Here is a 56,380-nt window from a genome sequence, read left to right on the forward strand (position 1 = left end):
TCGGCCAGCAGGAAGGGGGCGTGGATGAGGCTGAAGGGCACGTAGTCGGACGAGAGCACGTCGAGGACGCCGCGTTCGGCGAGGTCGCGGGCGGCGATATTGCCGGAATGCGAGCCGCCGCGCACGACGTTCGGCGCGCCCATCAGAACACTGAGACCAGCCCTGTGCGAGAGATCGGCGGCCTCCAGGCTGGTCGGGAACTCGGCCAGCTTGACGCCGAGATCGATCGATTCCTCGACATGGGCCGCGGTCGCATCGTCATGGCTGGCGATCGGGATGCCGCGGGCAGCGCAGATATCGGCGAGCGCCATGCGATGGCGGGCCGAGTTGCGCTCCGACAGCGCCAGCTGTTTCTCGACATAGAGCGCGAAGGCCTCGTCCGAGAGGCCGCGCTTGATCTTGTAATAGAGGATGTACTGATCCATCGTCTGGAACTGGCGCTGGCCGGGCGCGTGATCCATGAGCGAGACGAGGCCCACCTTCGCATCGTCGCGGAAGGCGTCAAACTGGTCGAGCACGTTGTCGGTCGAGACCTCGCAGCGCAGGTGGATGCGGTGGTCGGCGCGCAGGCGATTTTCCCGCTCGGCCTCCGCCAGCGCATCGGCCATGGCGCGCATCTCGCCGGTGGCAAAGCCGTCGTCACCTTCCGCCGAGCCCATGCGCAGGCAATCGAACACCGTGGTGATGCCGGAGGTGACGATCTGCGCATCGTGGGCCTGAATTGCCGCGATCTTCATCCAGCGCAGGCCCGGGCGTGGGGCATAATGCGTTTCCAGGTGATCGGTGTGCAGCTCGACGAGACCGGGAATGAGATAGTCGCCCTCGAAATCCTCGCCGCTGTGAAGCGAGCCGCTCGAGATATCGGCGATCCGCCCGTCGCGAACGAGCACGGAGCCCTTTACGATCTCGTCCGGCAGGACGATGCTGGCATTGGTGAAGATCTGCTCGACGGCCATTCATCTGTCTCCTTCGATCGCGGCATCGCCCAGCGGCATCAGCGAGTGGACGGTAAAGGGGCTGCCGCGCTTCGGCTCGACGAAGAGCGCGAGTGCGGTCACGGGCAACGGCTTTCCGAGGAAGCCGGCAAAGGCTTCTTCGAGCGCTGCCCGCACGGCCGGTCGCCGTTCCTGCGAAACGGCATCCGTCAGCGTCATGTGAAAGCGGAATTCGTCGAAAACATAAGGATAGCCCCAGTTTTCAAGATTCTCCCGCTGCGCAGGCGGCAGCGTCTCCGGCTTCCGGCGCGCGATGTCTTCCGCCGACAGGGCCGCACGAAAGGGCTCGAACCGGCGCACGGTCTCCGCGGCAAAGCGCGAGAGCGCCTCGCAGGGGGCACCGGGAACGAGGGCGAAGAAGGGGCCGAGCTGCCCGAGCGTCAGGGACGGGATCTCGAAGGGCGCGCATTCGGCGGAGAACTCGTCAAGCGCCGCCAGCAGCTCGGCTTCCGTGCGGCCGGGCGCAAGCGCAAAGGGTGCCTTCAGCGTGGCGTGGAAGCCGTAGCGCCGCGGCTCCGCCGTCAGCGCGCCGAGCTCCTCCGTCGTGAAGCCGGGCACCTCGGGTGTCGGCACCCGGCCATCGAGAAAGGCGTCGCGCGACAGCCAGGCCGCGGCGGCCAGCGTCAGGGCATCGTCTTTCGGCGGGGTGAAGTAAAGGGCGTAGCGCATCGCATCCTCGATCCTGGCCGCCTTCGGGCCCTGCGCGTTCGGCAAGGCCCTGGCGGTCGTTGCAGTTCCGCTTCGTGCGAGCATCGGAGACGCGTGTCGAAGCGGATGTGGCTCTTCGCCGGCATGTGCGGCACGCGTGTCATTCTCATGTGACGCGGTCATGACATCGCCCGCGCTTCCCGTTCAGATCGCCATCGGTCGCATTTCTCGCTCCCGCGCGCGTCGGAGAGTCACGGATGCCATCCGACCGAACGTCCTTAAAGCGCTTTCGCCGTCGATGTCACGGGGTGCATGCGCTTTGCTGCCGGCAGGAGCGGATTGCGTCGAACATGACGCAGATCGGGTGCCCGGACCGGGAGATCCCGCGGGAGGACTCTCACCCGGTCGGCAGATCGGCAAGGCCTTCCAGCGCGGCGGCAATCACGGCGTCGAGCGGGCGGTCGATATCGACGGTGACGACGAGGTCTTCGCCCGTCGGCGGCTCCAGCGTTCTGAACTGGCTGTCGAGCAGAGAGGTAGGCATGAAATGGCCGGTGCGGTGTCCCATGCGGGATTCGAGCACCGCCCTTGCGCCCGTGAGGAAGACGAAGGCGAGTCTGCCGCCTGCCGCCTTGCGCAGGTGGTCGCGGTAGGCCTTCTTCAACGCGGAGCAGGAGACCACGACAGCATGGCCGTCCGCGGATCCCGTCCGCAGGGCCTTGCCGACGGCGTCGAGCCACGGCCAGCGGTCCTCGTCGGTCAGCGGCGTGCCGGCCGACATCTTGGCGATGTTTTCCGGCGGGTGCAGGGCGTCGCCCTCGATGAAATCGGTCGAGAAGGCCTCCGCGATGGCCTCGCCGACGGAGCTTTTGCCACAGCCGCTGACGCCCATGACCACGACGGGTGCGGGCAGGTGATCGGCGGGTGCCGCCGGCGAAGCGGTGCGGGGGGCGGAGGGCCCCCCGGTTTTGCGATCGGTGTCCGGCACGTGGATCAGGCCGTCTTCGCGTAGGAGGCCGCCATATCGGCCATGCGCCGGATGCGGATCGACGATGCCTTGCCGGCGGTCCGGAAGGCCTCGAAACGCTCGAGGCAAACCTCGGTCATCAAGGCTGTCGCAGGCTTCAGGTAGCTGCGCGGGTCGAAATTCTCGGGCTTCTCCTTGAAGCACTTGCGGATCGTTCCGGTCATCGCCAGACGCAGGTCGGTGTCGATATTGACCTTGCGCACGCCGAAGGGAATGCCGCGCTGGATTTCCGATACGGGCACGCCCCAGGTCTGGGTCATCTCGCCGCCATAGGCGGTGAAGAGGTCCTGCAGATCCTGCGGCACCGTTGAGGAGCCGTGCATGACGAGGTGGGTGTTGGGCAGGGCCTTGTGGATCTTCTCGATCGTCTCGATCGACAGGATGTCGCCATCCGGCGCGCGGGTGAACTTGTAGGCGCCGTGGCTGGTGCCGATGGCGACAGCCAGCGCATCGACGCCGGTCTTGCTGACGAAGTCGAGCGCCTGTTCGGGGTCGGTCAGCAGCTCCTCGCGCGTCAGCTTGCCCTCGAAGCCGTGGCCGTCTTCCTTGTCGCCGGCGCCCGTCTCCAGATTGCCGAGACAACCAAGCTCGCCTTCGACCGAAACGCCGGCCGCATGCGCGATCTTCACGACTTCGGACGTAACCGCGACGTTGTATTCATAGCTGGCCACCGTCTTGCCGTCGGCCAGCAGCGAGCCGTCCATCATGACGGAGGTGAAACCGTTGGTGATGGCGGAGATACAGGTGGAGGGCTGGTCGCCGTGATCGAGATGAAGGCAGATCGGGATGTGCGGATATTCCTCGGCCGCACCGAGGATCAGGTGGCGCAGAAAGCCGTCGCCGGCATAGGCCCGCGCACCGCGGCTGGCCTGAAGGATGACGGGGCTGTCGGTCTTGTCCGCCGCCCGCATGACCGCCTGGACATATTCCAGGTTGTTCACGTTGAAAGCCGGCACCGCATAGTCGTTTTCGGCCGCATGATCCAGCAATTGCCGAAGGCTGATCAGTCCCATTCCCACTCTCCCATTGTGCCGGCCGCACTGTTTGCGGCAGCTTTTTTCCGTGCTCCGGGCGGGTTCCCCAGGTGACGTCGCCGTGCCCTCGGAGCGACTACCGCCGGATCTCTGTCTGGTTGACCAGCATAAGGATCGCAACTGCTTTGGCAACGAAGAACGGCCGATCCTGCCGCTATTCCTCGGACGGCTTGATTTTCTTTAGCTTTTGCTCACGGAAAAAGATGAAGAGCCCGGACGCCACGATGAGGGCGGCGCCGATGACGACGGTCGGGCGGGGCGTATCGTCGAAAAAGATCCAGCCGAAGACCGCCGCCCAGAAGAGCAGCGTGTATTGCAGGGGAACGACGGTGGCGGCATCCGCAAGTTTCAGCGAGCGGCTGACGAGAACATGGGCGAGCATGGCGACCACGCCGAGAAGGGCCGGAAGCAGGATCGTCGCGGGATCGAGCGGCTTCCAGCTGCCGGGCATGACGGCGACGCCGAGGAGCGAGAAGATCAGCGAGCCGACGAACTGCCAGACGACCAGCGTCGTATCCGGCGTGGTGCGCAGCGTACGACCGAGCATGATGGCGAAAGCAAAGCAGGCGCTGCCGAAAAGCGCGACGAGGGCGGGCAGGGACAGGCTTTCGCGCGAGGGATCGAGCGCGATGATGACGCCGGCAAAGCCGATGAGGATGGCGGTCCAGCGCCGCCAGCCGACATGCTCGCCAAGCAGGAAGGGCGAGAGCGCCGCGACATAGATCGGGGCTGCAAGCCAGTAGATCATCGCGTCGGCCAGCGGCATGTACCCGACGGCGAAGTAGAAGGCGGTCGCGTCGATGGCAAAGAGCAGCGCCCGCAGGGCCTGCAGCCCGGGGCGCTCGACGCGCACCACCGTCATGATGCCGCGCCTGAGCACGAGCGGCAGCAGCACGAGAAGGGCTGCAACGCTGCGGATCGCCATCAATTGCAGGACCGGATAGGTCTCGACCAGCCATTTGCCGATCGTGTCGTTCAGCGAGAACATCAGCATGCCGAGGAGCATGAAGGTAATGCCGAGGCTGGCCGAACCTTTCTGAAGCGCGGACGGTTTCGCAGAGACGGTGGACGGCATGGCGGGGTGCTCGGCGCGATCGGGGCAAAAATCGGGAAAGGGGCCGATGCCCGCCCGATCAGGCGCGGCAAGAGGCCCTGTCTGTTGCCATAGAAACCGGGTGCGATCCAGTGCCGGCCAGCGATGGATTCATGACAAAAGGAAATGAGTTCGCCCGTTGCGCGCGTGGCATCTTGACGCGGGATCAGGGATGGCTAGATAGTTCAGCAATCCCGCGCATACGACATCGACACTCGCGCGGGACGAACTTGGTGCCGGGCCCCTCTGGCGAGAGTTTTAACGGCGCTCTCGCGATGTCGGTACCGCCAGCACACTGAGCCGGCGGATGTAAATTCCCATGACAAAGAACGTCTTTTCGACGATGCGCACCCGTGCGGGCACGCCATCGCTTTCTTCCTATTCCGATCCGGTTTTCGCCGGAACGCCTGTGGCCACACGCGGGAGGGCAGGCGCATGAGCCCGTCCACCGAGACATCGACGCTCAGCTATTTTACCTGGGCCTTCATCGTCACCGGCCTCGGTCTCGCGCTCGGCGCTTGGCTCGGCTGGAACGAGACCGGCACGATCGGCGGCATGGCCACCGTCTTCTTCATCTGCACGGTGCTCGCCGTGCTCGAAATCTCGCTGTCGTTCGACAACGCCATCGTCAATGCCAACAAGCTCAAGGACATGACGCCGGTCTGGCAGCAGCGGTTCCTGACCTGGGGCATTCTCATCGCCGTCTTCGGCATGCGGATCGTCTTCCCGCTGCTGATCGTGGTGATCGCGGCCGGCATCGGCCCGATCGATGCCATCATCCTCGCGGCCGCTCGGCCGGACGAATATGCGCGCATCATGAACGACGCCCACCTGCCCATCGCGGCCTTCGGCGGCACGTTCCTGATGATGGTCGGCCTCTCCTACTTCTTCGACCATGACAAGAAGATCCACTGGATCTCCTTCATCGAGAAGCGGCTGTCGGCGGCTGCCAGCATCAAGGGTGTCGAGATCGCTTTCGTCCTCGTCCTGATCCTCGCCTTCTCCGCGCTGATCCCCGACGATCCGGCAACGCCCGATGTCGAGAGCACGACCTTCGTCTTCTCGGCCATCTACGGCCTCGTAACCTTCCTCGTGGTCGAAGTGATCGGCGGCCTGCTCGATGCCTCGCAGAAGACCATGAGCGAAGCGGCGAAGGGCGGCCTCGGCGCGTTCATCTATCTCGAAGTGCTCGATGCCAGCTTCTCGTTCGACGGTGTCATCGGCGCCTTCGCGCTGACGCAGAACCTGTTCGTCATCGCCATCGGTCTCGGCATCGGCGCCATGTATGTGCGCTCCATGACGATCATGCTGGTGGAGAAGGGAACGCTTGCGGAATATCGCTATCTGGAACACGGCGCATTCTACGCGATCCTGATCCTCTCGGTGATCATGTACGTCCAGACGCTGGTGCATATTCCCGAGGTCATCACCGGGCTCGGTGGCGCGACGCTCATCGGCATCGCTCTCTGGTCGTCCATCCGGTACAACAGGAAGCATCACCCGGTCGGCGCCGACGCCGTCTCCCCACACGGATGATCGATGCCGGCGGCGAAGGTCGCCGGCCATCGTCTGGCAGACACACCCGCGGTTCGAAAGGACCGCGGGTTTCTTATAGGCTGAGACCGGCACGGTGGGCGCCTCATGATGAGAGGTCCCGTCGCGGCGCGGTCTCCCCAAAAGCAAAGCCCGCCGGTCTATCATGGACCTGCGGGCTTTTTGCGGCCCGGGGGGGAAGGCTCCCGGGCGAAGTGCTTTGCGCGACGTTCTGTCAGCAGCAGCGTCGTCTGTCGTATCAGCCGCGGCGATAGGGGGCCGGGAAGCTGGTCGGGTCGATGCCGAGGGTGTTGAGGTCGCGGGCCTGCGGGCGACGGCCGCCCTCGATGGCTGCTGCTGCTGCGGATGCGGCGCCGATCACGGCGAAGGCACGGCCGAAAATGTTACGCTTGCTGGTCATTGTCTTCATCTCCTGCTCTTCTTCTGTGACCCGAAGATGGGCCTCCCGAGCCGTTTCCACAATGCACAAGAGTTCATTGCAGCCATGCATGACAAGCAAGACGGATGTCTTAAGGGAACGTTACTTTGCGAGGGCGCCGATATGACATTCGCAGGCGCAAGTATCGCTAGAATTAAACCGATTATATTACCGTCGTCGGAAGCCGGAAACGGAAATGGCCGGAGGCTCCGCGCGGGAGCATCCGGCCATTCGAGATCGTCCGATATGGCTTGAAGGTCAGTCTTCGCTGGCGGCCAGCTGCGAGAGAACCTGTCCGCGTCCGCGTGCGCGCAGGATCAGCGGCACGATCAGGGCGAGCGCTGCAATGGTCAGGAGGACCGCGGCGATCGGCGAGGTGAAGAGCACGCTCGGATCGCCCTGGCTGATCGCCAGCGCCCGGCGCAGCTGCTGTTCGGCGAGCGGCCCGAGAATGAGGCCGACGACGACGGGTGCGATGGGATAGCCGAGGATGCGCATGATGTAGCCCAGCAGGCCGAAGGCGAGCAGCATGCCGAGTTCGAAGACCGACGGGTTGGCGCCGATGGTGCCGAGCGTCGCGAACAGCAGAATGCCGGCGTAAAGCCAGGGCTTGGGAATCGTCAGCAGCTTCACCCAGAGGCCCACCAGCGGCAGGTTGAGGACGAGCAGCATGAAGTTGGCGATCAGCAGCGAGGCGATGAGACCCCAGACAAGCTGCGGATTGGTGGCAAACAACAGCGGGCCCGGCTGCAAGCCATATTGCTGGAAGCCGGCGAGCATGATGGCGGCGGTGGCCGTCGTCGGCAGGCCGAGCGTCAGCAGCGGCACCAGCGTGCCGGCGGCGGACGCGTTGTTGGCGGCCTCGGGTCCGGCGACGCCCTCGATCGCACCATGGCCGAATTCCTCCGGGTGCTTCGTCAGGCGCTTTTCGGTGGCGTAGGACAGGAAGGTGCCGATTTCGGCACCGCCGGCCGGCATGGCGCCGATCGGGAAGCCGATCAACGTGCCGCGCAGCCAGGGCTTCCAGGAGCGCGACCAGTCCTGTTTGGTCATCCACACCGAGCCCTTGACGGCCTCGACCTTGTCGGGACCGGTCGCGCCCTGTGCGGCGATGTAGAGGGTTTCGCCGATGGCGAAGAGGGCGACGGCGAGCGTCGTCACCTCGATGCCGTCGAGCAGATCCGGCACGCCGAAGCTCATGCGGGCCTGGCCGGTCAGCTGGTCGATGCCGACGATGGCGAGCGCAAAGCCGATGAAGAGCGAGGTGAGCCCGCGCAGTGTGGAATCGCCGAAGGCCGAGGACACGGTGACGAAGGCGAGCACCATCAGCGCGAAATATTCCCGCGGCCCGAAGACGAGCGCCACCTTGACCACGAAGGGCGCGATGAACGCCAAGCCGATGGTGGCGATGAGGCCGGCGACGAAGGAGCCGATGGCGGCCGTGGCGAGCGCGGGCCCGCCCCGGCCCTTGCGGGCCATCTTGTTGCCCTCCAGCGCCGTGACGATGGAGGCGCTTTCGCCGGGGGTGTTGAGCAGGATCGAGGTGGTGGAGCCGCCATACATGCCGCCATAATAGATGCCCGCGAACATGATCAGCGATCCCGCGGGATCGAGCCGGTAGGTCACCGGAAGCAGCAGCGCGACGGTCAGCGCCGGGCCGATGCCCGGGAGAACGCCGACCGCAGTGCCCAGCGTCACGCCGACCAGCGCGTAGAGCAGGTTCATCGGCTGCATGGCAATCGCGATGCCCTGGAGCAGGAATTCGAATGTCGACATGACGGTCTCTTAAAAGAAGAGGTGTTCGAGCGGCCCTGCCGGCAGCGACAGCTGCAGGAGACCGGCGAAGATGAGCCAGACGGCGAGACAGAGCGCGATGCCGACCGGAATGGTGATCCACAGCTTGCGACGGCCGAAGCCCGCAGCCGTGAAGGCGAAGAGCAGGCCCGTGGCGACCGAGAAGCCGACGGTGCGCAGGAAGAGCATCTGCAGGACGAGCCCCGCGACGATCCAGGCGACCGGCGGGATCTCCTGGCGTTCGCGCGCGGGGAATTCGCTGCGGAACGCGGCGACGGCCGTCCAGACGGCGAGGCCGAGGAGACACCAGGCGATGACGAAGGGAACGGTGGCCGGGCCGATCTTGGAGTAATTGGCCATGGCCGACAGGCGGGAGCTATCCCAGAAGATCAGGCCGGCGAGGCCGCCGAGGAAGACCGCAACGGCAAGCGCCGCCCTATCGGGGCGGCGCGAGGTTGCGCTTTGTGTGCGCGAAAGTTCGCTCATTGAACGAGACCGATTTCTTTAAGGATGGTTTCGGTGGCGGAGACGTCCTTGGCGAGCTGTTCCTTGAAGGCGTCGCCCGACAGATAGGTGTCCTGCCAGCCCTTGGTCTTCAGCGTTTCCTGCCAGGAGGCGGACTTCACCATCTTTTCGACGTCGGCGGTGACGGCGGCCTTCTGTTCGGCGGACAGGCCGGGGGCAGCGGCGACCATGCGCCAGTTCTGCACGACCACGTCGAGGCCGCTTTCCTTCAGCGTCGGGGCTTCGACGCCGGCGATCTTCTCGGCGCTGGAGACGGCGAGGAGGCGCAGCGTCCCGGACTTCACCTGCGATTCGAATTCGCCGTAGCCGGAGATGCCGGCCGTGACCTGGTTGCCGAGGATGGCTGCGAGGGCTTCGCCGCCGCCCGAGAACGCGATGTAGTTGATCTTGGTCGGATCGACGCCGGCTGCCTTGGCGATGAGGCCGACCGCGATATGGTCGGTGCCGCCAGCCGAGCCGCCGGCCCAGGACACGGAGCCCGGATCCTTCTTCAGCGCCTCGACGAGGTCGCCCATCGTCTTCAGCGGCGATTCGGCGGGAACGACGATCGCTTCGTATTCGCCGGTCAGGCGGGCGATCGGCTCGACTTCGCTCAGCGAAACCGGCGACTTGTTGGTCAGGATGGCGCCGACCATGACGTAGCCGCCGACGAGCAGCGCATTGGGGTTGCCGGCCGACTGGCTGGCGAACTGGGCGAGACCGATGGTGCCGCCGGCGCCGGGTACGTTCTGTACCTGCACGTTGCCGGAAATCTTTTCCTGCTGCAGGGCGGTCTGCATGGAGCGCGCCGTCTGGTCCCAGCCACCGCCGGGGTTGGCCGGCGCGATGATGGTGTAGTCGGCAGCGGCCACTGGGAGCGCCATGGCACCGGCGATCAGAGATGCGATGAGAAACTGTTTCAAGGTGACGTCCTCCGTCAGCGCGTTTGCGCGCTTTGCTTCGATTCTTGACGCGAGGAGCATTGGCAACAGGCGCGCGGGAGATCCGGAGATCTTCGCTCGGGCCGTTTTGGGTGAGACACTCCTCCGCACCGCTTCGTCACCGCCTCCACGGCTGACGAACACCACTAAGCCACCATAGTAAGCTGACATCAACCTGACATCCATGCATCTCGTGCATAACGCAGGGGAGAACCCGCCAGAATTCGCGGGGCTTCGGTGTCTCTCCGGGCACCGCGGTTCAGGGAAGACCGAGCACGTCCCTCCAGCGGGCGATGAGCCGGGCGCGCTTCACCTGGTCGAGATAGACCATCAGGCCGGGGCTGACGGGAACGGGGCGCAGCTGCGCACCCAGAATGTCCTGCAGCGTGCTGGCCGTGTTGTCGCCGGCCACGTCGGGATTGACGGCGGCGATATGCAGCTCGCGCGCCATGATCGACTGGCCCTCGGCGGACATGAAGAATTCCAGGTAGCGCCGCCCAAGATCCGGTGCGGCTGCTGCCTGGGGTACGAGGCCGATCCGGGAGATGACGACCGTGTAGTCGGTCGGCAGGATGATGCCGAGGTCGGGGTGATGGGCGGCCCAGTCGGCGGCGTAGGAGCCGACGATGTTGTAGCCGAGCAGGAACCGGCCATCGGCGACACGCTCCAGAATGTCGGAGCTCGTCGCATAGAGCTTGACCCCGGCCTCGCCCATGGCACGGATCACCGACCAGATATCGCCGAACTGTTCCTGATCGCGCGCCATGAACAGGAAGCCGACGCCGGAGCGTTCGATATCGTAGGTGCCGATGCGGCCCTCGGCTTTGACGCCCGCTTCGCGCAGAAAGCGCACGAACGCCGCGCGGGTCGAGGGCGGCTTGGCGCCGGCAAAGCTCGGCTTGTGGTAGACGAAGACGGCCGGCTCGAAGGTCAGGGCATAGGCGGTGTTGCGCCAGTTGGCCCAGGCCGGCCAGGCGCGGGTGAGGGGCAGGTCGCTCGGCTGGGCATAGCCGTCATTGGCGAGCTTTACCTGCAGGTCCATCGCCGAGGAAAAGGCGAAGTCGGCCGTTTTCTGCCCGGCATCCGTTTCCCGGACGATCCGGTCGTAGATCTCGCCGGTCAGCATGTTTTCATGGCGAACGGCGATGTCGGGATTGGCGGACTGGAACCCGTCGATCAGCGGCTGCGCCAGGGGATCGTCGAGCGAGGAATAGACGTTGAGCACCGGCGCATCCGCCCGGCCGGATCGTGCGGGGAAAAAATCGGGCGCGGCGGCGGCGGCGATCGGACCGGCGAGAGACAGGAAGAGGGCTGCGGCGAGACGAAACATCGCCGGAGTGTGCGCCAGCGGTGTCTTTCGCACAAGCGGTGGGGTGCCGGCTTCCTCTGCCATTCCCGTCCTCTGCAGGTCCAATGCTTTGGCCGAAATCGTTTTGTCCGTGCCGGGAGTTATTCTAGAGTCATCCGGGTCGAGGAGCCGCTGCGTTTTGAGAATTCTTCTGGTCGAAGACAACAGGGTCCTGTCGGAGGGGCTTGCCGCCATCCTGCGCAGCAGCGGCTATGCCGTGGACGTGGTGCGCGACGGCGCATCGGCCGATGCGGCGGCGGCGACCGAGCGGTTCGACCTCGTGATTCTCGACCTGACCCTGCCGGAGATGGACGGGCTCGACGTTCTGCGCTCCATGCGGGCGCGGCAGAACCGGTCGGCCGTGCTGATTCTCACCGCGCGGGGGAGCGCGGAGGAAAAGGTGCGCGGGCTCGATCTCGGGGCCGACGACTACATGATCAAGCCGTTCGACATCGGCGAGTTCGAGGCGCGCGTGCGCGTTCTCCTGCGGCGACAGGCGGGCTTGCGCTCCTCTATGGTCACCTTCGGTTCGGTTTCGCTGGACCTGACCTCGCGGACCTTTTCGTCGGACGGCGTGCCCATCGATATTCCGCTGCGCGAGACCGGGCTTCTGGAGATCCTGTTCATGCGGGCCGGCAAGGTGGTGGCGAAGGACGCCATCATGCAGTCGCTGACAGCTTTCGACGACGATCTCAGCCCCAATGCCATCGAGCAATATGTCAGCCGCCTGCGCAAGCGTCTCTCGCCTTACGGCTTGACGGTGCGGACGGCGCGCGGCATCGGCTATTATCTCGATAAGGCCGCCGCGCCGGCCGATCCTGCGCCGGACATGGCATGAACGGCGTCCGGGCCGCGCATTCGCTGCGCAGGCGGCTGCTGGCCTGGCTGCTGGCGGCCACCGCCATCATCGGCATCATCGCGCTCGGCGATACCTATCGGGAAGCCGTGAAGACGGCGAACAGCGTGTCCGACCGCGTGCTGGCGGGATCAGCACTCGCGATCGCCGACCGCGTCGTCGTTGCAGAAGACGGGACGCTCGAGGTCGACATGCCCTATGTCGCGCTGGAAATGCTGACCTCGGCTGCACAGGACCGGGTGTTCTACCGGGTCGACGGGCCGCCCGGTCATTTCATCACCGGCTACCGGAGCCTGCCGGGGATTGCGGAAATGCAGGGGCGGCAGGCGGTCTATCTCGATTCCGATTATCGCGGCGAGCCGATCCGCATCGCCGCGCTGGAACGCTCCGCCTCGACGGGGATCAATTCCGTGCCCTTTGTCGTGACGGTGGCGGAAACCACGGTGGCGCGCCAGCAGCTCGCCCGGGCGCTCCTGTTTCGCTCCGCACTGCGCCTGTTCCTGCTGATCTTCGGGGCTGCGGCGATCGTCTGGATCGCTGTCACCCTATCGCTCCGTCCGCTCTACCGGCTGGGCGACGCCATTGCCGAGCGCAGCCCCGACGATCTTCGTCCGATCCGGCAATCCGTGCCGCGGGAGGTGGAAGGGCTGGTCGAGACGGTCAATTCTTTCATGGTGCGGCTGCAATCGGCGCTCGACGCCATGCGGCATTTTTCCGGCAATGCGGGCCATCAGCTGCGCACGCCGCTTGCCGTCGTGCGGACCCAGCTTGCGCTTGCCGCCCGGTCCGAAAAGCCCGAGGACATCAAGACCTTCATCGCCCGCAGCGACGAGGCCGTGGGTCACGCCGAGCGGATCCTGACGCAGTTGCTGCTTCTGGCAAAGATCGATGCGACGGGGTCGGGATCGTCCGTCGCTCCGGTGCCGATGGACCTGACGCTGGTCGCACGGGAGATCACGGCGGAATACGTGCCCCGCGCGGCGGATGCCGGGATCGACCTCGGCTTCGAAGGTGCGGGAACCGCGTTCATCGCCGCGGAGCCGCTGCTCATCGGCGAACTGCTGCGCAATCTCGTGGAGAACGCGCTTGCCTATGCCGGGCAGGGGGCCGAGGTGACGGTGAGGGTCGGACAGGAGCCGGGCCTCGTGCTGCTCGATGTCGAGGACAACGGGCCGGGGATTCCGCCGGAGAGAGTGTCCGCCGTGCGCCAGCGCTTTGCCCGCGGCGAGAGCGAGGCGCCGGGTCTCGGGCTCGGGCTGCCGATCGTCGAGGAGATCGCGGTTCGCTTCGAGGGACGTCTCTCGCTCGGGCCTGCTGTGATGGAGGAGCGCGCGACCGGCCGGGGACTGAGGGCGCGGGTCGCGTTTCCCGCTGTCACCAAAGAGGCCTGACGATCGTCCGCATCGCCCTCATTCGCCCCTGTCATTTGTCACTACCATTCGCTCGCGTGGTCATCCGATCAGCGGATTTCATTGGTCACGCCCAGCCAATCGCTGCAATGTCCGGGGCCATCTTCCGGGTCTCGGCCGCAAGCCGTGCGTGGGGGACGTGCTTTGATCCGGGAGCCTGCCATGCGTGTTACATCCGACCTTACCCGCCATCTCCGGGATCCGCGGATCCTGGCCGAGACGGAGGTCACGGGGGCGGCGTTCGACGTCCGCAATCCCTCCTCCGGCGTTCTGCTCGCGACCCTGCCGGACATGGGCGTGCCGGAAACGCGTGCGGCGATCGAGCGGGCGGCGCTGGTGCAGCCGGCCTGGGCCGGGCTTCCCGCCAAGGACCGCAGCCAGCTCATGCGCCGCTGGCACGATCTCGTTCTCGCCCATATCGACGATCTCGCCGCCATCCTGACCGCCGAAATGGGCAAGCCGCTGGGCGAGGCGCGTTCGGAGGTGCAGCATGCCGCAGCCTATATCGAATGGTATGCCGAGGAAGCCAAGCGCGTCTATGGCGAGACGTTTCCGGCTCCTTCCACGGACCGGCGGATGTTCGTGATCAAGCAGCCGGTCGGCATCGTCGGCACGATCACGCCGTGGAATTTTCCGGCCTCCATGGTGGCGCGAAAAGTGGCGCCGGCGCTGGCCGTGGGATGTCCCGTCATCCTGAAGCCGGCCGAACAGACACCGCTGGTGGCCGTCGCGCTACATCGGCTGGCGCTCGATGCCGGCTTTCCCGACGGCGTCTTCCAGCTCGTCCTTTCCAGCGAGGGGCAGGCGGTGGGCTACGAGCTCTGCACGCATCCGAAGGTGCGCAAGATCAGCTTCACCGGCTCGACCGAGGTCGGGCGTCTCTTGATGCGACAGTGCGCCGACCAGATCAAGAAGGTGAGCCTGGAACTGGGCGGAAGCGCGCCGTTCATCGTCTTCGACGATGCGGATATCGATGCCGCGGTCGATGGCGCCGTGCAGGCGAAGTTCCGCAATGCCGGGCAGACCTGCACCTCGGCCAACCGGATCTACGTGCAGTCCGGCGTCTACGACATCTTTGCCGAAAAGCTTGCGGCGCATGTCGCCGGTCTCAAGGTGGGGGATGGTTTCGAGCCCTCGGTGTCGGTCGGTCCGCTGATCGACGAGGCGGCGCTGCGCAAGGTGGGGCATCATGTCGAAGATGCGGTTCTGCGGGGCGCGCAGGTGCTCTGCGGCGGCGGGCGGGTCGGCGAGACCGGCACCTTCTTTGCGCCGACGGTGCTGACCCATGTGGATCACGACATGCTGGTCGCCTGCGACGAGACCTTCGGTCCTGTCGCGCCGGTCATCCGGTTCGAGACCGTCGAGGACGTGATCCATCAGGCGAACGATACGATCTACGGCCTTGCAGCCTATTTCTATGCCACCGAGCTGCGCAAGGTGTGGCGTGTGGCCGAGGCGCTGGAATACGGCATGATTGGCATCAATACCGGCCGCATGTCGTCCGAAGCGGCGCCCTTTGGCGGGCTGAAACAGTCGGGGATCGGACGCGAGGGGTCGCGGCACGGCATGGAGGATTACCTCGACATGAAATATCTCTGCATGGGCAATATCTGAAGCGCCTGCGAGGCGCACACTGTCGGGCAGATGGAGACGACGATGACGTATCTCGACCGAGACCGGGCGGCACGGCTCATGGCTGCGGCCGGCCTTGACGCCCTTCTTCTCTTCACGCCGGAAGGCTTTGCCTATGCGACGGGTGCGAGCCCCGGCGTCGGCACGATGTGGCGCCGGGCCGGGGCCGTCGCGGCCCTCGTTCCTGCAGATCCGGGCCTGCCCATCGGTGCCGTCGTCAGCGATCTGTTCGAGGAGAGTTTTCGCGCGTCTAGCGATGTTACCGATATCCGTGTCCATCCGCTCTGGGTCGAGACGGCGGATATCCGGTCGCAGGACGCGTCGCAACCCGTGCCCGATCTCATCGCGGCCGCGTGGGCGGGTGCCGGTCGCGTGGCCGGGTTCGCACGGCCGGAGACCTTCGATGCCGCCCTCGGATTTCGCCTGGCCGGCGATCTGCTGGCTGCGCGGAAACTCGGCAGCGCGCGCGTCGGGGTGGAGCTCGACAGCCTTTCGGTTTCGGATTTCGCCGCATTGTCGGTGGCACTGCTTGGTTGCCGGCTGGTCGATGGGAGCGACGTGCTTCGCCGGCTGAAGATGGTGAAGTCGGCGCCGGAGATCGCGCATCTGCGAACCGCCGTCACGCTGGCCGAGATCGGGATCGGCGCACTGGCGGCCGCGATCGCGCCCGGGCAGACGCGCGACGGGCTTGCGCAGGTCTGGACGTCGGCGGTGCAGGCGGCGGCGCGGGAGCAGGATATCCGCAACCTGACCGGCCAGTGGGAATATGTCTCCGTCGGCGCCTATCCCTGGTCGCGCGGCGGCGTGGTGGAGCCGGGATCGCTGATCAAGGTCGATGTGGGTTGCCTGATTGGTGGCTACACGTCGGATACCGGGCGGACCTTCGTCTGCGGCTCTCCCACGCCATTGCAGAGCCGCCTCTTCGACGCCCTGTCGCAGGCTTACGAGGCCGGCCTCTCGCTGATCCGGCCCGGCATCGAGATGCGGGCGGTGCACGAGGCGGCGACCGTGGCGATGGCGAAGGCCGGCTTTCCGGGGTTCAGCCGCGGCCATTTCGGCCATGGTCTCGGCGCCGGCCTCGGCAGCGAGGAATGGCCGTTCTTCTCGGCGACAAGCAGCGTCGTGCTGGAGCCGGGGATGGTCGTCGCTTTCGAAACGCCATGGTATATCGATGGCGTCGGCGGCATGATCATCGAGAACCAGCTGCTGATCACACCCGATGGGCACGAGGTGATGAATAGCCTGCCATCGGGATTGGTGTCCGTCTGACCGCTCCTTGCATAGCCGGCTCTACAGTTTGTCGCTGAGGCGCTTGATGGCCTGCAGATCCGCGCGGAAACGCTCGATCTCCTCGCGCTTGCGTCCCTCGTCGGGAATCCGCAGGAGATAGGAGGGGTGGACCGTGGTGTAGAGCGTGCGTCCGTCATCGAGATCGACCGCGCGGCTGCGGTAGTCGCCGAGGCGCTCGGCATGGTTTATGACCGAGGTCAGGGCCGTTGCGCCCATGGCGACCACCAGTTTTGGCTGGATCAGGTCGAGCTCCAGCTTGAGCCACCAGCGGCAGGCGCGCATTTCGCCCATATTCGGTTTCTGATGGATGCGGCGCTTGCCGCGCAGCTCGTATTTGAAATGCTTCACCGCATTGGTGACATAGGCTGTGCTGCGATGAAGATCGACCTCGCCGGCGATCGTGTCGAACATCTTGCCGGCGGGGCCGATGAAGGGCCGGCCGGCAAGATCCTCCTGATCGCCCGGCTGCTCGCCGACGAACATCAGTTTCGCGTTGCCTGGACCTTCGCCGAACACGGTCTGCGTCGCCTTGCAGGCGAGCGCGCAGCGGGTGCAGTCGCGCGCTTCCGCCCGTGCGGCCTCCAGCGTGCCGGGACGGGCGGTGTTTTCCTCGGTCTTCGGCATGGCGGCCTCGCGCACCTTGGCGTGGAAGGCCGGCGGGTCCCTCATCGCCTGCTCGGCCATGGCCCGCACCTTCTCTTCCGCGCCGGCGATCAGGCCGGGGATGAGGTCAGCTTCCGGCAGATTCTTCCAGTATTTCTTCGGCATTTCCGACTGCATCGCCTTCACCTTCAGCCGCGCCGGGTTGAAGATATTGCTGTAATAGGTGCGCCACAGCGTGTCCGCGTCATCGGTGAGCTTGGGATCCTCGGCCGGTTCGGACGTCACCGTCAGCGTGGTCCCATCCCAGGCGGCCGAGCCTTTCGGCGTGGCGATAATCCAGTCCATGTCGGTGAAGCGGCGCTGGAAGAACGGTGCCGCGCGTGCGACGATGAAATGATCCGGCTCGAACCAGGCGAAAAAACGCCGGCGGCCGGTGGGGATGCCGCTTGCCTCCAGAGGGGCGGGACGGGCGATCACCTCCATGATGTCCGTCGTCGGTGTGCCTGTGGCGGAGGTCTCGGCGCCGATCTCCTTGAAGCGCACGAAGGCCTTCATCTTGTGGCTGTCGCGACGAACGGATTTTTCCATGGCATTGAGCCGGACGACATCGGCGTCGGAAACGATGTCGAGCAGGTTGCGCTCGGCCTGCAGGCGCCAGAGGGTGCGATAGAGAAGACCGAAACGGCCGGGATCGGCGTGGCAGATCACGGTTTCGGCCAGCGTCAGGAAGGCGCGGGGAACGGTGATATCAGGACGTGCGGCCGCCGGCTGTCCGCCTGCGTTCGGCAGCACCTGGGGCGGATCGGCAAAAAGGTCGGTGGCGCCCTGCTTTTCCCGCCAGTCCACGGCGGCCGGCGGCGTTCCCGCCTTCAGAAGCCGGCGTGCGGCCTCCCGCCATTCGCCGAAATCGCCCTTCCCGTCGAGCGTGACCGTTTGCCTCTCAAGGTCGACCGGCGACATCAGAGCAGGACCAGCTGTTCCGGTTTCGGCGCAAACATCGTGCGCAGGTCCGGCCGGTCGATGAGGCGCGACGGCGTCCAGCCTTCGGCCACGATGAAGGCCTGCACCTTTTTCAGCGACACCTTGAGGCGGGCGAGATCTTCCAGCCGCAGGGTGCGGTACCGTCGGGCGGTGAGGATGGCGCGGACGATCTTCGTGCCGAAACCGGGCACACGCAGAAGCATCTCGCGGTCGGCCTTGTTGATGTCGACCGGAAAACGCTGCCGGTTGGCAAGCGCCCAGGCGAGCTTCGGATCCAGGTCGAGATCGAGCATGCCATCCGGCTGGTCGCGCGTGATCTCCTCGATGCCGAAGCCGTAAAAGCGGTAGAGCCAGTCGGCCTGGTAAAGACGGTGCTCGCGCATCAAAGGCGGCTTGACGAGAGGCAGGTTGCGCGAGGCATCCGGAATGGGGCTGAAGGCGGAGTAGTAAACACGGCGCAGCCCGTAGCTTCCGTAAAGCCGGGCGCTGGTGCCGAGGATGACGCTGTCGTTGGCCTGGTCGGCGCCGACGATCATCTGCGTGCTCTGGCCGGCGGGCGCAAAGCGCCGTACCCGCTTGGTCTGCAGGGTCGGGTCGCGCATTTCCTCGATCTTCAGGCGAAGATCGCCCATCGACTTGCGAATGCCGGCCGGCCGCTTTTCCGGCGCATAGCGCGTCAGGCCGGCATCGGTCGGCAGCTCGATGTTGATCGACAGGCGGTCCGCATAGAGCCCCGCCTCTTCGATCAGCGCGGGGGACGCCTCGGGGATCGACTTCAGGTGGATGTAGCCGCGGAAATTATGCGTGACGCGCAGCTCGCGCGCGATGCGCACCATTTCTTCCATCGTATGGTCGGACGAGCGGATGATGCCGGACGACAGGAACAGGCCTTCGATATAGTTGCGCCGATAGAATTCGAGCGTCAGCCAGACGACTTCCTCGACCGAAAAGCGTGCGCGCTCGACATTGCTCGACGACCTGTTGATGCAATAGGCGCAATCGTAGATGCAGAAATTCGTCATCAGGATCTTGAGCAGCGAAATGCATCGTCCGTCGGGCGCATAGGCATGGCAGATGCCCGATCCCTCCGTTGAGCCGAGGCCGCCGCTGGCCGACGAGTTGCGTTTCGTCGTTCCGCTGGAGGCGCAGGACGCATCGTATTTGGCGGCATCCGAGAGAATGGCCAAACGCTCTTTCAGCGACTTTTTCATGATGTTCTACATATGTTCTTTTGGCCTCCGCGTCAATGTTGTGTGCGTGAGCGGTTTCGTTTTTCGACGTCGACCGTCTGCCGAAGCGAGGGGGCGGGTCGGACAGGATACGGATGTTTTTGGGGAACGATCGGAGACGCGTCTCGTTAACGGAGCGAACCCGTCGCGACATTCGCCTCCAAGATCCCCCGGGATGCTCGGATGCAAAGATCAAAAGACAGCAAGGAGTAGGCTCATGCCTTCCATCAAGGACTCCAAAATCCTCATTCTCGCAACGGACGGCTACGAGCGGTCCGAGCTGCGCGTGCCGTATGACGACTTGCAGAAGCGGGGTGCGACCGTGAAGATCGCGTCGATCGGCAAGACCAGCATCAAGAGCTGGGACGAGAAGGACTGGGGCGACAGCATCGACGTCGATCTGGAGGCCAAGGACGTCAGGATCGAGGATTTCGATGCGCTCGTTCTGCCGGGCGGCCAGATCAATCCCGACAAGCTGCGCGTCGAGGATGAAGCGCTCCGGATCGTTCGCGAATTCGTTTCCTCCGGCAAGGTCGTGGCTGCCATCTGCCATGCGCCGTGGCTGCTGGTCGAGGCCGGTGCGGTCAAGGGCCGGAAGGTGACATCCTTCAAGTCGATCAAGACGGATGTCGTCAATGCCGGCGGCCTCTGGTCGGACGAGGCCGTGGTGACCGACAAGGGCATCATCACCTCCCGCAACCCCGACGATCTCAATGCTTTCGTGGCGAAGATCGTCGAGGAAGTGGAAGAAGGCCGTCACGACCGCAAGGCGGCCTGAGACCTATTGTTCTTCCAGACATATCGGCCGGCTCCGTCAAAAGACGGGGCCGGTTTTGCGATGCCTGTCTGCGGGCTTGCTGCCGAGGAGCGAAACGCCTGTTGCATGAGACTTGCGAAGATGGGATGGGACAGGCACAACATGGCATGATGTCCCTGTCCGATCGCCATCCCGTCCGCCTTCGTCGCTCGGTGCTCTGCGTGCCCACCGACAATGCGCGTGCGCTTTCGAAGGTGGCGAGCCTCTCGCCCGATGCGGTGATCTACGATCTGGAGGATGCCGTGCTGCCGGAGCGCAAAGCCGATGCGCGCGAAGCGCTGGTGCGTCATCTGGCTGAGGCCGCACCAGGCATCGAGCGGATCGTGCGGATCAACAGCCTTGCCTCCGGTTTCGGGGAGGCGGATCTCGAAGCGCTGTCCGGCTGCCGGTTCGATGCGGTGCTGGTGCCCAAGGTGGAAGGACCACGCGACATTCTCGACATTGCCGAAGGCATGGACGAGGGCGACGGTCTGGAGGACCTGCGGCTCTGGGCGATGATCGAGACGCCGCGGGGCGTTCTCAATGTGGCGGCGATCGCCGAGACCGGGCGCACGCGCGGCGGGCGGCTCGACTGCCTCATTCCCGGGCTTAACGATCTGCGCAAGGAAACCGGCGTTGCGGCTCTTGCCGGGCGCACCTATCTCGTGCCCTGGCTCATGCAGATCCTTCTTGCCGGGCGCGGCAGCGGGCTCGACGTTCTCGATGCCGTCTTCAACGATATCGGCGATGCCGAGGGTTTCGCGCGGGAATGCGCCGCCGGCCGGGAGATGGGGTTCGACGGCAAGATGCTGATCCATCCGCAGCAGATCGCACCGGCCAATGCCGCCTTCGGCCCCACGGTGCAGGATGAGGCGGAGGCGCTGGAGATCGTTGCGGCCTTCGCGCATGCCGACAATGCGGGCAGGTCGGTCATCGTCCATAAGGGAAAAATGGTCGAGGCCCTGCATCGCGACCAGGCGATCGCCTGTCTTGCAAAGGTCGAGGCCATCCGGCACAAAGGAACACAGCCATGAAACTCTACCGCTTTCTCACCGGGCCCGACGATGCGAGCTTCTGCCACAAGGTGACCGCCGCCCTGAACAAGGGCTGGCATCTCCATGGCTCGCCGACCTACACCTTCAATGCCGATGCGCAGGTCATGCAGTGCGGACAGGCGGTGGTGAAGGATGTCGAGGGCAAGGATTACGTACCGGATATGAAACTGTCCGAGCAGTAGCCGGAAGCCACGTCCCATACGCATGCGGCATGCGGCGGGCTTCTACCCGCCGACATGCTCCACGCTCGCCTCGATACGCTCCATGTCGTCGTCCGACAGGCCGAAGTGATGGCCGATCTCGTGGATCAGCACATGGGTGATGATGTCGCCCAGCGTTTCGTCGTTCTCGGCCCAGTAATCGAGGATCGGCCGGCGGTAGAGCGTGATCCGGTTCGGCATCGTGCCGGTTTCCATGGTGAACCGCTCGCCGATGCCGCGGCCTTCGAACAGGCCCAGAAGATCGAACGGCGTTTCCAGCGCCATGTCTTCGAACACGTCGTCATCCGGAAAATCCTCGATCTCGATGATGAGATCGGTGGCCAGCCGGCGGAATTCCTCGGGGAGATGCCCATAGGCCTCCAGCGTCAGGGATTCGAACGTGCTGATGGTCGGCGCATGGCGTTCCCGCCAATCGTCGCTCTGGTCAATCCGGGCCATGGACACTCCTTGTTCCTTGTATATAGCCATTTCCCGGGTCATTTCGAGAAGCAATTCGCAATGTAAGGCGATTGTGCAGAAACTGCGGAATCTTTTCCCAACTGCGTTGACTCTTTTTTGAAGCTCTGGAATCAATAAGAACATAGCAAGAACGAATAGGAGCTGACTGCCATGGCTGTAAACGCTGTGCCGCGGGAGACGGTGCTCGCCCTGCGCGATGCCATTGCCCGGCTGGAACGAGACAGGCCATCCGGTTCCTGTCGTCCCACCCTGGAGACGGAGGGCGAATGCGCGGGATTTTCGGCGTCCGGCCGTCCTGTGACACGTCCGGCGGATGTGCTGCCGCTCGGCGTTCCCGCGCTCGACCACGCCATGTCCGGCGGCCTGCCGCTCAAGGGGTTGAGCGAGATCCGCGTGGCGGAAACGCGTGATGCCGGCGCCGCCACGGGGTTTACGCTGGGGCTTGCCGCGCTCTGCCAGGCGCGGCGCAAGGCGCAGGGCGAGCTTGGGGCCATCCTCTGGATCTCCGAGACGATGGCCGGACAGGAGGCGGGCGAGCCCTATGGGGTCGGCCTGTCGCTTCTCGGCATCGATCTGCGTGCCATGCTGTTCTCCCGGCCCCGCAACCTGCAGCAGGCGCTGTGGATTGCCGAGGCGGCGCTGGGTTTCTCTGTGTTTTCCGCCGTCATTCTGGAGATCCGCGGCAATCCGGCGCGTCTCGGGCTGCAGGAGAGTCGGCGGCTGCAATTGCGCTCGGTCGGCAGCGGCGTTCCGATCCTTCTCCTGCGGCAGGCGGGCGAAGAGGAGGCAAGCAGCGCGCATGTGCGCCTTCTCGTGCGTCCCGCACCCACCGCACCTTTCCTGCTGCCCGACGGCACGATGCTCACGACCGGCATCGGGCATCCCGCCTTCCACGTCGTTGCCGAGAAGACGCGGGCCTTTTCCCCTGTCGATGCCTACCTTGAATGGAGTTCCCATGCGCGCCGGTTCTACCCTCTCGACCCCGTCGCCGTCCCTCTTCCGGCAAACGCAGCGGATCCTGTCCCTGTCCTTCCCGCATCTGTCGGCCGACCGGGTGGCGCGCCGGCGCTGGGGCGCGTCATGGCTTTCAAACGGGCGTCCTGATCACCCGCCGGTCGTATTTTCCGACAAGGTCGAGAATGCCATGCGGATCGTGGCGCTCGACGGGGTGGCCGATCGCCTGCGGCTGAAGCGGGGGCAGGGCGTGGCCGAGGCCCGCGCCATGCATCCGCAGCTCGATGTGCTGCCGGCCGATGCCGCGGCCGACCAGGCCTTTCTTTCCGCCCTGGCCGACTGGTGCGATCGCTATACGCCGCTGGTCGCCTATGCGGGGACCGACGGTCTGGCGCTCGACATCACCGGCTGCACGCATCTGCATGGCGGGGAAAAGGCATTGCTCGACGATGTCCTGTCGCGCCTTTTCCAGCTCGGCGTCGAGGCGCGGGGTGCGATCGCCGCCTCGCCCGGTCTCGCCTGGGCCCTGGCACGGTTTTCCGGTGCCGGCCTTTCCGGGGATTGCGTGATCGAGACGGGTGAGGAGGTCGCCGCACTCGGCCCCCTGCCGGTGACGGCGCTGCGGTTGCCGGCGACCTTGACGGACACGCTGATCCGGCTGGGGCTGACCCATGTCGCCGATCTCATGGAGGCACCCCGGGCCGCCCTTGCGCGCCGCTTCGGGCCGCTCGTCTTTCTCCGGCTCGACCAGGCGCTCGGGCATGACGATGAGCCGCTGTCGCCGCGCCGGCCGGTGGCCGAGCTTTCGGTGGAGCGCCGGCTGATCTCGCCGGTCTCGGGCGAAGACGATATTCTCGGGCTGGCGCTGCAGCTTGCCACCGGCCTCAAGACCACGCTGGAGGCGCGGGGAGAGGGCGGGCGCCAGTTCGAGCTCCTGCTCTTTCGCGTCGATGGCAAGGTGTTCCGGCTGCGCGCCGGCACGTCGTCCCCCTTGCGGGATCCGCAGCGCATCGCGGCGCTCTACCGGGAGCGGCTGGTAGCGGTGCATGACGATCTCGATGCCGGTTATGGTTTCGAGATCCTGCGGCTCTGCGTCCTGAAAGCCGAGCCGATCGCGTCCGTGCAGGACGATTTTTCCGGTCGGCCGGACCAGAGCCGGGCGCTTGCCGACTTTACCGATCGCGTCATCGCCCGTTTCGGGGAGGATGTGCTTTCCATCGCGATTCTCGCCGCAAGCCATATTCCCGAGCGGGCGGCAGGCCTGCAGCCGGCGGGCGATACCGTCTTCCCTGCCGGGAAAAGGCTGCAGGCGGAGGAATGGCCTGTTCAGCCAGTGCGGCCCCTGCGCCTTCTGACCCACCCCGAGCGGGTGGAGGTTCCTGCGGCCGATGTTCCCGACGGCGCGCCGGAGCGGTTCTTCTGGCGGCGCACCGCCTACCGGGTCGCCCGGGCGGAAGGGCCGGAGCGGATTGCCGCGGAATGGTGGATCGACGGCGAGGACGCGCCGACGCGCGACTATTTCCGCATCGAGGACGAGACGGGGCGTCGTTTCTGGATGTTTCGCAACGGTCTCTTCCAGCGCGAGCGGATGCATCCCGACTGGTTCATGCACGGCATTTTCGCATGACCGGCCGCGAACCCGGAAAAGGTCCGGCGGAGGCCGGCGGCGGGCGGGCCAAAGCCCCGCTGCCGACCTTCGTCGAACTGGGCGCCTGCACCAATTTCTCCTTCCTGCGCGGCGCCTCGGGCGCCAAGGAAATGGTGGTCACCGCCAAGCGCATAGGTCTCAAGGGGCTGGGCATCGCCGATCGCAACACGCTGTCGGGGGTCGTGCGGGTTCATGCCGAGGCGCGCGAGGAAAAGTTTCCTTTCCAGCCGGGCGCTCGCCTCGTCTTTGCCGATGGCACACCCGACATGCTGGTCTATCCGCGCAACCGGCAGGGATGGGCGCATCTCTGCCGCCTGCTGAGTGCCGGCAATCTGCGTGCCGACCACAAGGGCACCTGCACCCTCTTCCTCTCCGATCTTCTGACCTGGCAGGAACACCTGCAGGTGATCGTGATGACGGGCTGCACCCATGAAGGAGGGCATGAGCGCGCACAGGCCGACCTGCAGGATGTGGCGGCGAATGGACCTTCTGCAGAGCTATCCGATGCCGGCACGGCCTCTGGCCCTGACGGGACGAAGGTCCGCGACTGGAAGAGGCTCGGCGAGACCCTCCGGTCGCTGCAGCCTTTCCTGAAGAGCCGGCTCTTCCTCGGCATGACGCCGCGCTATGACGGGTTCGATGCGCCCAATTTCGCGGCTCTCGCAGCGCTGGCCGACAGCACGGGCATCCGTCTCATCGCCACGAACGACGTGCTCTACCATTCCCCCGACAGCCGCCCGCTGGCCGATGTCATGACGGCCATTCGCGAGCACGTGACGATCGCGGCGGCAGGCTTCCGGCTGCAGGCCAATGCCGAGCGCTTCCTCAAGGCGCCGGGCGAGATGGTCCGCATCTTCCGCCGCTACCCGCAAGCAGTCGCCCATACCGAACGCTTCTTCCGGACGCTCGATTTCACGCTCGACGAGCTGAAGCACAATTATCCCGACGAGGCGGGTCCGGGCGAGACGTCGGCTCAGACGCTCGAACGGCTGGTGCGCGAAGGGGCCGCGCGGCGATATCCGCACGGCGTGCCCGAGGCCGTGGAGACGAAGATCGCCTACGAGCTCGATCTGATCCATAAGAAGCAGTACGAGCCCTATTTTCTGACCGTCCACCGGCTGGTGGCCTTTGCGCGGTCGAAGGACATCCTTTGTCAGGGGCGGGGATCCGCGGCCAATTCCTCCGTCTGCTACTGCCTGCACGTGACGGAGGTCGATCCGGTCAAGTTCACCCTTCTCTTCGATCGCTTCCTGTCGATGGACCGCGACGAGCCGCCGGATATCGACATCGATTTCGAGCATGCCCGGCGCGAGGAGGTGATCCAGTTCATCTACGAGACCTATAGCAAGGAGCATGCCGGCATTGCCGCGGCAGCCATCAGCTATCGCGCGCGCTCGGCCGGGCGCGAGGTTGCCAAGGTGTTCGGTTTTTCCGAGGATGTGCAGACGGCGCTCGCCGCTTCCATCTGGGGCTGGTGGACGTCGTCGTTTACCGACGAGCAGGCAAAGGCCGCCGGGCTCGATCTCGCCGACCCGACCGTCATGCGCATGTTCACCTATGCCGGACGGCTGATGGACATGCCGCGGCATCTCTCGCAGCATGTCGGCGGCTTCGTCATCACCAAGGACCGGCTGGACGAGGTGGTGCCGATCATGCCGACGGCCATGCCCGGCCGCTACATGATCGAGTGGAACAAGGACGATCTGGATACGCTGAAGATCCTCAAGGTCGATGTGCTGGCGCTCGGCATGCTCACCTGCCTCGCCAAGGCGTTCCGGATGCTGGAGACCCATTACGGCAAGCAGATGCTGCTGTCGGAGGTCTACGACACCGAGCTCGACTACGGGAACGACGACAATCCGGTCTACGACATGATCTGTCGGGCCGATACGGTGGGCGTGTTCCAGATCGAGAGCCGGGCGCAGATGAGCATGCTGCCGCGGCTGAGACCGCGTGCGTTCTACGATCTCGTCATCGAGGTGGCGATCGTGCGGCCGGGGCCGATCCAGGGCGATATGGTGCATCCCTATCTCAAGCGCCGGGAGGCCCGGCTGCGGGGCGAGGCGATCCCTTATGAAAGCCTGGAGCTGAAGGCGGTGCTGGAGCGGACGCTGGGCGTGCCGCTGTTTCAGGAGCAGGCCATGCAGATCGCCATGACGGCCGCCCGCTTCTCGGCGGCCGAAGCCGACCAGCTGCGCCGCGCCATGGCCACCTTCCGGCGGTCCGGGCTGGTCGCGAATTTCGAGACCAAGATGATCGAGGGCATGGTCGCCAACGGCTACAGCCGCGATTTCGCCGTCCGCTGCTTCAACCAGATCAAGGGGTTCGGCGAATACGGCTTTCCCGAAAGCCATGCGGCCTCCTTCGCCCTGCTCGTCTATGCCTCCTGCTGGTTCAAAACCTTCTATCCCGATGTGTTCTGCGCGGCGCTGCTCAACGCCCAGCCCATGGGGTTCTACGCGCCGGCGCAGCTGGTGCGCGACGCCCGCGAGCACGGGGTGCAGGTGCGGGCCGTCGATATCAACCGCTCCGACTGGGAGACGATCCTGGAAGGCGGCGGGCGGGACGATGCGGACGGCGCGCGACGAAGCGCCTTCGACTGCCGGGCGATCGATCCCCGGCATCGCGAGATGCGCACCGTCATCCGCACGACCTATGCCGTCCGTCTCGGCTTCCGGCTGGTGAAGGGCCTGCGGGAGGACGACATGGCGCGGCTCGTGGCCGGCCGGGGTGCGGGCTATGTCTCGATCTACGATCTCTGGCTGCGATCCGGGCTGACGCGCAGCGTGCTGGAGCGGCTGGCGGATGCAGATGCCTTCGGTTCGATCGGGCTCGATCGTCGCCGGGCGCTCTGGGCGATCAAGGCGCTCGACGAGCGGGCACCGGCCGAACGCCTGCCGCTCTTTGCCGCGGCGGGGGAGGCGGACCTTCGGGCGGATCCGGCCATGCGCCTGCCGACCATGCCGGCCGGCGAGGAGGTGGTCAACGATTACCGGGCGCTGTCCCTGTCGCTGAAGGCGCATCCGGTCTCCTTCATGCGGGAGGCCTTCGCGCGGGACGGCGTGGTGGCGAGCCGCGGGCTGTCGGGCCTGCGTCCCGGGCGGCGCGTCACGGTGGCCGGCCTCGTTCTCGTGCGGCAGCGGCCGGGCTCCGCCAAGGGCGTGATTTTCATGACGCTGGAGGACGAAACGGGCGTTGCCAACATCATCGTCTGGAAGGCCGTTTTCGAGACGTTCCGTGCCGTCGTCATGGGGGCAAGGCTGGTCAAGGTTACCGGCCGCCTGCAAAGCCAGAACGGCGTCATCCATGTCGTTGCGGAGCGCCTCGAGGACATGACCGAGGCCCTGGGTCTCCTGAAAGGCGAGGCCCGGCGCTTTGCCGTCAACGAACGGGCGGACGAGGTGCTGCGTCCGACCGTGGATCAGCGGCAGAAGGGCAATGCGGCGGATCAGGCCCAGCGGGAGCGCGCGCGCCGCGAGGCGCGAATCAAGTCCGGCCTCATGGAGACGGCGCAGGTCCTGCCGAAGGGCCGGAATTTCCACTGAGGCCGGTTTTCGGCGGTGCGCCGGCCGCAGAAAATGCGCGTCCACATATTTATTTTAGACGGTGCGCATATCATTGTCCGCCTTGTCCGAGGGGGCTGAAGACTGCGTCCGAAGAGGCCCTGACTTTCGTGAGACGGCTCCCGTCGGCATGGTGGTGCAGATGTCACGCGATCGGCTGGCGGCCTTCGGGCGCGAAGACATGCGCAAGTGTCCGGAGGCGACTTTTCGCCTTGCCGGCCCGCGCGCAAAGGTTAGGGGGCGCCCTGCACTCATGGCACGCGCATGAGCCGACAGCCGAACATCCAACCTGCGCTTCTCTTCCTCTATCTCTTTGGAATTGTTCTAAACTACACCCGCTCTTCTCACGCGGTTTTTTCTTGACACCAATTATCTTGTTTGTTTACTGCTGGCCTCAGCGAAGATGCGAAAACAGGCAAGACGTCATGCTGGTTTGCAGTTGCAATTTCATCTCCGAAAAGGAGATCGAGGACACGATCAACGCCCTTCTGGATGAGGACTGTTGGCAGCTGATCGTGCCTGCGAAGGTGTATCATGCCATGGCGAAGCGCGGCCGTTGCTGCGGCTGTTTCCCGAATGTCGTCGATCTGATTATCCGGACCACCGAGCGCTATCACGCCCTGCGGCACTCGACGGATGACCAAATATTTGATTTCATGACCCGTCTCAAAAATTTCCATGAAGAAAACAGGAGAGCGGATCTTGAAAGGCGACACAAGGGTCATAGAGCGGCTTAACGAGGCCCTTTATCTCGAACTCGGAGCTGTCAACCAGTACTGGCTTCACTTCCGGCTGCTCGAGGACTGGGGCTACACGCTCCTGGCGAAGAAGGAACGGGCCGAATCCATCGAGGAAATGCATCACGCCGACAAGATCATCGCGCGCATCATCTTCCTCGACGGCCATCCCAACCTGCAGACGGTCGGTCCGCTGCGCATCGGGCAGAACGTCAAGGAAGTCCTCGAAGCGGATCTTGCCGGCGAATACGACGCCCGCACGTCCTACAAGGAATCGCGCGATATCTGTCATGCGGCCGGCGACTACGTCTCCATGAAGCTGTTCGAACAGCTGCTGATGGACGAGGAAGGCCATATCGACTTCCTCGAAACGCAGCTGCAGCTGTTCAATACGATCGGCCCTGAGAAGTACGGCCAGCTGAACGCCGCCTCTGCCGACAAGGCCGAAGTCGGCAGCGAAGACGCCTGATACGGGCTTTGAGCGGATGCGGCGGAGATTTTCGCCGCATCTTCTCTCCGGCCGGCACGACCATCGGCGGTCGTTGCGCCGGCAGGGTCAGCCTTTCTCGCCCGTTGCCAGATGTGCGAAGGTGGCGACCACGGTGTCGTAGACCTGCCGCTTGAAGGAGACGATGAGGCCGGGAAGGTCGGTCATCGGCTTCCACGCCCATTCCTCGAATTCCGGCTCGTGCCCGCCCGGCGGCGGGTTGATGGCGATCTCGCCGTCATCGCCGTCGAAGCGGAAGGCGAACCAGCGCTGGGTCTGGCCGCGAAACTTGCCCTTCAGGCCGATGCCGATCAGATGGGCCGGCAGGTCGTAATTGATCCAGTCCGGGGCCTCCATCAGCAGTGATACGCTGCGCATGCCCGTTTCCTCGTAAAGCTCGCGTTTTGCCGCTTCCAGCGGATCCTCGCCCTTGTCGATGCCGCCCTGCGGCATCTGCCAGAGCTGGCCCGATCCGTCATATTCGGAATTTCCGAGCGGAATGCGACGTCCGGCCCAGACGAGGCCCTGGCTGTTCAGCACCATGATGCCGACGCAGGGCCGGTAGGGGAGGTCCTCGGCGCGGAGGGGAACGTGTCTGCCGGTCTTGCTCATCGTTTGTCCTCAAGACGTGTTGCGGCTGTCCTGCAGCGCGCACGGGGGGCTGTTCAGTCTTTCTTCGTCTCCTTCACCAGCGCGGAGACGCCGACGAATTCGATGCCACGCTTTTCCGCCTCTTCCATCCATTGCGCAATGGCCGAGACGCTTTCGTCGAAGGCGGATGCCGTGCCGATCGCCGTGCCGTTGCGCCGGGCGATGCGCTCGAGATCGTCGAGCTTGCGCAGAATGGCGGTGCGGTTGAGCTGGCTATCCACCACGACGTCGCCGAAAGCATAGGGCACGTCGAGCGCGTCGCCGAGCGTCGATGTCAGCGACTGTGCCGAGGTGCCGTCATCGAGAAACAGCAGACCGCGCCGCCCAAGATCGCGCATCACCGGTTCGAGCGCCCCCGCGTCGGAGAGAAACCGCCCGCCGAGGAAGTTCATGACGCCGGTATAGTTGGTGATCCTGCCGAGCGCGTCGCGCAGCTGTGCCAGGTTCTGCTTGGCGCCATCCTTAATCAGCAGGGTCTGTGGGCCGGGATTGTTCGCGGGGTAGTCGAATGGTTCGAAGGGGATCTGCAACAGGATCTCGTGGCCCGTGCGTCGCGCTTCCTGCATCCAGCGCTGGAGGCTGTTGCCGGAGGCGGCGAAGGCGAGGGTGGCAGCGGGGGGAAGCGTGCGGATCGCGGCCTGCGTCCCCGTCTGGCTCAGCCCCAGTCCGCCGACGACGAGCGCGATCCGCGTGCCGCGGGCGCCCGACCAGGGCCGTGCATATTGATCCATCGGCCGCAATCCATCCGGTCCGACGACCGGCAGGCGACCCTCTGGCGCATCTTCCAGCAGGAGGTCGTTCGGCTGTGACGCCATGCGCGGATCCTGCCCCCGCACCGGGCCGACCTCGATGATGGCGGGGCCGTCCTTGCCGCGCTGCCCGGGGGAATAGGTCGTCACCACATTGCCGTCGTTGAGAAGCGTCCGGTTGACGGTCGCGCCCGACGACGACGGTTCGCGTGCCGGCCGGGCCGTCGCCGCATCCTGCGTCGGCGCCTCGGGCTTCTGGTCGGCCGGGACGATGGCGACCTCGTCCGGCTTTGCCGGAAGAAGCCCCGTGGGCGCCATCAGCGTGAAGACCGTCACGCCGGCAATGGCCGCCGCGAAGAGACCAAGCGCCACCTGCCCCTTGCGAAGCCGCGTCCTCGTCTTTGCCGGTCGCCTGTTCTGGCCAAGCGGTGCGTTGAGATCCGTCCCCAAAGTCGTCCTGCACTGGTAGCTGGCACATCCCGACCGGATAGCGCAGCGATGTCTTTCGCCCTGCCCTCAAGCGATTCGGGCCGGGCGGCTCTTGGTAGCACAGTCCCCTGCCACGGGCTCTGCCGACCGTGTTATCGGCTGAAGCTTGCGCGTCACCGACGCCTTACACGCAAAAACGCCGCCCGGGGAAACCGGACGGCGTTCGAATGTCGTTGCAACGAGCCCTCGACCCTTACGGTGCGAGTTCGGCCTTCTGCGGGTTGGCCGGGAAGCTCGGGTCGCTCTTCTTGCCGCGCAGCAGGTCCAGCGCGTAGTTCAGCTGGATGTCGTCCTTGGGTTCCGGCGGAACATAGGCGACGGAGCCGGAGCCTTCCTGCGTTTCGTTCTGGCCCTGAATATGGCCGCGCAGGCTGGATTCGCTGGTGTTCTCCACCTTGCCGAGAAGTTCCGGCGGCAGAGGCTGTTCGACCTTGATGTCCGGCGAGATGCCCGTGCCCTGGATCGACTTGCCCGACGGCGTGTAATAGAGCGCCGTCGTCAGGCGGAGCGCACCGGCTTCGCCGAGCGGGATGATCGTCTGGACCGAGCCCTTGCCGAACGACCGCGTGCCGAGAACGGTGGCGCGCTTGAGGTCCTGCAGAGCGCCGGCGACGATTTCGGATGCCGAAGCCGAGCCGCCATTGACGAGCACGATGACCGGCTTGCCGTCCGTCAGGTCGCCCGGCGTGGCGTTGAAGCGGCGGGTCTCGTCGGCATTGCGGCCGCGGGTGGACACCACTTCGCCGCGCTCCAGGAAGGCGTCGGAGACGTTGATCGCCTGGTCGAGCAGACCGCCCGGGTTGAGGCGCAGGTCGAGGACGTAGCCCTTCAGCTTGTCGGCCGGCACGTCCTTCTTGATCTTCTCGATCGCGTTCTTCAGGTCGTCATAGGTCTTCTCCGTGAAGGAGATGACGCGGACATAGCCCACATCGCCTTCAACGCGCGACTTGACGGCCCGCACCGCGATGACGTCGCGCACGATCGTGAGCTCGATCGGCTTGTCGGCACCCTTGCGCAGGATGGTCAGCTTGATCGGCTTGCCGACGGCGCCGCGCATCTTGTCGACGGCTTCCTCGAGCTTCAGGCCGCGAACGTCCTGGCCATCGATCTTGGAAATGAAGTCGCCGGCGAGAACACCGGCCTTGGCGGCAGGCGTGTCGTCGATCGGGCTCGTCACCTTGACCAGCTCGTCTTCCATCGTGACTTCGATGCCGAGACCGCCGAACTCACCCTTGGTCTGGGTGCGCATGTCTTCCGCGTCGGTCGCATTCATGTAGCTCGAATGCGGGTCGAGAGAGGAAAGCATGCCGTTGATGGCGTTCTCGATCAGCTTGTCGTCCTGCGGCGGCGTGACGTACTGGGCGCGGACGCGCTCGAAGACGTCGCCGAAGATCGACAGTTCGCGATAGGTGGACGGATTGGCCGCAACGGCCGGAACGACTGCGGAGTAGACGACGCTCATCGCCGTCGCGCCCATCAACGCCCCGACCAGAACTAGTGAAGCCCTACGAATCATTTCGTACCTTTCCGGTGTCTGAGGCGGTCCACCATGGTCGAGAATCAACCGGTTTACCGTCTTTTCTGAATTCAATGTAAAGCGTTGGTCGATCTGTTTCCAGCGCCAAAGCCGCAGCACTCGCCACTCTTTTCGCCCCCATCTGGCCAAGAGGCTCGCCGGCGACGACGAACTGGCCCGGTTGGACGGCGACCGTCTCCATCCCCGACAAAACAACGAGATAGCCGTCGCCCGGGTTGAGGATGATCATCTGCCCGTAGCTGCGGAACACGCCTGCGAACATGACCCATCCATCCGCGGGCGCCGTGACCAGCGCGCCGGCGTCGGTGCGTAGCATCATGCCTTGCGAGGAATGCCCGGTGCCGTCGTCTTCGCCGTAGCGGCGCAGGACGGAGCCGGCGACGGGAAAGGCGAGTTTCTTCTGCAACTCGGAAAATTCATATGCCGGGGCAATGCGGTTTTTGTCGGGCACCGCGTTGCGTGCCAGCGCGCGCGCGGCCTCGCGTTCGGCTTCCGACAGGCGCGCGCGGGCTTCCTCCTCGGCACGCGCCGCCTCTGCGGCGGCCCTTACGGAGCCGATCTCGGTCTCGAGCGAGCCGATCAGGCCCTGCAGGCTCGTTGCCTGCGAGGCCAGCTGCTCGGCCTTGCGCCGTTCCGCGGCCAGCTCGGTCGTGTTGCGGTCTTTCAGCTTTTCCTTCTCGGCCACCAGCATGTTCATGCGCCGCTCTTCCTCGAGCCGGGCGGTCATGTCGTTGCCGAGCGCCTGCTTCTGGTTGACGATCTCGGTGCGCAGGCCGGCCAGAGCCTGAAGGTCGGCGGCGAGGTTTTCCGTCTCATGGCGAATGCCGGGCACGACCGCGCCGAGCAGGATGGCGCTGCGGACGGAGCCGAGCGCGTCCTCCGGCGTGACGAGCAGGGCCGGCGGCGGGTTGCGGCCCATGCGCTGGAGGGCGGCGAGGACCTCCGCCAGCACGCCGCGCCGCGCTTTCAGCGACTGGTGCACGGTGTCCTCGCGCAGGCGCAGATCGGCAAGCTTCCCCTCGCCATCGGCGATCTGCCGTTCGAGGGCCTGGCGCTTGCCGGCGGACTCCACCAGCGCCTGCCGCAGGGATTCGTTGGTCTTCTCGATGTCGGCGATCTCGGACTGGAGCGCCAGTGCGCGCTCCTGCGAGAGGCCGATCGTCTTCGACAGCGCTTCGAGTTCGATGCGGGTGTTGTTGCGCCGCTGCGAAAGCGCGGCTGCGGGATCTTCGGGCGCTGCGGCTGCTGGACGATCGCCGCGCTCGGCTTCCTGCGCGTACGCGGGCAGAGCGACGGGTGCGAAGGCGGTGAGGAGCGTGGAGATCAGAAGACCGCGCGGCAAGCTGTGGCCGCGCGGCACCGTCCGGTCGCCTGCCCCGGCTTTCCCGCGTCTCGTCTGCCCCCGTTTGGTCATCCCGCCATCTGCCGTCGTCCGCCTTGCCTGAAGCTTGTGCGCGAAGTGAAGGCCCAAGCCTTTTGTCACAATTGCGGCGGGCGCGTGGCCGGGTGGCCGGATGACGCAAGGTTGATGGCGCCGTCGGAGCGGTCAGACGCGATGATAGGGATGGCCGGAGAGAATGGTGACGGCGCGGTAGAGCTGCTCGGCAATCAGGATCCGCACGAGCTGGTGCGGCCATGTCAGGCGACCGAGGCAGATCACGGCGTCCGCGCGGGCGTGCAGCTCGGGGTCGAGACCATCGGCGCCGCCGATCGCGATGGTCATGTCGCGTTTGCCCTGGTCGCGAAAGCCGCCGATGAGGTTGGCGAAGTCGGGGGAGTCCAGATGTTTGCCGCGTTCGTCCAGAAGGATGAGGAGACCCGCGTCGGGAAGCGACTTCAGAAGCTGTGCACCCTCCTCCCGCTTGCGGGTCTCGCTGGAGGAGGCGCGGCTCTCGGCGATTTCCGTCATCCGGCCGGCTTCAAGGCCGATCGCGGGGCCAGCCTTGGCGAAACGGTCGAGATAGCGCGCCGCAAGATCCTTCTCCGGGCCGGCTTTCAGGCGCCCGACAGCAAAAAGTCCGATTTTCAACCCTCAGGCCTCCGGCGCAGCGATCGTTTCGACCGACCTGTTCGTCGGCATTCGGCCGGACGACCCGCAGCAGCGGTTCGCCATCAAGGCCGCGCGAGGTGGAGCTTTCGACGCACCTTCGGAAGGTGTCGCCGAACGCCTCATTTTAAAGGTCAGTGGCGCGTGCCGTCATCCATTTCCGGTGCCGCCCACATCCGCTCGATATTGTAGAATTCGCGGATTTCGGGACGGAACACATGGATGATGATATCGCCGGCGTCGATCAGCACCCAGTCCGCCGTCTCCAGGCCTTCGACCCGGGGAGAGCCCAGGCCTTCGTCCTTCAGGTCGGACATCAGATGGTCGGAGATCGCTGCAACATGGCGGCTCGATCGCCCGGACACCACAACCATGTAGTCGCCCAGCGCCGATTTTCCGGCAATGTTGATCGTGACAATATCTTCTGCCTTTGAGTCCTCGAGGCTGGCGAGGACCAGTTGAAGCGCCCGGTCGGCGGCATCGTCGCCACGTTCCGTGCTTTTCGGGAAGATGCGGGTGACATTTCCCTTGGCGTGTACTGTTGTCAGAGTTTTTCCTTTCCCAATGACCAGAACATGCACGTTCGGCACGTCTCGTGCCGGGCAGCCGCTTGTCGGACGGTCGCCTTTATAAATGTAGTCATCAAAGCCTTAAGGTTTCAAGACGCCGCCAAAAAGATCGTCAGCCTCGCGCAGGCTTGCCCGCCCGAAGCGCCGTCGAACTGAGGCGCGAGCGCGGGCCATGGAGGAAGGTCCAGGCGGGTGCGGGCCTGCGCGCGAGAAGCGCGGCATCCTCCTCGTCCACGCGGGCATAGTCGAAGGTCTGGGCCATTTTCGAGGAGAGATAGGCCAGCGTCGCGCCCGGGCGATCGACGATGGCGATGGGCACGCTGCGGGCGATCTCCTGCCAGCGCTGCCAGCGGTCGAAGGTCTTCAGATTGTCGGCACCCATGACCCAGACGAAATGAATGGCCGGGTTCCGCGCGCGGATCTTTTCCAGCGTCCGCGCCGTGTAGCTCTGCCCGAGCGACTGCTCGAAGGCGGTCACCTTGATGCGCGGATTTTCCGCGATGGTCTCGCTCAGCGCGATGCGATCGGCCAGCGGCGCGAGTTCGCGCCGGCTCTTCAGCGGGTTGCCCGGCGTCACCATCCACCAGAGCTGGTCGAGCCGCAGCCGGCGCAGGGCGATGTCGGCCACCAGAACATGCCCGTCATGCGGCGGATTGAACGAGCCGCCGAACAGGCCGACCGTCATGCCCGGCTCGACATGCGGCATCCGGAGATAGCGGTCGGCGACGGCTTCGTGTCCCGTCACCTAGGGCCGAACCTGGCCGGTGCCGTGCACGCGATACTGGAACGAGGTCAGCTGCTCGACACCCACGGGCCCGCGCGCATGCATCTTGCCGGTGGAAATGCCGATCTCGCCGCCCATGCCGAACTCGCCGCCATCGGCAAACTGGGTCGAGGCATTGTGCAGGAGAATGGCCGAATCGATCTCGGTGAAGAAGCGAGCGACGACGTGCGGATCCTCGGCAATGACGGCTTCTGTGTGGGAGGACGACCAGAGGCCGATATGCTCGATGGCGCCTGAAATGCCTTCCACCATTCGCACGGCGATGATCGCGTCGAGATACTCCGTCGCCCAGTCGTCTTCCGTGGCGGCGATGAGGCCGGGAACGATGGCGCGCACCGCATCGTCGCCGCGCACCTCGCATCCGGCCGCCTGCAGGGCGGTGATCAGCGGTTCGACGAAGCGTGCTGCGCCTGCGGTGTCGATCAGCAGGGTTTCGGCCGAGCCGCAGACGCCGGTACGGCGCATCTTGGCATTGACGATGATGGCGCGTGCCATGTCGAGATCGGCCGAGGCATCGACATAGACATGGCAGAGACCTTCCAGATGCGCGAACACGGGCACGCGCGCCTCGTTCTGCACCCGGGCGACAAGGCTCTTGCCGCCGCGTGGCACGATGACGTCGATCGTGCCGTTCAGGCCGGTCAGCATGGCGCCCACGGCGGCGCGATCGGCAACCGGGACCATCTGGATCGCGTGCTCGGGGAGGCCGGCCCGGGTCAGGCCGTCGAGCAGGCAGGCATGGATCGCCTGCGAGGAATGGAGACTGTCGGAACCGCCGCGCAGGATCACCGGATTGCCGGCCTTGAGGCAAAGTGCGCCCGCGTCCGCCGTCACGTTCGGCCGGCTTTCGTAGATGACGCCGATGACGCCGAGCGGCGTGCGGACGCGCTGGATGCGCAGCCCGTTCGGCCGGTCCCATTCGGCGATGACATCGCCGACCGGATCCGGCAAAGCGGCGATATCGCGGATGGCGCTCGCCATGTCCGCAATCCGCGCCTGGCTGAGCGTCAGCCGGTCGATGAAGGCGGCGGCAACGCCGGTTTCCCGGGCATTGTCCAGATCCAGAACGTTGGCCGCCAGGATCTCGTCCGTCCGATTCACGATCGCATCCGCCATGGCCAGGAGGGCGGCGGTCTTCTGCTCCGGCGACGCCATGGCGAGCGGCCGGGCCGATGCCTTCGCCTGCCGGCCGATGGCCGTCATCAGGTCCTGAATTTCGCGCTTGCGGGGATCGTCAAGCATGGATGTCCCTCCTCTGCGTGCCCTGCGTCACGGGCTCTTCCGTCACGGGCTCCTGCGTTGCGCCGGTCATGACCAGGTCGTCGCGGTGCACCATGGCGGCGCGCCCGGCATAGCCGAGAATAGCGGCGATTTCCCCCGATTTCCGCCCCGCGATCTGCCGCGTCTCGTCGGCATCGTAGCCGGCCAGGCCACGGGCGATCTCGCGCCCGTTCGCACTCAGGATCGCGATCGTGTCGCCGCGGCTGAACGAGCCGGTGACATCGCGCACGCCGGCCGGCAGCAGGCTCTTGCCGGAGCGCAGCGCCGTTTCGGCACCTGCATCGATGGTGAGGCTGCCGGAGGGCAGCAATTGCCCGGCAATCCAGGTCTTGCGCGCGGTGACCGGGGTGGTGGAGGGCGCAAACCACGAGAAACGGGCGCCTTCGCCCAGCGCGCTCAAGGGGTGATCGACCTTGCCGGAAGCGATGATCATGGCGCACCCGGCGCCGGTCGCCATTTTGCCGGCGTCGATCTTGGTGCGCATGCCGCCGCGCGACAGTTCCGATGCAGCCCCGCCGGCCATCGCCTCGATCTCGGGCGTGATGGAGGGGATGATCTCAACGAACCGGGCCTGCGGATCGAGATGCGGCGGCGCCGTGTAGAGGCCGTCGATATCGGAGAGCAGAATGAGGAGGTCGGCACCGATCATGGTGGCCACGCGCGCGGCCAGCCGGTCGTTGTCGCCATAGCGGATCTCGCTGGTCGCGACCGTGTCGTTCTCGTTGATGATGGGGATGGCGCCCATCTTCAGAAGCTGCGTCATCGTCGCGCGCGCATTGAGATAGCGCCGGCGCTCTTCCGTGTCGCCGAGCGTCAGCAGCACCTGTCCGGCGATGATCGCGTCCCGCGACAGGCTCTCCGACCAGGCCCGTGCCAGCGCGATCTGCCCGACGGCCGCGGCCGCCTGGCTCTCCTCCAGCTTCAGGGCGCCGCCCGGCAGTTTCAGCACGGAGCGGCCGAGCGCAATGGCGCCGGAGGACACCACGAGAACATCGACGCCCTTTGCCTTCAGGGCGGCGATATCGGCGCAGATGGCATCGAGCCACGCCGTCTTCAGCCCGCTTGCGCGATCGACCAAGAGGGCCGATCCGATCTTGATGACGATCCGGCGATAGGTCGAAAGCGGCTTGCGGGCTGAGCGCATCAGTCGTCGCTCCCCGCCGTCTGGGCCGTGACGATGATATCGCGCAGGGCGCGCAGCGTCTCCGTCATGCCGGTGCCGACGATGGCAGAGAGCAGGAAGGGCGTCTTGCCCGAGGCCTTCGCCAGAGCCTTCTGCTTCTTCTTCAGCTCGGTGGGGTCGAGCGTGTCGACCTGCGATAGCGCCACGATCTCCACCTTGTCTGTCAGCTCGCCGCCATAGGCCTCGAGCTCGTGCTTCACCGTCTTGTAGGCCTTGGCCACATCCTCTTCCTGTCCGGAGACGAGGTGAAGGAGAACGCGCGTGCGCTCGACATGGCCGAGGAAGCGGTCGCCGAGGCCGACGCCTTCATGCGCGCCTTCGATCAGGCCGGGAATATCCGCCAGAATGAATTCGCGCCCGTCGATGGTGGCGACGCCGAGGTTCGGGTGCAGCGTGGTGAAGGGATAGTTCGCGATTTTCGGCCGCGCCCGCGTGCAGGTGGCAAGGAAGGTGGACTTGCCGGCGTTCGGCAGGCCGACGAGACCGGCATCAGCGATCAGCTTCAGCCGCAGCCAGATGGTCTTCTCCTCGCCCTCGAGGCCCGGATTGGCCCAGCTCGGCGCCTGGTTGGTGGCCGATTTGAAATGCGCATTGCCGAAGCCGCCATTGCCGCCGGCCGCGATGCGGAAGCGCTGACCCTCGGTGATCATGTCGATGATCAGCGTCTCGCCGTCCTCCTCGAGGATCTGCGTGCCGACCGGCACCTTCAGCGTGACGTGATCGCCGCCCGCACCCGTGCGGTTGCGGCCCATGCCGTGGATGCCCGTACCGGCCTTGAAATGCTGCTGAAAGCGGAAGTCGATCAGGGTGTTGAGGCCGTTGACGGCCTCCACCCAGACATCGCCGCCGCGTCCGCCATCGCCGCCGTCCGGCCCGCCGAACTCGATGAACTTCTCGCGCCGGAAGGAGACCGCGCCGGCACCCCCGTCGCCGGAGCGGATATAGACCTTGGCCTCATCAAGAAATTTCATCGTCGTGCCGTTCGTGGTTACTGCCGGAAATGCCGCCATCGATATAGGCGCGGCCCGGACAGGTCAAAGAAATCCTTCATGCGGGCGGCTCCGGCTTCAACGCCGGGGCCGCCCGCAATGTCGTTATGGGGCGGGCGCAAAGCCCTCCCGCGTCAGCTGCGTCTCGATCCGGTTCACCGTCGCGCCGCGCGCCGGGACATAGACGTCCGCAATGCCCGAGATCGCAAAACCGAGCTTTGCCTGAACCTTCAGCGAGGCCGTGTTGTCGGCAAAGACGCCGGACAGCAGGGTGCTGTCGGGCCTCTGGCGGAAAAACGCCGCGGTGAGGGCCGAGGCGGCCTCGCTCATGATGCCGCGGCCCCAGGCCTGCCGGTTCAGCCAGTAGCCGAGGTGCCAGCCGTTCCGCAGCGTCTCGATCGAGACCATGCCGATATGCCGATCGTCCGTCTCGGTGATGGCCGCGTGCCAGGCGGTGCCGCTCCGGGCCTGCGTTTCCAGCCACTCGCGTGCGTCGCCCGGATGATAGGGCTGCGGCACGCGAAGGAGCATGCGGACGACCGCGAAGTCGGTGAGCGACGCGGTGATGGCCGGCGCATCGGAAAGGACGTGCGGCCGCAGGGTAAGCCGCGGCGTGGCGATGACCGGGCAGGGCGGCAGGCTCCCGGACACCGGGCTCCTGGAAGCCTCACCCCGGGACCCCGCGATCTGGGAACCGGAGATTGCCGGCTTGCGCCGGGCCGGCATGTCGAGGTCGAGGTCGAGCGTCATCGTCCGCCTCCCCAGCTTCTCAGCGAGATCCAGGTCTTGCGGTCCAGCCGGAACCACTCGACCGGAACCATGCCGCCCAGCGCGAGGCTGCCGACCATGCCGCCGCCCTGATACTGGAAGCCGCACTTCTGGATGACCCGCCGCGAGGCGACGTTCATCACCCGGCAGCGCGCATCCAGCTGCGCGATCTCGCGCGTGCGGAAGGCCATGTCGATCAGCGCCTGGGCGGCTTCGGTCGCATAGCCCTTGTTCCAGTGCGGTTCGCCCAGCCAGTAGCCGAGTTCGGCCGTGCGCCCGTCCTCATGCGGCTCGACACCGCAGCAGCCGAGAAAGGCGCCCGTGTCGGCTTTGGTGATGGCGTAGACGCACTTGCCAATCGTGCCGGCATTCGTGCGTCGCACGAAATCCGCGGCATCCGCCACCGTGTAGGGGTGCGGCATGCGCGAAACCATGGTGGCGATGTTGGCGTTGTTGGCAAGATGGGCAAGGGCGTCGATATCGTCTTCATGGGGCGCGCGCAGGACGAGCCTCGGTGACAACAATATCGGGCAATCGGTCCTCGACCGCTGCGGCCTTGGCCGCTCTTCGGGAGACCTCGGCCGGTCTTCCCGTAACAATTCGCTCTGCATGTCTCGTCCTCCAGACGTGAAAAAAGGGGAGTTGGGTCTTGCCCCATCTCCCCTTCTGTCGTGGTCTGAACCTGAAACGGCCAGCCGGGTCGATGAGACGCCGGCTGTTTTAGAGCGCTACCGGCTTATTCCGCTGCTTCTGCTTTCGGCATCACCGAGACGTACACGCGGCCATTGGCCTTCGTGCGGAAGTCCACGTTGCCTGTCGTCAGCGAGAAAATCGTGTGGTCCTTGCCGAGGCCGACATTGGCGCCCGGATGCCACTTCGTCCCGCGCTGGCGCAGGATGATGTTGCCTGGAATGACGGCTTCGCCGCCGAACTTCTTCACGCCAAGGCGCTTGGATTCCGAATCGCGACCGTTACGCGACGAACCGCCAGCTTTTTTGTGTGCCATGGGTCTTCTCCTTTAAACCTTCGATCGATCTTACTTGGCGCCTGCGATGTCCAGGATACGGACAGTCGTCTGGTGCTGGCGATGGCCGCGCGTGCGCTTGGAGTTCTGGCGACGGCGCTTCTTGAAGGCGATGACCTTCTTGGCACGACCATGGCTGACGACTTCCGCGCTGACGATAGCGCCTTCGACGAAGGGAAGGCCGATCGTGGCGTCGGCGCCGACGCCGACCATCAGGATCTCGGTGAATTCGATCTTGTCGCCCTCGGCGCCATCCAGCTTTTCGATGGTGATGACGTCGTTTGCGGCTACGCGGTACTGCTTACCGCCGGTCTTGATGACTGCGAACATGTCTTGTCCTTGTCTGTTCGGTCCGGCTCTGCCTTCTCAGACGAGAAGAACGGCCGTCTTTTTATCAGTCGGAATGGCCAAGGGAAGGTTCTCCCCGGCCGACGAAACGAACGCCCTTTCAGACATCCGGCCTGACGCGGCACCGCAACCCCATGACGGAGTTCGCACCACTTCAGACGCGCCCGTTACGTGAACTTTAGAAAACTGTCAAGGTAAAACCCCCGAAATCCCTCGAAATCAAGCCTTTCCCCCCTCTTGCCATCCCCCCGAACTGCCGCTATGAACCGCCTCGCGCTCACCAAGCGCCTTCTGACCCCGCGGAGAGGTGGCAGAGTGGTCGAATGCACCGCACTCGAAATGCGGCATGCCTGCAAGGGCATCGTGGGTTCAAATCCCACCCTCTCCGCCATTCATCTGATGGTCCCATCAGAAATGATCGCGATCTCAAGCGCGTCCATGCTTTCGCTCTGCGCAGCCCGTTCTCTCGGCTCTCATTCTGTATCAAGGCCGTCGCCGTGTCGGCGGGGTTCTCTTACTCTGCCGCGGCCTGGCCTTGGCCGAAGCGCTTTTCGATGTATTCGCCGACCAGGGTTTCGAAATCGCCGGCGATGTTGGTGCCGCGGATCGTGAGGGCTTTTTTGCCGTCGATGTAGACGGGGGCGGCGGGGAGTTCGCCGGTTCCGGGCAGGGAGATGCCGATGTCGGCGTGCTTGCTTTCGCCGGGGCCATTGACGATGCAGCCCATGACCGCGACCTTCAGGCCCTCGACGCCCGGATATTTCTCGCGCCAGACGGGCATGTTGCGGCGGATGTCGTCCTGGATCTTTTGCGCCAGTTCCTGAAACACCGTGGAGGTGGTGCGGCCGCAACCCGGACAGGCGGCGACGACGGGGATGAACTGGCGGAAGCCCATGACCTGCAGCAGCTCCTGCGCCACCTGTACCTCGCGGGTGCGATCGCCGCCGGGCTCGGGCGTCAGCGAGATGCGGATCGTGTCGCCGATGCCCTGCTGCATGAGAATGCCGAGCGAGGCGGAGGAGGCGACGATGCCCTTGGAGCCCATGCCGGCCTCCGTCAGGCCGAGATGGAGCGCATGGTCGGTGCGCACCGAGAGCATGGCATAGGTCGGGATCAGGTCCTGGACGTTGGAAACCTTGGCCGACAGAATGATGCGGTTGCGGGGCAGGCCGATCTCCTCGGCAAGCTCGGCCGAGATCAGCGCCGACTGGACGATGGTCTCGCGCATCACCTGCTGCGCGGTGAGCGGAAAGCCCTTTTCCTGGTTGTCGTTCATCAGGCGGGTCAGGAGTTCCTGGTCGAGGGAGCCCCAGTTCACGCCGATGCGCACCGGCTTGTCGTACTGGATCGCCCGCTCGATGATCGCGCCGAACTGCCGGTCCTTCTTTTCCTTGAAGCCGACATTCCCCGGGTTGATCCGGTACTTGGCCAGGGCCTCCGCGCAGGCCGGATGATCGGCCAACAGCTTGTGGCCGATGTAATGGAAGTCGCCGATCAGGGGCACGTCGAGGCCGAGGCGCTCCAGCCGCTCGCGGATGCGCGGCACGGCGGCCGCGCTCTCGTCGCGATCGACCGTGATGCGCACGAGCTCGGAGCCGGCACGGTGGAGGGCTGCGACCTGCGCCACCGTCGCATCCACGTCGGCCGTGTCGGTGTTGGTCATCGACTGCACGACGACGGGCGCGCCGCCGCCGACGCGCACGCCGCCGACATCCACGGCGACCGTTGCACGGCGCGGCTGGGGTTCGAAGGCAAAGGACATGGACATGGTGGGCCTCGTGCATTCCCGGTCGATCGGCGCCCCTGAGGTGCAGGAGGATCGACGCGCTGTCAACCGACGCCGCGCCTTCCCGGTCGAAAAGGCGCACCCGGCGGCGCCCCTGCTCCAGCAGATCCCGGCGGCGAATTCATGACGCGGGTTCGCCGTTTCTCCTGTCATACGCTTTCCGGCGGATCGCTTCGCGCGCCGGAAACAAGCCCCATCGAAACTCTCTGGCCGGAAAATCGATCAACCGGAAACCGGATCAGTTCTTCGTCGCATCCGCATGAACCGCGTGGCCCGACAGCAGGAGAACGACGAGGAAGAGCAGGGGGATCGACGTGAAGATGATGGAGAAGCCGACATGCTCGGCGATGAAGCCGATCAGGGACGGGGCGAACAGGATGCCGGAATAGCCCATGAAGGTGACGACGGAGAGGCCGATGCCCGGCGCCAGACCCGGCAGGTTGCCGGCCGCCGAAAAAGCGATCGGCACCATGTTGGAGATCCCGATGCCGGCGAGCGCAAAGCCGATGATGGCAATGGTCGCGCTGGGGGCCAGCCCCGCCATCACCAGTCCGACGAGCGCGAGCAGCGTGCAGACGCGCAGCGTCTTCACCGCGCCGAAGCGATCGCGGACATGATCCCCGGCAAAGCGCATGATTGCCATGGTGGCGGAGAAGGCGGCAAAGCCGTAGCCGGACAAGGCGACGGATGCACCGAGCTCGTTGCGCATGTAGAGCGCGCTCCAGTCGATCACCGATCCCTCGGGGATCATCGAAAACAGGGCGACGATGCCGATGAGCCAGGGCAGGGGCGAGCGCGGCAGGGCGAGCTTTTCCTTTTCCGCCTCGGGATGCGGGTGATCGGCCATGACCATCGGCCAGGCGACGAGGAGAATCACGAGGCCGGCGATGGTGACGAGCACGGCATGGGTGACCTCGCCGAAATGGGCGATCGCCGGGCCGCCGAGCGCGGCGCCGACCAGCGCGCCGAGGCTCCAATAGGCATGACAGGACGACATGATCGCCCGCCGCATGCGTTTTTCCACGGCCACCGCATTGGCGTTCATCGCCACGTCCATGGCGCCGACGAAGCCGCCGAACAGGAAGAGCGCGGCGAAGGCGAGGGGCAGGCCCGGCACGAGGCTGAGCAGGAGCAGAACGGGCACCAGGCAGGCGGCCATCAGCTTGGAGATCCGCCGCGAGCCGAGCCGCGAGATGAGCCCGCCCGCCACCGGCATCATCAGCAGGGAGCCGATGCCGAAGGTGAGAATCAGGAGGCCGAGCATGCCCTCGCTGATGCCGAGCCGATCCTTCAGCACCGGAATCTTCGGCGCCCAGCTGCCCATCATGAAGCCGTTCATGAGGAACAACAGCGATACGGCGAGCCGGATCCTCGGCATGTAGCCGCGTGGCGCCATGTCCGCCGCTGCGGGTGCCGAGCCGTCCGGGGCGCCTGTGGTCATGGGGTGGTCCATTCTCTGTCTCCTCCCGGCCAGCGCCGGATCATGTCGTTCTTTTGTGTGCGCGATCAGCCGGCCGCCGGCTCGGCCCGCAGAATGGTTGCGCCCGTCGCCTCGAGCGCGGTCGAAACGGCGTCCGGCGCATCCGCCTCGAGCGTCAGCGTCATCCGGTCGCCGAGGCCGGCGATGACGAAGGGGTGTACCGCTTCCAGCTTGTCGCTGGTGCAGGCGACCAGCACGGCCGCCGCGCGGGCGGCGGCGATCTTCTTGAAGGCGACGTCGTCATAGACGAGCCCCGTCAGACCGGCGCGCGCATCGAGGCCGCAGGCGCCGAGAATGCAGAGGTCGGGCCGCAGCATTTCCAGATCCCGCTCCGCCTGCGCGCCGATCGCCGCGCCGACGTGACGGTCGATGCGTCCGCCGATGGTGATCACCTCGATCCGCGCATGTTCCAGCGCGGCCATGGCGATGGCCGGCATGTTGGTCGCAAGCGTGAGGGACAGCCCGGGCGGAAGCGCCTGAACGATGGCGAGGTTGGTCGATCCCGCATCGACGAACACCGTCATGCCGTCCCGGAGACAGGAGACGGCGGCCGCGGCCAGCGCCTGTTTGCGCCCGCGGGAAATGCCGGTGCGCACCGAAAAGGGCTGCTCGGCAGGCAATGCCAGCGCGCCGCCATAGACCCGTTCGCACAGGCCTGCCGCCGCCATGTCGCGCAGGTCGCGCCGGATCGTGTCTTCGGAAACCTTGAACACGCGCGCCAGATCGCCGGCGAGCACCCGGCCGGACTGGCGGAGCTCGGCCCGGATCGCATCCTGTCTCTCGCGCGACAGCAGGTCGCTTGCCATCTCCATCCTCAATCATGCATGAATCGGTACAATCGTGCATAAACAATTTCGGTCAGGCTGGAAAGGGATTTCTGATCCCCGGTCTTGACCCTTTGCGAAAGAGGGGTCCACAAGGCATTTCTCGACAGCAGATGCGGCTTCGACATCGACAGGAGACACCCGGCATGATCCAGGGCATCACGTGGCTGCTTGGCTTCCAGCTTGTCGGGGAGGCCCTGTCCTATGCGACCGGCGGCCAGATCCCGGGGCCGGTCATCGGGCTTGCGCTGCTGGCGCTCTTTCTGCTGGCGACCCGACGCTTATCCGCCGCTGCCGCCATGGAGCAATCCACCGGCAAGGTTGCCGACGGGCTGCTCGCCAATCTCGGCATCCTCTTCGTGCCCGCCGGCGTCGGCATCATCCAGCACCTCGATCTCGTCATGTCTCTGGGGCTGCCGATCCTCGCCGCCATTCTCGTCTCCACCGTCGTCACCCTGGTCGTGACCGTATGGGCGTTCACGCTCGCCAAGCATCTGGAGCAGCGGTGGAGGCGCAAGCCATGACCGAGATGTCCCCTATCGGACGGATCGCGCCGCTGGCCGCCGACGGTCCGGCGCACACGGTGACGGCCTTGCCGTCCAGCCTCTGGGTCTATCTCTCCGCAACGCCGCTCTTCTGGTTGACGGCGACGCTCGTCGTCTGGCTGCTGGCCACGGCCGCGGCGCGCAGGGCGAACGGACATCCGATGGTCAATCCGGTGCTGATCTCCGTCGTCGTCATCGGCACCGGCCTGACGCTCGGCGGCGTCGCATACCCCGCCTATTTCGAGGGTGCGCAGTTCATCCACTTCCTGCTGGGCCCGGCAACGGTGGCGCTGGCGGTGCCGCTGGTGCGGCAGATCAGGCTGGTGGCCGCCAATCTGCTGCCGATGCTCGCCGCGCTCGCCGCCGGCAGCGTCACGGCGGTCTCAAGCGTTCTCGCGCTCGGTGCGCTCTTCGGCTTTCCGGAAGCGCTCACCGTCTCCATGGCACCGAAATCCTCGACGGCCGGCGTCGCCATGGCGATATCGAAGGGTCTCGGCGGCGATCCCGGCCTGACCGCCGTCTTCGTCATCCTCACGGGCATCACCGGGGCGGTCATCGTCACCGGGCTGATGAACCGCATGCGGATCACCGACTATGCCGCCCGCGGCTTTGCGGCTGGGCTCGCCTCGCACGGCATCGGCACCGCCCGCGCATTCCAGGTCGATCCGGTCGCCGGCCTCTTCGCCGGCATCGCCATGGCGCTGAACGCGCTGGTGACGGCGCTGATCGTGCCGCTGTTCTTGTAGCGGCGAGGCGCCACGCCAGATAGGGGACGTGCGCGCGCCCGAAACGCACGACACCGGCCGTCGCCGGCCGGTGTCGTGACAGTATCGGGTCTCTCTCGTCAGCCGAAGACGACGAGGAGGTCCTTGGTGTCGATCTGGTCGCCTGTCTTCACCAGCACCTCGGCGATCACCCCGTCCTTTTCGGCGTGCAGCGCCGTTTCCATCTTCATGGCTTCGATCGACAGCAGCACGTCGCCGGCTTTCACGGTCTGGCCGGCAGAGACGGCGACCGTGGAGACGACACCCGGCATGGGCGCGCCGAGATGGGCGACGTTGCCCGCTTCGGCCTTGCGGCGCACGGCGGCGGTCGCCGCGCGGTTGCGGTCGGGCACCTTGATCATGCGGGCCTGTCCGTTCAGCTCGAAGAAGACCTTGACCATGGCCTGCTCGTCCGGCTCGCTCTTGGCCTGGTGCTGGATGACCAGCGCCTTGCCGCGCTCGATTTCCGGCAGAAGTTCCTCGCCCGTCGTCAGCCCGTAGAAATAGGCATGCGTCGGCAGCACGGAGACCGGGCCGTAGGTGTCGACGGCCAGCGCGTAATCGGTGAAGACCTTGGGATACATGAGATAGGAGGCGAACTCGACATCCGAGACCGAACGGCCGATCTTGGTTTCGACCTCCTGCCGCTCGGCATCGAGATCGGCTTCGGGAAGCAGCGAGCCCGGACGGTCGGTATAGGCCTCCTCGCCCTTCAGCGCCTTCTTCTGCAGCGCCTCCGGCCATCCGCCCGGAGGCTGGCCGAGATCGCCCTTCAGCATGGACACGACCGATTCCGGGAAGGACACGTCCTTGGCCGGATTTTCGACGTCGGCAACGGAGAGATCCTGGCTCACCATCATCAGCGCCATGTCGCCCACCACCTTGGAGGACGGCGTGACCTTCACGATGTCGCCGAACATCTGGTTGACGTCGGCATAGGTCTGGGCGACCCGGTGCCACTTGGTCTCCAGACCGAGCGAGCGCGCCTGTTCCTTGAGGTTGGTGAACTGGCCGCCCGGCATTTCATGCAGATAGACTTCCGAGGCCGGCCCCTTGAGGTCGCTTTCGAAGGCGGCATACTGGTGGCGAACCGCCTCCCAGTAGAAGGAAATGCGGCGGATGGCTTCCGGATCGAGACCCGGATCGCGTTCCGAACCCTTCAAGGCTTCGACGATCGAGCCGAGGCAGGGCTGCGAGGTGTTGCCGGAGAGCGAATCCATGGCCGCATCGACCACGTCGACGCCCGCATCCACGGCGGCCAGCACGGTCGCCGCCGCGATGCCCGACGTGTCGTGCGTGTGGAAATGGATCGGCAGGTCGGTCGCCTCGCGCAGCGCCTTGAACAGCACGGTGGCGGCCGCGGGCTTCAAGAGGCCCGCCATGTCCTTCAGGGCGATCATGTGCGCGCCGGCGCGTTCCAGCTCGCCTGCAAGCGCGGTGTAGTATTTCAGGTCGTATTTCGGCCGCGCGGCATTGAGGATGTCGCCGGTGTAGCAGATCGCCGCTTCGCAGATGCGGTTCTCCTCGTTCACGGCATCCATCGACACGCGCATGTTCTCGACCCAGTTCAGGCAGTCGAAGACGCGGAAGACGTCGATCCCCTCGCGGGCCGCCTGGCGCACGAAGTATTTCACGACATTGTCGGGATAGTTCTTGTAGCCGACGCCGTTCGCGCCGCGCAGCAGCATCTGCAAGAGCAGGTTCGGCGCGTCCTCGCGAATGCGGGCGAGACGGTCCCACGGGTCCTCGGTCAGGAAGCGCATGGAGACGTCGAAGGTCGCGCCGCCCCAGCACTCCAGCGAGAACAGCTGCGGCAGTGCCTTGGCATAGGTGCCCGCGATGCGCGCGATGTCATAGGTGCGCATGCGCGTCGCAAGCAGCGACTGGTGGCCGTCGCGCATGGTGGTGTCGGTCATCAGCACGCGCTTTTCGGCCCGCACCCATTCGGCGAATTTCTTCGGGCCGAGTTCGTCCAGCTTCTGCTTGGTGCCGGAAACCACCTCGCCTTTGGCGAAGGGCACGACGGGCTTGGCGATGTCGGCCGCCGGGCGCGGGCGACCCTTGGCCTCGGGATGGCCGTTGACGGTGACGTCGGCGAGGTAGGTAAGCAGCTTGGTCGCGCGATCCTGACGCTTGACCTGCTGGAAGAGCTCCGGCGTCGTGTCGATGAAGCGCGTCGTGTAGGAATTGTCGCGGAACTTCGGATGCGTGATGATGGCTTCGAGGAAGGTGAGGTTCGTCGCCACGCCGCGGATACGGAATTCGCGCAGCGCGCGTTCCATGCGGGTGATGGCCTCGGCCGCGCCCGGCGCCCAGACGGTCACCTTCACCAGCAGCGGATCGTAGAAGCGGGTGATGACCGCGCCGGTATAGGCCGTGCCGCCATCGAGGCGAATGCCGAAGCCGGCCGCCGAGCGATAGCCGGTGATGCGGCCGTAATCGGGAATGAAGTTCTGTTCGGGGTCTTCCGTGGTGATGCGGCACTGCAGCGCATTGCCGTTGAGGCGAATGTCCGCCTGCTGCGGCACGCCGGATTCCGGTGTGCCGATGGCGTGGCCGTCGAGAATGTGGATCTGCGCCTTGACGATATCGATGCCGGTGACGACTTCGGTCACGGTGTGCTCGACCTGGATGCGCGGGTTCACCTCGATGAAGTAAAACTTGCCGGTGTCCATATCCATCAGGTACTCGACCGTGCCGGCACCCACGTAACTGGTCGCCTGGGCGATCTTGACCGAGTAGGCTGCAAGCTCCTGGCGCTGCGCCTCGGTGAGATAGGGGGCCGGTGCGCGCTCGACGACCTTCTGGTTGCGGCGCTGGACGGAACAGTCGCGCTCGAACAGATGCACGACATTGCCGTGGGTGTCGCCCAGAACCTGGCTTTCGACGTGGCGGGCCCGTTCCACCAGCTTTTCAAGATAGACCTCGTCCTTGCCGAAGGCGGCCTTGGCCTCGCGCTTGGCCTCCGTCACCTCGCGGGCGAGGTCCTTCGGGTCGCGGATGGCGCGCATGCCACGACCGCCGCCGCCCCAGGAAGCCTTCAGCATGATGGGATAGCCGATCTCCTCGGCCATGCGCGCCACCTGCTCCATGTCGTCCGGCAGCGGCTCGGTCGCGGGCACCACGGGCACGCCGATCTCGATGGCGAGATTGCGCGCGGCGACCTTGTTGCCGAGACGGCGCATCGTGTCGCCCGTCGGGCCGATGAAGATGATGCCGGCTTCCTTGCAGGCATCCACGAATTCCGGGCTTTCCGACAGCAGGCCGTAGCCCGGATGGATCGCGTCCGCGCCCGACAGCTTGGCCACGCGCAGAATCTCGTCGATCGAGAGATAGCTTTCGATCGGTCCGAGGTCGCGCTCCAGATGGGGCCCCCGCCCGATCTGGTAGCTTTCGTCGGCCTTGAAGCGGTGCAAGGCGAGCTTGTCCTCCTCGGCCCAGATCGCGACGGTTTTCAGGCCCAGCTCGTCGGCGGCTCGAAACACGCGAATCGCGATTTCGGATCGATTGGCAACGAGAATTTTTTTGATGGACAAGCTGGCCTCCTACACCTTGACGTGCGGTTCTGCTGCACCGCGACATGAGTTCTATCCGCTCATTTTAGGAAGTTCAATTTCGGATTTCACAAGAATGTCAGAATCATGGTGCCCATCCGTCGCCCTGTCCCGACCGAGAAAGCCCTTCTGTTTCGCCTGTTCCGGTCGGCTTACACAATGTCGGCACGCTTTTCCCGCATCGTCTTCGACAGACCGTCGCAACGGCGACGCCGGGTGCCTCCCGCAGCGCTGCAGTGCAACATGAATGTCTCGTTCAGCGACCATTCATGTTGCGATTGCGATAGTGGCCTCATCGAACAGGGAGAGGCACGTCTTCTCACCGGTTCGTCTTCAAGCCGGGCCGGTTGGCCGGTCTGGCGCGACAACGAGATTTCCCACGAGGGATAAGACAGTGTCATTGTTTCAGGTCTATGCGAGAGCGCTCCAGTATCTCGCCGCTCACAAGTTTCGCGTTTCCGCGATCGTGCTCGCCAACATCGTGCTGGCTGCCATCACGATTGCCGAGCCGATCCTGTTCGGCCGCATCATCGACGCGATCTCCTCCAAGACGGAAGTCACGTCGACCCTCATCATGTGGGCGACGCTCGGCATCTTCAACACCATCGCTTTCGTGCTGGTCGCCCGTGAAGCCGACCGCCTGGCGCATCAGCGCCGTGCGACGCTGATCACGGAAGCCTTCGGCCGCATCATCTCCATGCCGCTGTCCTGGCACAGCCAGCGCGGGACATCGAACGCGCTGCACACGCTGCTGCGGGCTTGCGAAACGCTGTTCGGCCTCTGGCTCGAATTCATGCGCGAGCATCTCTCGACGGCCGTCGCGCTGACGCTGCTGGTTCCCACCGCTTTTGCGATGGACTGGCGCCTGTCGATCGTCCTCGTCGTTCTCGGCACGCTCTACGTCATCATCGGCAAGCTGGTCATGGCAAAGACGAAGGACGGCCAGGCGGCCGTCGAAGGCCACTACCACACCGTGTTCGGCCATGTGTCGGATGCCATCAGCAACGTCTCGGTCGTGCACAGCTACAACCGCATCGAAGCCGAAACGCGCGAGCTGAAGGCCTTCACGCAGAAGCTCATGTCCGTGCAGCTGCCGGTTCTCGACTGGTGGGCACTTGCCAGCGGCCTCAACCGCATGGCGTCCACGATCTCCATGATGACGATCCTCGTCATCGGCACCATCCTCGTCCAGCGCGGCGAACTGGGTGTCGGCGAAGTGGTTGCCTTCATCGGCTTTGCCAACCTGCTGATCGGCCGTCTCGACCAGATGAAGAACTTCGTCAACCAGATCTTCGAAGCCCGTGCGAAGCTCGAAGACTTCTTCAACCTCGAGGACTCGGTTCGTGACCGTGAAGAGCCTGCCGATGCCGGTGAACTGAACCATGTTCGTGGCGACGTCGAGTTCCGCGATCTGACCTATCACTTCCCGGGCACCTCGGATGGCCTGCACGACATCAACATCAAGGTGAAGGCCGGCCAGACCATCGCCATCGTCGGCCCTACCGGCTCCGGCAAGACCACGCTGATCAACATGCTGCAGCGTGTGAACGAACCAGCCTCCGGCAAGGTCCTGATCGACGGCGTCGATGTCGCCAAGGTGACCCGCAAGTCGCTGCGCGCCTCGATCGCCACCGTCTTCCAGGACGCCGGCCTCCTCAACCGCTCCATCTCGGACAATATCCGTCTGGGCCGCGAGGATGCCACACCGGAAGAGGTCGTGAAGGCCGCTGAAGCTGCCGCTGCTTCGGACTTCATCGAAAGCCGCGACACGGGTTACGACACTCGGGTCGGCGAACGGGGCAACCGCCTCTCCGGCGGCGAGCGCCAGCGGATCGCGATCGCTCGGGCCATTCTGAAGAACGCACCGATCCTGGTGCTGGACGAAGCCACCTCCGCGCTCGACGTGGAAACCGAAAACCGGGTGAAGGATGCGATCGACAATCTGCGCAAGGATCGCACGACCTTCATCATCGCACACCGTCTCTCGACGGTTCGCGAAGCCGACCTGGTGGTCTTCATGGACCGTGGCCGGATCGTCGAAATGGGCGGCTTCAACGAGCTCAGCCAGTCCAACGGCCGCTTTGCAGCCCTGCTGCGGGCCTCGGGCATCCTGACGGACGACGACGTCCGCCGCGCAACGGCTGCCTGATCCGGGAAGGAACAGACGATCGAAGACGAAAACGCCCCGTCGAAAGCGGGGCGTTTTTGCGTCGGGGCTTTGGCGCGGGTGTCAGCGGCGGAGGGCCGTGACCTCGATCTCGATCAGCATCTCCGGCCGGATCAGCCCGCAGACGATCATGGTGGCGGCCGGTCGGATGTCGCCGAAGACCTCTCCGAGGATGGGGAAGACCCGATCGGCGAAGCTGGCGTCAGAGATGTAATAGTGGCAGCGAACGACGTCGGACAGAGAGAAGCCGGCCTCGCGGACGGCACCGTCGATGGTCTTCAGGCAATTGCGGGCCTGCTCCTCCACCGTGTCGGGCATGGTCATGGTCGCGTAATCATAGCCGGTGGTGCCGGAAACGAAGCACCAGTCGCCCTGGACGAGTGCGCGCGAATAGCCCGCCGTCCTTTCGAACGGCGAGCCCGACGAGATCAGCCGGCGGGTTTCCGATGCCCCGGCGTCCGCCATCAGGCCCAGGGACGCTCGACGGCGTTCGACTTTTCGAAGCCGTCGATGGCCGAAACTTTCTCCAGCGTTAGGCCGATATCGTCGAGGCCGTTCAGCATGCAGTGACGCTTGAAGGCGTCGAGCTCGAAGCCGATCTTGCCGCCATCGGGACCGGTGATTTCGAGGTTCTCGAGATCGACCGTCAGGACGGCGTTCGAGCCGCGGCTCGCATCGTCCATCAGCTTTTCGAGATCCTCGGGGCTGACGACGACCGGCAGGATGCCGTTCTTGAAACAGTTGTTGTAGAAAATGTCGGCAAACGAGGTCGAGATGACGCAGCGGATGCCGAAATCGAGCAGCGCCCAGGGCGCGTGTTCGCGCGAGGAGCCGCAGCCGAAATTGTCGCCGGCGACCAGGATCTTGGCATTCTGGTAGGCGGGCTTGTTCAGCACGAAGCTTTCGTTCGGCGTGCCGTCCTCGTTGTAGCGCGCTTCGGCGAACAGGCCGGTGCCGAGCCCGGTGCGCTTGATCGTCTTCAGGTAGTCCTTCGGAATGATCATGTCCGTGTCGATATTGACGACGGGCAGGGGAGCGGCGACGCCGGTGAGCTTGACGAACTTGTCCATGGCCTTGCGACTTTCGTTATCCAGGGGGGAACGGATTTGCCTCGCGCTTTAGAGCAAAACGCCGATGATTTGAAGAAAAATCTCCGATGGCACCGGTGCGCCTCTGCCGGCCTCCGTCCCTCGACCGCCTGCCATTCCAGGGCGTGCCCTTGGAGAATGAAACCTGCGGCATAGTTAGTCCTGCAGGCAGGCGCGCACGCAATGCGCCGCCCCCACCAAAGGAGGACGTTCCCATGGGCATTTTCGACAAGATCAAGGACGCGATCTTCGGCCATCACGACAAGGCTGCCGCTCCGGCTTCGCCGACCGGCACGACCATCAATCCCACCGGCACCGGCCCCGTCGTCGCATCCACGGCACCCTCGGCCACACCGGTTGCCCCGACAGGCACGGCCGGTTCAGCGTCCGCGAGCACGACATCCGGCACGCCGACGGCCGCCCCGTCGCAGGCGCCTCCGGCCACCACGGCGTCGTCCGGTCCGGTCGATGTTGCCGCGATGCTCGACAAGGCCGTCGCCGCCAAGGGCCAGAAGCTCGACTGGCGCCACTCGATCGTCGATCTGATGAAGGCGCTCGGCATGGAAGCCAGCCTTTCGGAGCGCAAGGAACTGGCGCAGGAGCTGCATTATACGGGCGATGCGAACGACTCCGGCAAGATGAACATGTTCCTGCACAAGGCGCTGCTTCAGAAGCTGTCGGAAAACGGCGGCAAGGTGCCGGCCGAGCTGCTCGACTGATCGTCAAGGTCGGAACATGAAAAAAGGGCTCCGGCAGCAATGCCGGAGCCCTTAGTCTTTAATCGTCGCGTTCGACGCCGATCAGATTTCCGGGCAGCCGTTCCGGTTGGCGAAGGTGATGCGCTGCGGGCCGCGGCGGGTCATGCCTTCCACGACAACGCGGCGGTCGGTGACGCGCACGACTTCCGGATCGCGCAGACCCGAGTCGCGCGCGGCCGCGCGGGCTTCGCGTTCGCCGCACCGGTCGCGACCGCGCTCGCGGCGGGATTCGCGAATGACGGGACGGATGCCGTCCGGTCCGACGCGCAGTTCCACGCCCTGCGCATTGGCAACGCCTGTAAAGCCGGCCGCGCCGCCGGCGGCGATCGCCAGCGCAATGCCGGCAGAGGCTAGAATTTTCTTCATGATGCTATCTCCCACGCGCGGTGTCGCGCCCTCAGAACGCGGGATAATTCGCGAGCGCGCATTTGGTTCCAAATGCCTGCCCCGGAGGGGGTTGCGCGAGGAGACCGCGTGGGCACTGCTGCGCTCGGGGCGCGTGTCCCGCCCCGAGCGCCATGCCTGTCCTCAGTCCTCGCTTTCGAGGGCCGCGGGCTCGATGGCGACCGGCTCCAGCGTGTCGCGTCCACCGGCGATGATCGAGCGCTTGCCGACGTGGTTGGCTGCGCCGACGAGGCCTTCGCGTTCCATGCGCTCCACCAGCGAGGCGGCACGGTTGTAGCCGATCTGCAGGCGGCGCTGGATGTAGGAGGTCGAGCACTTCTTGTCGCGTAGCACCACCTTGACGGCCTTGTCGTAGAGGTCCTGTCCGTCTTCTTCGGCCATGCCGGACTTGTCGAACACGGCCGTATCCTCTTCGGGCGCGTCCTCGACCTCGTCGGCGTCCTCGGTGACGGTGCCGAGATATTCCGGACGTCCCTGCGCCTTCAGATGGTTGACGACCTTCTCGACCTCTTCGTCCGAAACGAAGGGCCCGTGGACGCGGGCGATGCGTCCGCCGCCGACCATGTGCAGCATGTCGCCCTGACCGAGCAGGTGTTCGGCACCCTGTTCGCCGAGGATGGTGCGGCTGTCGATCTTCGAGGTGACCTGGAAGGAGATGCGCGTCGGGAAGTTGGCCTTGATCGTGCCCGTGATGACATCGACCGAGGGGCGCTGCGTCGCCATGATCAGGTGGATGCCGGCGGCGCGGGCCATCTGGGCGAGCCGCTGGATCGCGCCTTCGATCTCCTTGCCGGCGACCATCATCAGGTCGGCCATCTCGTCGACGATGATGACGATATAGGGCATCGGTGCGAGGTCGAGTTCCTGTTCCTCGAACACCGGTTCGCCGGAACCGCGGTCGAAGCCGGTCTGGACCGTCGTGAACACCGTTTCGCCCTTGGCGCGCGCGATCGCCGCGCGGCCGTTATAGCCGTCGATATTGCGCACGCCGAGCCGCGACATCTTGCGATAGCGGTCCTCCATTTCCCGGACCGCCCATTTCAGCGCCATCACGGCCTTCTTCGGGTCGGTAACGACGGGGGTGAGCAGATGCGGGATGCCGTCATAGATCGACAGTTCCAGCATCTTCGGATCGACCATGATCAGGCGGCATTCCTCAGGCTTCAGGCGATAAAGGAGCGACAGGATCATCGTGTTGATCGCCACCGACTTGCCGGAGCCCGTCGTGCCCGCGACGAGCAGATGCGGCATCTTGGCGAGTTCCGCCACGACCGGCTCGCCGCCGATCGTCTTGCCGAGGCAGAGCGGCAGCTT

The 56,380-nt window shown here is 65.3% G+C and carries 53 protein-coding genes and 1 tRNA gene (2 of these 54 only partly in view); 19 read left to right on the forward strand and 35 right to left on the reverse strand.

Annotated elements, in window-relative coordinates:
* From LRX75_RS04015 to LRX75_RS04035, 5 genes are all read right to left on the reverse strand, one after another.
* Positions 1–956, reverse strand: partial view of an alpha-D-ribose 1-methylphosphonate 5-triphosphate diphosphatase gene (locus tag LRX75_RS04015; protein ID WP_231812139.1) — the 5' portion only. Its footprint begins 187 nt before the window's first position; only the first 956 of its 1,143 coding nucleotides appear in the window; the start codon lies at positions 954–956; the stop codon falls past the left edge of the window.
* Positions 957–1,664 (reverse strand): DUF1045 domain-containing protein, encoded by a 708-nt coding sequence (locus LRX75_RS04020; RefSeq protein ID WP_231812141.1) that lies wholly within the window; start codon positions 1,662–1,664, stop codon positions 957–959.
* A gap of 376 nt (positions 1,665–2,040) precedes the next feature.
* Positions 2,041–2,535: a gluconokinase gene (locus LRX75_RS04025; protein WP_231812459.1), complete on the reverse strand. Its 495-nt coding sequence runs from the start codon at positions 2,533–2,535 to the stop codon at positions 2,041–2,043.
* A 101-nt stretch (positions 2,536–2,636) separates the two neighbouring features.
* Positions 2,637–3,683, reverse strand: a complete 1,047-nt coding sequence (fba, locus tag LRX75_RS04030) for a class II fructose-bisphosphate aldolase (RefSeq protein ID WP_231812145.1) — start codon at positions 3,681–3,683, stop codon at positions 2,637–2,639.
* 175 nt (positions 3,684–3,858) lie between these two features.
* Positions 3,859–4,779 carry a DMT family transporter gene (locus LRX75_RS04035; protein WP_231812147.1) on the reverse strand — a complete coding sequence of 307 codons (921 nt, stop codon included), beginning with the start codon at positions 4,777–4,779 and terminating at the stop codon, positions 3,859–3,861.
* A 453-nt stretch (positions 4,780–5,232) separates the two neighbouring features.
* On the opposite strand from LRX75_RS04035, the gene LRX75_RS04040 reads away from it, so the two are divergent.
* Positions 5,233–6,333 carry a DUF475 domain-containing protein gene (locus LRX75_RS04040; protein ID WP_231812149.1) on the forward strand — a complete coding sequence of 367 codons (1,101 nt, stop codon included), beginning with the start codon at positions 5,233–5,235 and terminating at the stop codon, positions 6,331–6,333.
* A gap of 256 nt (positions 6,334–6,589) precedes the next feature.
* Here the strand turns inward: LRX75_RS04040 and LRX75_RS04045 are convergent, their stop codons facing one another.
* The 5 genes from LRX75_RS04045 to LRX75_RS04065 all read right to left on the reverse strand — a co-directional run bounded on the left by LRX75_RS04045 (position 6,590) and on the right by LRX75_RS04065 (position 11,338).
* On the reverse strand, positions 6,590–6,751 hold the full coding sequence (locus LRX75_RS04045) for a hypothetical protein (protein ID WP_092931024.1): 162 nt from the start codon (positions 6,749–6,751) through the stop codon (positions 6,590–6,592).
* Between the two features lie 276 nt (positions 6,752–7,027).
* Positions 7,028–8,545, reverse strand: coding sequence for a tripartite tricarboxylate transporter permease (locus LRX75_RS04050; RefSeq protein ID WP_231812151.1), 1,518 nt, complete (start codon positions 8,543–8,545; stop codon positions 7,028–7,030).
* A gap of 9 nt (positions 8,546–8,554) precedes the next feature.
* A complete protein-coding gene (locus LRX75_RS04055; protein WP_231812153.1) occupies positions 8,555–9,049 on the reverse strand; it encodes a tripartite tricarboxylate transporter TctB family protein in 495 nt (164 codons plus the stop codon).
* On the reverse strand, positions 9,046–9,990 hold the full coding sequence (locus LRX75_RS04060) for a Bug family tripartite tricarboxylate transporter substrate binding protein (RefSeq protein WP_231812155.1): 945 nt from the start codon (positions 9,988–9,990) through the stop codon (positions 9,046–9,048). The genes LRX75_RS04055 and LRX75_RS04060 overlap by 4 nt, the downstream gene beginning before the upstream one ends.
* 277 nt (positions 9,991–10,267) lie before the next feature.
* Positions 10,268–11,338, reverse strand: coding sequence for an ABC transporter substrate-binding protein (locus LRX75_RS04065; RefSeq protein WP_231812461.1), 1,071 nt, complete (start codon positions 11,336–11,338; stop codon positions 10,268–10,270).
* A gap of 157 nt (positions 11,339–11,495) precedes the next feature.
* Between LRX75_RS04065 and LRX75_RS04070 the strand changes: the two genes are divergently transcribed.
* The 4 genes from LRX75_RS04070 (at position 11,496) to LRX75_RS04085 (ending at position 16,522) form a co-directional block, all read left to right on the forward strand.
* Positions 11,496–12,194 carry a response regulator gene (locus LRX75_RS04070; RefSeq protein ID WP_231812157.1) on the forward strand — a complete coding sequence of 233 codons (699 nt, stop codon included), beginning with the start codon at positions 11,496–11,498 and terminating at the stop codon, positions 12,192–12,194.
* On the forward strand, positions 12,191–13,603 hold the full coding sequence (locus tag LRX75_RS04075; protein WP_231812159.1) for a sensor histidine kinase: 1,413 nt from the start codon (positions 12,191–12,193) through the stop codon (positions 13,601–13,603). The genes LRX75_RS04070 and LRX75_RS04075 overlap by 4 nt, the downstream gene beginning before the upstream one ends.
* 180 nt (positions 13,604–13,783) lie before the next feature.
* On the forward strand, positions 13,784–15,235 hold the full coding sequence (locus LRX75_RS04080) for an NAD-dependent succinate-semialdehyde dehydrogenase (protein WP_231812161.1): 1,452 nt from the start codon (positions 13,784–13,786) through the stop codon (positions 15,233–15,235).
* Positions 15,236–15,277: 42 nt separating this feature from the next.
* A complete protein-coding gene (locus LRX75_RS04085; RefSeq protein WP_231812163.1) occupies positions 15,278–16,522 on the forward strand; it encodes a M24 family metallopeptidase in 1,245 nt (414 codons plus the stop codon).
* 21 nt (positions 16,523–16,543) lie between these two features.
* On the opposite strand, the gene LRX75_RS04090 is transcribed toward LRX75_RS04085, so the two are convergent.
* Entirely contained in the window at positions 16,544–18,106 is a 1,563-nt protein-coding gene (locus LRX75_RS04090; RefSeq protein WP_231812164.1) for a UdgX family uracil-DNA binding protein, read from the reverse strand.
* Positions 18,106–19,338 carry a putative DNA modification/repair radical SAM protein gene (locus LRX75_RS04095; RefSeq protein WP_231812166.1) on the reverse strand — a complete coding sequence of 411 codons (1,233 nt, stop codon included), beginning with the start codon at positions 19,336–19,338 and terminating at the stop codon, positions 18,106–18,108. Before LRX75_RS04095 ends, LRX75_RS04090 begins: the two co-directional genes overlap by 1 nt.
* A 235-nt stretch (positions 19,339–19,573) precedes the next feature.
* Between LRX75_RS04095 and LRX75_RS04100 the strand changes: the two genes are divergently transcribed.
* The 3 genes from LRX75_RS04100 to LRX75_RS04110 all read left to right on the forward strand — a co-directional run bounded on the left by LRX75_RS04100 (position 19,574) and on the right by LRX75_RS04110 (position 21,389).
* Complete coding sequence (locus tag LRX75_RS04100) at positions 19,574–20,134, forward strand: type 1 glutamine amidotransferase domain-containing protein (protein WP_231812168.1); 561 nt, start codon at positions 19,574–19,576, stop codon at positions 20,132–20,134.
* A gap of 149 nt (positions 20,135–20,283) precedes the next feature.
* Positions 20,284–21,186 (forward strand): HpcH/HpaI aldolase/citrate lyase family protein, encoded by a 903-nt coding sequence (locus LRX75_RS04105; RefSeq protein WP_231812463.1) that lies wholly within the window; start codon positions 20,284–20,286, stop codon positions 21,184–21,186.
* Positions 21,183–21,389 (forward strand): DUF1737 domain-containing protein, encoded by a 207-nt coding sequence (locus LRX75_RS04110; RefSeq protein WP_092931004.1) that lies wholly within the window; start codon positions 21,183–21,185, stop codon positions 21,387–21,389. Before LRX75_RS04105 ends, LRX75_RS04110 begins: the two co-directional genes overlap by 4 nt.
* Positions 21,390–21,431: 42 nt before the next feature.
* Here the strand turns inward: LRX75_RS04110 and LRX75_RS04115 are convergent, their stop codons facing one another.
* Complete coding sequence (locus LRX75_RS04115; protein WP_231812170.1) at positions 21,432–21,866, reverse strand: metallopeptidase family protein; 435 nt, start codon at positions 21,864–21,866, stop codon at positions 21,432–21,434.
* A 171-nt stretch (positions 21,867–22,037) separates the two neighbouring features.
* Here LRX75_RS04115 and LRX75_RS23385 point away from each other — a divergent pair, with 171 nt between their 5' ends.
* The 5 genes from LRX75_RS23385 to bfr all read left to right on the forward strand — a co-directional run bounded on the left by LRX75_RS23385 (position 22,038) and on the right by bfr (position 29,258).
* Positions 22,038–22,991 carry an ImuA family protein gene (locus LRX75_RS23385; RefSeq protein WP_420851143.1) on the forward strand — a complete coding sequence of 318 codons (954 nt, stop codon included), beginning with the start codon at positions 22,038–22,040 and terminating at the stop codon, positions 22,989–22,991.
* Entirely contained in the window at positions 22,942–24,468 is a 1,527-nt protein-coding gene (locus tag LRX75_RS04120) for a Y-family DNA polymerase (protein ID WP_420851153.1), read from the forward strand. The genes LRX75_RS23385 and LRX75_RS04120 overlap by 50 nt, the downstream gene beginning before the upstream one ends.
* On the forward strand, positions 24,465–28,034 hold the full coding sequence (locus LRX75_RS04125) for an error-prone DNA polymerase (protein ID WP_231812174.1): 3,570 nt from the start codon (positions 24,465–24,467) through the stop codon (positions 28,032–28,034). The genes LRX75_RS04120 and LRX75_RS04125 overlap by 4 nt, the downstream gene beginning before the upstream one ends.
* Positions 28,035–28,477: 443 nt before the next feature.
* Entirely contained in the window at positions 28,478–28,789 is a 312-nt protein-coding gene (locus tag LRX75_RS04130) for a (2Fe-2S)-binding protein (protein WP_092990221.1), read from the forward strand.
* Positions 28,755–29,258, forward strand: a complete 504-nt coding sequence (bfr, locus tag LRX75_RS04135; RefSeq protein ID WP_231812176.1) for a bacterioferritin — start codon at positions 28,755–28,757, stop codon at positions 29,256–29,258. The genes LRX75_RS04130 and bfr overlap by 35 nt, the downstream gene beginning before the upstream one ends.
* A gap of 87 nt (positions 29,259–29,345) precedes the next feature.
* On the opposite strand, the gene LRX75_RS04140 is transcribed toward bfr, so the two are convergent.
* From LRX75_RS04140 to rplU, 14 genes are all read right to left on the reverse strand, one after another.
* Positions 29,346–29,888, reverse strand: coding sequence for an RNA pyrophosphohydrolase (locus LRX75_RS04140; RefSeq protein WP_231812178.1), 543 nt, complete (start codon positions 29,886–29,888; stop codon positions 29,346–29,348).
* A gap of 53 nt (positions 29,889–29,941) precedes the next feature.
* Positions 29,942–31,126 carry a divergent polysaccharide deacetylase family protein gene (locus LRX75_RS04145; protein ID WP_231812180.1) on the reverse strand — a complete coding sequence of 395 codons (1,185 nt, stop codon included), beginning with the start codon at positions 31,124–31,126 and terminating at the stop codon, positions 29,942–29,944.
* Positions 31,127–31,358: 232 nt separating this feature from the next.
* On the reverse strand, positions 31,359–32,681 hold the full coding sequence (locus LRX75_RS04150) for a S41 family peptidase (RefSeq protein ID WP_062477523.1): 1,323 nt from the start codon (positions 32,679–32,681) through the stop codon (positions 31,359–31,361).
* On the reverse strand, positions 32,671–34,116 hold the full coding sequence (locus LRX75_RS04155; protein ID WP_231812182.1) for a murein hydrolase activator EnvC family protein: 1,446 nt from the start codon (positions 34,114–34,116) through the stop codon (positions 32,671–32,673). Before LRX75_RS04155 ends, LRX75_RS04150 begins: the two co-directional genes overlap by 11 nt.
* Before the next feature lie 132 nt (positions 34,117–34,248).
* Positions 34,249–34,731: a 23S rRNA (pseudouridine(1915)-N(3))-methyltransferase RlmH gene (gene rlmH, locus LRX75_RS04160; RefSeq protein WP_231812184.1), complete on the reverse strand. Its 483-nt coding sequence runs from the start codon at positions 34,729–34,731 to the stop codon at positions 34,249–34,251.
* 152 nt (positions 34,732–34,883) lie between these two features.
* The gene (gene rsfS, locus LRX75_RS04165) at positions 34,884–35,339 is read right to left on the reverse strand and encodes a ribosome silencing factor (protein WP_420851144.1); all 456 of its coding nucleotides are present in this window, start codon (positions 35,337–35,339) and stop codon (positions 34,884–34,886) included.
* Between the two features lie 91 nt (positions 35,340–35,430).
* Positions 35,431–36,024, reverse strand: coding sequence for a nicotinate-nucleotide adenylyltransferase (locus LRX75_RS04170; RefSeq protein ID WP_113149874.1), 594 nt, complete (start codon positions 36,022–36,024; stop codon positions 35,431–35,433).
* A gap of 39 nt (positions 36,025–36,063) precedes the next feature.
* A complete protein-coding gene (locus tag LRX75_RS04175; RefSeq protein WP_231812186.1) occupies positions 36,064–37,344 on the reverse strand; it encodes a glutamate-5-semialdehyde dehydrogenase in 1,281 nt (426 codons plus the stop codon).
* Entirely contained in the window at positions 37,337–38,527 is a 1,191-nt protein-coding gene (gene proB / locus LRX75_RS04180) for a glutamate 5-kinase (protein WP_231812188.1), read from the reverse strand. The genes LRX75_RS04175 and proB overlap by 8 nt, the downstream gene beginning before the upstream one ends.
* A complete protein-coding gene (obgE, locus tag LRX75_RS04185; protein WP_231812190.1) occupies positions 38,527–39,537 on the reverse strand; it encodes a GTPase ObgE in 1,011 nt (336 codons plus the stop codon). Before obgE ends, proB begins: the two co-directional genes overlap by 1 nt.
* Positions 39,538–39,660: 123 nt before the next feature.
* Positions 39,661–40,305: a GNAT family N-acetyltransferase gene (locus tag LRX75_RS04190; RefSeq protein WP_231812192.1), complete on the reverse strand. Its 645-nt coding sequence runs from the start codon at positions 40,303–40,305 to the stop codon at positions 39,661–39,663.
* Positions 40,302–40,934, reverse strand: a complete 633-nt coding sequence (locus LRX75_RS04195) for a GNAT family N-acetyltransferase (RefSeq protein ID WP_113149870.1) — start codon at positions 40,932–40,934, stop codon at positions 40,302–40,304. Before LRX75_RS04195 ends, LRX75_RS04190 begins: the two co-directional genes overlap by 4 nt.
* A 125-nt stretch (positions 40,935–41,059) precedes the next feature.
* Positions 41,060–41,329: a 50S ribosomal protein L27 gene (gene rpmA, locus LRX75_RS04200; RefSeq protein WP_062477551.1), complete on the reverse strand. Its 270-nt coding sequence runs from the start codon at positions 41,327–41,329 to the stop codon at positions 41,060–41,062.
* A gap of 30 nt (positions 41,330–41,359) precedes the next feature.
* Positions 41,360–41,677 carry a 50S ribosomal protein L21 gene (gene rplU / locus LRX75_RS04205; RefSeq protein WP_092930972.1) on the reverse strand — a complete coding sequence of 106 codons (318 nt, stop codon included), beginning with the start codon at positions 41,675–41,677 and terminating at the stop codon, positions 41,360–41,362.
* A gap of 319 nt (positions 41,678–41,996) precedes the next feature.
* Between rplU and LRX75_RS04210 the strand changes: the two genes are divergently transcribed.
* A tRNA-Ser gene (locus LRX75_RS04210) sits at positions 41,997–42,086 on the forward strand.
* A gap of 123 nt (positions 42,087–42,209) precedes the next feature.
* On the opposite strand, the gene ispG is transcribed toward LRX75_RS04210, so the two are convergent.
* On the reverse strand, positions 42,210–43,463 hold the full coding sequence (gene ispG / locus LRX75_RS04215; protein ID WP_231812194.1) for a flavodoxin-dependent (E)-4-hydroxy-3-methylbut-2-enyl-diphosphate synthase: 1,254 nt from the start codon (positions 43,461–43,463) through the stop codon (positions 42,210–42,212).
* Here ispG and LRX75_RS04220 point away from each other — a divergent pair.
* The gene (locus LRX75_RS04220) at positions 43,462–43,608 is read left to right on the forward strand and encodes a hypothetical protein (protein ID WP_231812196.1); all 147 of its coding nucleotides are present in this window, start codon (positions 43,462–43,464) and stop codon (positions 43,606–43,608) included. The genes ispG and LRX75_RS04220 overlap by 2 nt on opposite strands.
* Before the next feature lie 111 nt (positions 43,609–43,719).
* On the opposite strand, the gene LRX75_RS04225 is transcribed toward LRX75_RS04220, so the two are convergent.
* Together LRX75_RS04225 and LRX75_RS04230 are read right to left on the reverse strand one after the other, a co-directional pair.
* Entirely contained in the window at positions 43,720–44,859 is a 1,140-nt protein-coding gene (locus tag LRX75_RS04225; protein ID WP_231812465.1) for an MFS transporter, read from the reverse strand.
* Positions 44,860–44,987: 128 nt separating this feature from the next.
* Positions 44,988–45,767, reverse strand: coding sequence for a DeoR/GlpR family DNA-binding transcription regulator (locus LRX75_RS04230; RefSeq protein WP_113149868.1), 780 nt, complete (start codon positions 45,765–45,767; stop codon positions 44,988–44,990).
* Between the two features lie 164 nt (positions 45,768–45,931).
* On the opposite strand from LRX75_RS04230, the gene LRX75_RS04235 reads away from it, so the two are divergent.
* On the forward strand, positions 45,932–46,309 hold the full coding sequence (locus tag LRX75_RS04235) for a CidA/LrgA family protein (protein ID WP_231812198.1): 378 nt from the start codon (positions 45,932–45,934) through the stop codon (positions 46,307–46,309).
* Between the two features lie 59 nt (positions 46,310–46,368).
* Positions 46,369–47,076, forward strand: coding sequence for an LrgB family protein (locus tag LRX75_RS04240; protein ID WP_231812467.1), 708 nt, complete (start codon positions 46,369–46,371; stop codon positions 47,074–47,076).
* 98 nt (positions 47,077–47,174) lie between these two features.
* Here LRX75_RS04240 and pyc read toward each other — a convergent pair whose 3' ends face one another.
* Entirely contained in the window at positions 47,175–50,630 is a 3,456-nt protein-coding gene (pyc, locus tag LRX75_RS04245; RefSeq protein WP_231812200.1) for a pyruvate carboxylase, read from the reverse strand.
* A 412-nt stretch (positions 50,631–51,042) separates the two neighbouring features.
* Here pyc and LRX75_RS04250 point away from each other — a divergent pair, with 412 nt between their 5' ends.
* Complete coding sequence (locus tag LRX75_RS04250) at positions 51,043–52,797, forward strand: glucan ABC transporter ATP-binding protein/ permease (RefSeq protein ID WP_113149865.1); 1,755 nt, start codon at positions 51,043–51,045, stop codon at positions 52,795–52,797.
* Between the two features lie 81 nt (positions 52,798–52,878).
* On the opposite strand, the gene LRX75_RS04255 is transcribed toward LRX75_RS04250, so the two are convergent.
* Complete coding sequence (locus LRX75_RS04255; protein WP_231812202.1) at positions 52,879–53,280, reverse strand: RidA family protein; 402 nt, start codon at positions 53,278–53,280, stop codon at positions 52,879–52,881.
* Positions 53,280–53,885, reverse strand: a complete 606-nt coding sequence (gene leuD, locus LRX75_RS04260; RefSeq protein WP_231812204.1) for a 3-isopropylmalate dehydratase small subunit — start codon at positions 53,883–53,885, stop codon at positions 53,280–53,282. The genes LRX75_RS04255 and leuD overlap by 1 nt, the downstream gene beginning before the upstream one ends.
* Positions 53,886–54,118: 233 nt before the next feature.
* Between leuD and LRX75_RS04265 the strand changes: the two genes are divergently transcribed.
* Positions 54,119–54,622 (forward strand): DUF3597 domain-containing protein, encoded by a 504-nt coding sequence (locus LRX75_RS04265; protein WP_231812205.1) that lies wholly within the window; start codon positions 54,119–54,121, stop codon positions 54,620–54,622.
* 81 nt (positions 54,623–54,703) lie between these two features.
* Here LRX75_RS04265 and LRX75_RS04270 read toward each other — a convergent pair whose 3' ends face one another.
* Together LRX75_RS04270 and LRX75_RS04275 are read right to left on the reverse strand one after the other, a co-directional pair.
* Complete coding sequence (locus LRX75_RS04270) at positions 54,704–55,027, reverse strand: hypothetical protein (protein WP_231812207.1); 324 nt, start codon at positions 55,025–55,027, stop codon at positions 54,704–54,706.
* A gap of 162 nt (positions 55,028–55,189) precedes the next feature.
* Positions 55,190–56,380, reverse strand: partial view of a DNA translocase FtsK gene (locus LRX75_RS04275; protein ID WP_420851145.1) — the 3' end only. 1,491 nt of this gene lie beyond the right edge of the window; the window shows 1,191 of its 2,682 coding nt (coding positions 1,492–2,682); its start codon lies beyond the right edge, outside the window; it ends in the stop codon at positions 55,190–55,192.

Source organism: Rhizobium quercicola (assembly GCF_021168455.1).
Taxonomy (GTDB): Bacteria; Pseudomonadota; Alphaproteobacteria; order Rhizobiales; family Rhizobiaceae; genus Ferranicluibacter; species Ferranicluibacter quercicola.

What these genes read in the sequence shown, in the direction of transcription:
- LRX75_RS04020 (WP_231812141.1), bottom strand. Translation starts at nt 1,664, where the DNA reads ATGCGCTACGCCCTTTACTTCACCCCGCCGAAAGACGATGCCCTGACG.
- LRX75_RS04025 (WP_231812459.1), bottom strand. Translation starts at nt 2,535, where the DNA reads ATGGGCGTCAGCGGCTGTGGCAAAAGCTCCGTCGGCGAGGCCATCGCG.
- fba (WP_231812145.1), bottom strand. Translation starts at nt 3,683, where the DNA reads ATGGGACTGATCAGCCTTCGGCAATTGCTGGATCATGCGGCCGAAAAC.
- LRX75_RS04035 (WP_231812147.1), bottom strand. Translation starts at nt 4,779, where the DNA reads ATGCCGTCCACCGTCTCTGCGAAACCGTCCGCGCTTCAGAAAGGTTCG.
- LRX75_RS04040 (WP_231812149.1), top strand. Translation starts at nt 5,233, where the DNA reads ATGAGCCCGTCCACCGAGACATCGACGCTCAGCTATTTTACCTGGGCC.
- LRX75_RS04045 (WP_092931024.1), bottom strand. Translation starts at nt 6,751, where the DNA reads ATGACCAGCAAGCGTAACATTTTCGGCCGTGCCTTCGCCGTGATCGGC.
- LRX75_RS04050 (WP_231812151.1), bottom strand. Translation starts at nt 8,545, where the DNA reads ATGTCGACATTCGAATTCCTGCTCCAGGGCATCGCGATTGCCATGCAG.
- LRX75_RS04055 (WP_231812153.1), bottom strand. Translation starts at nt 9,049, where the DNA reads ATGAGCGAACTTTCGCGCACACAAAGCGCAACCTCGCGCCGCCCCGAT.
- LRX75_RS04065 (WP_231812461.1), bottom strand. Translation starts at nt 11,338, where the DNA reads ATGTTTCGTCTCGCCGCAGCCCTCTTCCTGTCTCTCGCCGGTCCGATC.
- LRX75_RS04075 (WP_231812159.1), top strand. Translation starts at nt 12,191, where the DNA reads ATGAACGGCGTCCGGGCCGCGCATTCGCTGCGCAGGCGGCTGCTGGCC.
- LRX75_RS04080 (WP_231812161.1), top strand. Translation starts at nt 13,784, where the DNA reads ATGCGTGTTACATCCGACCTTACCCGCCATCTCCGGGATCCGCGGATC.
- LRX75_RS04085 (WP_231812163.1), top strand. Translation starts at nt 15,278, where the DNA reads ATGACGTATCTCGACCGAGACCGGGCGGCACGGCTCATGGCTGCGGCC.
- LRX75_RS04090 (WP_231812164.1), bottom strand. Translation starts at nt 18,106, where the DNA reads ATGTCGCCGGTCGACCTTGAGAGGCAAACGGTCACGCTCGACGGGAAG.
- LRX75_RS04095 (WP_231812166.1), bottom strand. Translation starts at nt 19,338, where the DNA reads ATGAAAAAGTCGCTGAAAGAGCGTTTGGCCATTCTCTCGGATGCCGCC.
- LRX75_RS04100 (WP_231812168.1), top strand. Translation starts at nt 19,574, where the DNA reads ATGCCTTCCATCAAGGACTCCAAAATCCTCATTCTCGCAACGGACGGC.
- LRX75_RS04105 (WP_231812463.1), top strand. Translation starts at nt 20,284, where the DNA reads ATGTCCCTGTCCGATCGCCATCCCGTCCGCCTTCGTCGCTCGGTGCTC.
- LRX75_RS04110 (WP_092931004.1), top strand. Translation starts at nt 21,183, where the DNA reads ATGAAACTCTACCGCTTTCTCACCGGGCCCGACGATGCGAGCTTCTGC.
- LRX75_RS04115 (WP_231812170.1), bottom strand. Translation starts at nt 21,866, where the DNA reads ATGGCCCGGATTGACCAGAGCGACGATTGGCGGGAACGCCATGCGCCG.
- LRX75_RS23385 (WP_420851143.1), top strand. Translation starts at nt 22,038, where the DNA reads ATGGCTGTAAACGCTGTGCCGCGGGAGACGGTGCTCGCCCTGCGCGAT.
- LRX75_RS04125 (WP_231812174.1), top strand. Translation starts at nt 24,465, where the DNA reads ATGACCGGCCGCGAACCCGGAAAAGGTCCGGCGGAGGCCGGCGGCGGG.
- LRX75_RS04130 (WP_092990221.1), top strand. Translation starts at nt 28,478, where the DNA reads ATGCTGGTTTGCAGTTGCAATTTCATCTCCGAAAAGGAGATCGAGGAC.
- LRX75_RS04140 (WP_231812178.1), bottom strand. Translation starts at nt 29,888, where the DNA reads ATGAGCAAGACCGGCAGACACGTTCCCCTCCGCGCCGAGGACCTCCCC.
- LRX75_RS04150 (WP_062477523.1), bottom strand. Translation starts at nt 32,681, where the DNA reads ATGATTCGTAGGGCTTCACTAGTTCTGGTCGGGGCGTTGATGGGCGCG.
- LRX75_RS04155 (WP_231812182.1), bottom strand. Translation starts at nt 34,116, where the DNA reads ATGACCAAACGGGGGCAGACGAGACGCGGGAAAGCCGGGGCAGGCGAC.
- LRX75_RS04170 (WP_113149874.1), bottom strand. Translation starts at nt 36,024, where the DNA reads ATGCCGCATGTCGAGCCGGGCATGACGGTCGGCCTGTTCGGCGGCTCG.
- LRX75_RS04175 (WP_231812186.1), bottom strand. Translation starts at nt 37,344, where the DNA reads ATGCTTGACGATCCCCGCAAGCGCGAAATTCAGGACCTGATGACGGCC.
- proB (WP_231812188.1), bottom strand. Translation starts at nt 38,527, where the DNA reads ATGCGCTCAGCCCGCAAGCCGCTTTCGACCTATCGCCGGATCGTCATC.
- obgE (WP_231812190.1), bottom strand. Translation starts at nt 39,537, where the DNA reads ATGAAATTTCTTGATGAGGCCAAGGTCTATATCCGCTCCGGCGACGGG.
- LRX75_RS04190 (WP_231812192.1), bottom strand. Translation starts at nt 40,305, where the DNA reads ATGACGCTCGACCTCGACCTCGACATGCCGGCCCGGCGCAAGCCGGCA.
- LRX75_RS04195 (WP_113149870.1), bottom strand. Translation starts at nt 40,934, where the DNA reads ATGCAGAGCGAATTGTTACGGGAAGACCGGCCGAGGTCTCCCGAAGAG.
- rpmA (WP_062477551.1), bottom strand. Translation starts at nt 41,329, where the DNA reads ATGGCACACAAAAAAGCTGGCGGTTCGTCGCGTAACGGTCGCGATTCG.
- rplU (WP_092930972.1), bottom strand. Translation starts at nt 41,677, where the DNA reads ATGTTCGCAGTCATCAAGACCGGCGGTAAGCAGTACCGCGTAGCCGCA.
- LRX75_RS04220 (WP_231812196.1), top strand. Translation starts at nt 43,462, where the DNA reads ATGGTGGGCCTCGTGCATTCCCGGTCGATCGGCGCCCCTGAGGTGCAG.
- ispG (WP_231812194.1), bottom strand. Translation starts at nt 43,463, where the DNA reads ATGTCCATGTCCTTTGCCTTCGAACCCCAGCCGCGCCGTGCAACGGTC.
- LRX75_RS04225 (WP_231812465.1), bottom strand. Translation starts at nt 44,859, where the DNA reads ATGCCGAGGATCCGGCTCGCCGTATCGCTGTTGTTCCTCATGAACGGC.
- LRX75_RS04230 (WP_113149868.1), bottom strand. Translation starts at nt 45,767, where the DNA reads ATGGCAAGCGACCTGCTGTCGCGCGAGAGACAGGATGCGATCCGGGCC.
- LRX75_RS04235 (WP_231812198.1), top strand. Translation starts at nt 45,932, where the DNA reads ATGATCCAGGGCATCACGTGGCTGCTTGGCTTCCAGCTTGTCGGGGAG.
- LRX75_RS04255 (WP_231812202.1), bottom strand. Translation starts at nt 53,280, where the DNA reads ATGGCGGACGCCGGGGCATCGGAAACCCGCCGGCTGATCTCGTCGGGC.
- leuD (WP_231812204.1), bottom strand. Translation starts at nt 53,885, where the DNA reads ATGGACAAGTTCGTCAAGCTCACCGGCGTCGCCGCTCCCCTGCCCGTC.
- LRX75_RS04265 (WP_231812205.1), top strand. Translation starts at nt 54,119, where the DNA reads ATGGGCATTTTCGACAAGATCAAGGACGCGATCTTCGGCCATCACGAC.
- LRX75_RS04270 (WP_231812207.1), bottom strand. Translation starts at nt 55,027, where the DNA reads ATGAAGAAAATTCTAGCCTCTGCCGGCATTGCGCTGGCGATCGCCGCC.